The following is a 53376-nucleotide window of genomic DNA, read 5'->3' on the forward strand; positions in this document are numbered from 1 at the left end:
CGGCTACATTTCCTTACGACAAAAACGAAGTGGGGACAAAGTGGGGACAACTTCCGCCGGAGACGAAAAAAGGACTCACGGCATTACCCGTAAGTCCTTGTTTTCTCTGGAGCCAGCTAAGAGACTTGAACTCTTGGCCTGCTGATTACGAATCAGCTGCTCTACCAACTGAGCTAAGCTGGCGCGAAGGGAATAATGCGACAAATCCGGCAGTGTGTCAAGAAAAAATGTACTTCTTTCAGGGCAGCATTTCTTTCCGCCCATCAGCGCGCGCAGCAACCTCAGAGCAGCCCGAGCCCGTGCAGCAGCACCAGCAGGATGAGCAGCGGTGTGGCGGTACGGCAGAGCTGCCGCACCGCCCGCGGCGTCCAGCCGTCTCCGAGGTGGACAAGCACCTGCCCGCCAGCGGCCGAATAGCCCACGAACAGACAGGTGGCTATGCCGCATACCGGCATGAGCAGCATGGAGGACAGCGCATCATAGAGATCGAAAAAGGTCATGCCGAACATCCGCGCATCGTTCAAAATGCCGAGCGAGAGCGTGGCCGGGGCCCCCAGCAGCATCAGCCCCGCCAGCACGGCGGGCACGGCCTTTGCGCGCGAACAGCTCAGACGCTCCGCCAGGCAGGACACCGGCACTTCCAGCAGGGAAAGGATGGCCCCCGTGGCGGCGATGCCCGACAGGACAAAGAAGACGGTGGCCAGCAGATGCCCCCCGGGCAGGGAGGCAAAAACGGCGGGGATGGTCATGAACAGCAGCGCCGGCCCCTGCGTCACCTCGAAATCAAAGCTGAACACCGCCGGGAAGATGGCCATGCCGGCCAGCAGGGAGACCAGCAGGTCACAGACCATGACCCTCAGGGCCGTGGCCGGGATATTGACGTCTTCCTTGAAGTAGCTGCCGTAGATGAGCATGCAGCCCATGCCCACGGACATCTTGAAAAAGGCCAGTCCCATAGCCGTCAGGATGACCTCGCCCGAGATGCGCTCCCACTGCGGCATGAAGAGGAAGCGCAGCCCCTCCCCCGCTCCCGGCAGGGTCAGGCTGCGGAGGCAGATGCCGAGCAGCAGCAGAAACAGAAGCGGCATGAGCACGCGCGTCACTTTCTCGATGCCTTTCGACGCTCCGCGCATGATGATGGCGCCCGTCAGGATCAGCACCCCCCATTGCCAGCCCAGCGAAGCCAGCGGATCCCCGGTCAGCCGGCTGAAGGTCCTCCAGGCCGTATCGGGGTCCGCCGTGGCGGCATCGCCCAGGGCTGACTTGAAGATATAGGCGAATACCCAGCCCGCCACATCCGAGTAAAATCCCAGGATCACGACACAGCTCAGGATGGCGCCCATGCCGATGAGCCACCAGCGGGAACGCGGCGCAATGACGCGGAAGACATCCACCACATTGCGACGCCCGGCCCGGCCGATGGCCAGTTCGGCGATCATAAGCGGCAGACCGACGCAGAGCGTGGCCAGCACATAGACCAGCAGAAAGGACGCCCCGCCGTTCTGGCCCACGAGCGCCGGGAATTTCCAGATATTGCCCAGCCCCACGGCCGAGCCGAGGGTCGCGGCCAAGACGCCGAGCCGGGATGAAAAATGATCACGCGCGGCCGCCATACGGTTTCCTCACAGCAGATGGTCTTAGTGGGTGGACAGGGAAAAGACGCTCACGCGGCGGACTGCTCGTCCGTCACATCGTCCTGCTCCCCGGCAAGCGGCGCATCGGTCCTTGCCGCCGTCGCCGGAGGAAATTCTTCCATGAAGATCTGCCAGAGGGTGACGAACAGCACCGCGAGCACCGGTCCGGTGATGAAGCCGTCCAGCCCGAAGAGGGCGAATCCGCCCAATGTCGAAAGCAGCACCATGAAATCCGGCAGTTTGGTGTCGCGACCGACCAGGATGGGCCGCAGGGCATTGTCCGCAAGCCCGATGACGCATACCCCGTACCCCATGAGCACCATCCCGGAAAGCGGTTCGCCGGTCACCAGCAGGTAGATGGCCGCCGGCAGCCAGACCACCGCCGCCCCGACCACGGGGATGAGCGACAGCAGCGTCATAATGACGCCCCAGAGAACGGGCGCACGCAAGCCCAGCACCGCGAAGATGATCCCGCCAAGGGTCCCCTGCACCACCGCCACCAGCAGCGTGCCGCGCACCGTCGCCCGCAGCATGAGGGCAAAGCGGGCAAACAGCAGCTCCTCCCGATGATCGCCAAACGGCAGCGCCCGGATGAGCAGCCGGCGGATGCGTTCGCCGTCCCGCAGCAGAAAGAAGGCCAGATAGAGCACGATGGCCAGATCAACGAACCAGTTGACGGTGCCGCCGCCGATGGTCATGGCCTGCCGGGCCAGATAGCCGCTGACCGTTACGGCGGCGGACGAGGCCACCGCCTTGAGCTTTTCCGGCCCGTAGCCGAACTTCTCCAGCCACTCGATGACCGTGGGCAACGCCTGCCGCAGCTTGTCCACCATGCGGCCGATCTCGTCAGCGCTGCCGGACAGCCGCGTGTAGAGCTGCACCAGCTCGGTCAGGCAGGTATAGAGCAGGTAGCCCGCCGGAAGGATGATGAAAGCCAGGCTGACCAGCACCGTGCAAAGGGAAGCGGTGTTGGCCCCCAGGCCGCGACGTTGCAGCCACTGGCGCAGCGGCATGAACAGCAGGCCGATGACCACGCTCCAGAAGATGTCGTCAAAAAACGGCCGCAGCATCCAGAGAAAGGCCAGCGTCGCCAGCAGCAGCAGACCAAGAAAGGCGTTGTTCTCCAGGCGCGAAGGCGGAATAGTCATCTGTGCTCCTTGCAGACTGCCGATCCTGCGAGGCGGTCCAGCGGGGCGAACCTCTTGCGGCCGCTTCTGTCGGGCCTCTCCTTTCCCGCCGCCCTCACCCGCGGCATGAACGAGCTTGCCGCCCCCCTGAGCGACGGCAAGCCGGGCGGCAAAACTTCGGGCAAGGCTTCGCTCCCTGCCGTCCGACGGGGAGGGACGCATACGCGTCATTGCCGGCGCGCATGCGCTCCCTCACCCGCTGAAGCGCTCCGCTTCTCAGGCTCGCTCAATGATAAAGGGGATGCAGTGCAGCTCGCGGCTTTTTTCCTGCGTTGAACCGAGCTTCCAGGGGCTGTCGGCGGCCCAGCCCAGCTTTTCGGCAATGGCCCGGGCCACACCGGCCACGTTCAGCACGGGATGCCGCTGGAAGACCTGCGGCAGACCGTAGGTAAGGTTGCACACCAGGCACTTGCCGGGACGCTGATGCAGTTCAAAAGCCAGTTCGGCCTTGTCGTCACTGACGTTGCGGCACACCAGACGAATATCGTACGCCCCTTCTTCAGCGCCGCCGAAAAGCGCGTCAAAAAAGGCGTCCGTCCGTTCCGCGGGAAAAGCCGTATCCAGAAATGCCTGATCAAGAACCATGTGTCCTCCACTGGAAGTGTGCATGCTATCGATTGTCCGCCCCGCCCCATCGGCGGCCTCTGCGCCCTGCGGCAGGCCGAGTCCCATTTTCGTGCCGCTGCGCGGCGACACCCGCCCGTCAGGGAGACCCTGCCCGGCATCCTTCCGCGCAGGCCTCAGACTGAAGGCGCGCCATGCCGCAGCCAGTCCATCAGCGGACCGTCAAGGCTGCGGTCCGTCCGCGGCAGCCTGTCCAGCCGGAACGCCGGCACGAGCTCCGCAGCCGTGACGTCCCGGCGGGCCGGATTGTTCCCGGCCAGCCAGGCCAGCAGGCCGACGATACGCTCCGGGGGCACGCCTTCCGCCCGCAGACTGCGCAGGGCAAGGCTGTGATGCCGCTTGGCAAGCCGTTCCCCCTCCGCATCACAGAGAAGGGGAACATGGGCATACGCTGGTATCTCATAGCCCAAAAGTCGCAAAAGGGCAATCTGACGCGGCGTGGAGGAAAGGATGTCGCGCCCCCGCACCACCTGAGTGATCCGCATGCGTCCGTCGTCCACGGCAACGGCAAGCTGGTAGGCGATCACTCCGTCGGACCGCTGCACGGCGAAATCGCCGCCGCAGTCATCCAGCCGGAAAGTCTGCGGCCCCTGCGCGGCATCCCGAAAACGGATCGGCTCCGACGGCCCGTGGAAACGGAGGCTGGCCTGCCGCCCGGCCTGCCGCAGCGCCGCCCGCTGCGCCTCGCTGAGCTGGCGGCAGGTCCCCGGGTAGGGGGCTCCGCTGTCGTCCACATGTGGCGCGCCGGCCAGAGCGCGCAGCTCCTTCCGCGTGCAGAAGCAGGGATACAGGCAGCCGAGCCGCTCGAGCCGTTGCAGGGCCTGCGCGTAGAGCCCGGCACAGCGACTCTGCACATACGGGCCGTACTCTCCCCGTTCCGGCAAAGGATCGCCGCTCCCGGCAGCGGGAAACGCCGGCCCTTCATCCCAGTCCATGCCCAGCCAGCGCAGATCCTCCAGCACGGCAAGCGCGTATTCGGGCCGCGACCGTTGCGGATCGATGTCCTCCAGCCTGAGGACGATGTCGCCTCCGGCCTGCCGCGCGGCCCACCAGGCCAGAAGGAAGGCCCAGGCGTTACCCAGATGCAGATAGCCCGTCGGGCTGGGCGCCAGACGCCCCCGGATATGTCCCGCGCCCAACATGTCCCGCGCCATGTTCCCTCCCTGCCGCCGTCCTTCGCGGTCATGCCCGCAATGCAAAACGGGGAAGCCCTCCGCTCACGCGCGGCGCTTCCCCGAGTCGATCGACGCGACACTTTCCCGCCGGCTGCCCGCACTGCGGGCCTCACCTGTGGCGGATGCCGTTACTTGTTGTTCCAGGGCATTTTGGCCAGCAGCTTGGCCATGCCGCAAAAACCGGTCAGCCCGGCAAAGATCAGTCCGGCGCCCACAAAGGCGCTCAGCCAGATGAAGACCGGGAAGACGCAGGAGGCCAGCAGGCCGAAGAGCACCAGCGAACCGGCGCCGATCTGGATCTGGCGGTTCATGGGCAGGGGGCATTTTTCGTGACGTTCCACCGGCAGCCCGGCCTTTTCCCAGGCCTCAACGCCGCCGAGCACCAGCAGCGCGGGACCGCCGGCCACACGTTCCAGCACGTCGGCATTGCTCCGCGTACGCGAACCGGAATGACACATGAAGACGATGGGCTTCTGGTCCGTGGCGGGGTCCAGTTTCAGGTACGGCAGCGCCGACAGCGGGGCGGCTTCCGCGCCGGGCACGGAGATAGTGGCCAGTTCATCGACTTCGCGCACATCGACCAGACGGATCTCTCCGGCTTTCAGGCGCTTGTAGACTTCGACGGGGCTAAGAGACGGCAGCATGTGACCTCACTTTGGTTGGGGGAAAACGACTCTCACACCTTGTATCGCATTACTTCTTGGACGAGGAACTTTTGCGGGACGATCGGGACGCTCCGGCGTCCTTCTTCCCCTGCCGGGACGACGCCCGGGCCTGTGTCTTGCTCTTGCTGCTCCGGCGCGCGGCGGGAGCGGCCTTTTCCTTGCTTTTACCGCCCTGTCGGGCCGATGCGGCCTTGGACTTGCCGCTCTTGCGGGAAGTGGCTTTTTCCCGGCTTTTTTTGCGCTGCTCGGACGGCTTGCGCACCTGATCCTTTTTCTTGCGCTGCGTGGAGACCTGCGAAGTCTGCTTGCCCTTTTTCCGGCTTTCGACCGTTGCTTCCTGCCGCGCCTTGCGGGAACGCTCCATATCGCGGACCGCCCGCTCCTCGGTATACTGCGCCATGCGGCTTTCCGCCTGCGCCACGAGATCCTGACCATCGGCGTTCATGCTGACCCGCCGTGCGCCGAGGAAGGTATTGTTGAAATAGGGATCATCCAGGGAGCTGATCTTGACCGAGCTCCGCCGCCGCGGGCTGTGCACGAATTTGCCGTCCCCCACATAGATGCCCGTATGATACCCGCGCCGCGGATGGCGGAAGGCCACGATATCTCCGGCGCGCATATCTTCCACACGCATGATGCGCTGGCCGATGGCGGATTGTTCCCGCGCCGTGCGGGGCAGTTTGACGCCGACGCTCTGATAGGCCCATTGCACGAGTCCCGAGCAGTCAAACCCGCCGGGATTGCGCCCGCCGCGGACATAGGGCGTACCGATGACCGAGCGGGCCGTCTTGACCACGGACTGACCGGAGGCCCGGTCGCGTGCGTCCTCCTGCTGGTTCAGAACGTCTTCCACATTGGCGCGATAGCGGATCAGCAGATCCTTGTCCTGTTGCTTGCGCGCCGTACAGCCGAGCATCACGGCAGAGATCAGGAGGATGGTCAGCAGATTGAGTGCTTGCCGCATTCGTTCTCCAGACAAGGGTAAACCCGCTTGCGCGGGTTGAAAAACGGTCAGCCCCGTATATCCATCGAAAATATCAGGCCTTCATGTCCAGGATGACGCCCAGCATATCATCCGCCGTTCGTACGACCTGCGCGTTGGCTTCATAGGTATGCGGCATGGCCACCAGATCGGCCATCTCCCGCTCCAGACTCGTGCCGCTGGGGAAAAGACTTTCCAGCGGCGTGCCTTCGCCGGCGCCCATATCGCGGGCCCGCTGGCGCAGCTCGTCATAGGAGACGCGCGTGCCCTCCTGACCGGAAAGGCCGTCCCCCTGAAAAACGGCGTCCAGGCGCGTGCCGCCATTGCCGGAAATATCCGAATACTCGGCCCGCTGGGGGTTGAAACCCGCCGTGTTCACGTTGGCGACATTATGCGTAAGGGTCTGCATGCCCGCACCAAATGCGGAAAGAGCCGTCGCACCAATATCCATGCTGCTTGAAATGCTCATAGCCTTACTCCCCTTTCCCTGTTTTTATCACAGCCCGCGCCAAAAGGCAAAAGGCTTTTTGCCGCGGCCGTCCACGGGCCTCCCCTGCGTTCAGCGCCGGCCGGCCTCCAGATGGCGTTCGATGCAGGCAAAGGCATTGTGGCTGTGGATGGATTCCATGCTTTCCACCTCCACGCGGAACCACGATATCTGCCCGTGCTCCAGCAGACGTTGCGCCACGTTGCGCACCACATCCTCCACAAAGGTCGGCTGCGCGAAGGCATGCTCGGTCACGAATTTCTCGTCCTCCCGCTTGAGGAGCGTATAGACGGCGGACGAGCCCGAGGCCTCGGCCATCTCGATGAAATCCTCGATCCAGCTGAAGTGCGTCATGCGGACGGAGAGTCTGATCATGGTCCGCTGACTGTGCGCGCCTTCCCGGCTGATGGCCTTGGAGCAGGGACAGACCGTCATAACCGGCACGGCGACATCCAGCGAAAAGGACTGCCCCTCATCGGTCAGTTCGCCGGTCAGACGGCACTCGTAGGCCACAAGGCTCTCGCAGCCGGAAGCCGGAGCCGCCTTGCGCATGAAATAGGGGAAGCAGAAATGCACATAGGCCCGCCGCGCCTCGAGGCGTTCCTTGATGGCGGCAAGCAGACGCCGTACGGACTGATAGCTGATGGCGTCGTTCCACTCTTCCAGCGCCGCCACGAAGCGGCTCATGTGCGTTCCCTTGAAGGCGGCGGGCAGATCCACGCCCATATCGACGCGGGCCACGGTCTGCCGGCTGCCTTCCGCCTTGTCCCGCACCAGCAGGGGCATGGTGATGCCCCGCACCCCAACCGTATCTATCGGCAGCGCCACCTGTGGCGCATGACGTTGCACATCTTCCATATCAGGCAAGGTCCTGTCCTGTGGTTGTTCCGCTGAACGTGCCGTGCTTCACCCCCTTGCAGGAGACAAGGCGGTCGGCAAGGGCGCGTATGCGGACGGCATCCCCTTTCAATACCAGCACTTCCAGACAATTGTGATGATCAAGATGCACATGCAGCGTCGTGATGATGATGTCGTGATCGTCATGCTGCATGCGCGTCAGTTTGCGGGCCAGATCATTCTTGTGATGGTCATAGACCAGCGTCAGCGTCCCGGCCGCCTCGACGTCGGCACGCTGCCACTCTTCCTCCACGAGCGCCTTGCGGATAAGGTCGCGGATGGCCTCCGAGCGGTTGCCGTACCCCTTGCGATGGCACAGCTCGTCAAAGGGCTCAAGGAGCTCCTCATCCAGTGAAACGCCAAAACGCGTCAGCTTGCCCATGCGCTTCGTTCCTCTTCTGTCCGGCACGCCTCAGCATGCCGCCGGACGCCGGCTGATCTCCCAGACATGCACGGTCACGGGCACAGGCTGGGCATAGAGCGCCTCCACCTCCGCGCTGAACACCCGCCGCCCCTGCCAGCCGCCGCCGTGCAGCGCCTGCAGGAAGGCGTCATACACGCTGCGGCCCGGTTCGGCCAGCCAGGCCACGCCGTCCGCGGCCAGCGCATGCGCCAGAAAGCGCATGACCGGGGCCACAAAACGCTTTTCGTACATGATGTCGCCGCCCCAGATGCGGTCGATGCCGCCGGGCCTCAGGGCGGGCTGCCGCCAGTCCATGACGGCCCAGAGCGGCCCGGGACATACCTTGTTATGTTCGGCATTGCGTGCGGCGAAACGCACGGCCTCCATCTCGTAATCCAGCCCCAGCACCCGCGCCCCCAGCCAGGCTCCGACCAGGGCGGTCAGCCCCAGCCCGCAGCCCAGATCAAGGCAGCGGCGTCCGGCCAGCTCCGCGCGGCGCAGTTCCAGCCAGCGGGCCAGCACCAGACTGGACGGCCAGAGCTCCGTCCAGTAGGGGAGCCGCTCATCCTCAAAATTCCGCGGGTCTTCGGTCATGGCCTCCCAGAGTTCCTCAAGGTTGGCCGCGCGCAGCAGCTCCCAGGGCCGCCCGCAGGCCGTCACCCTGATACGGCCGCGGTCATCGGCTCCGGACGCGTCATGCCGGGCGTTGTCGGCCCCGGAACAAGAGGGATCGGACTGCTTCATCCCTTCAGCATAGCCTATTGCGCCGCCGCTGTACAGCCGTGCCCCCCCTGCCCGCCGCTTCCCGGAAAAAACAGGCTGTACGCGCTCTTGTGAGGCGCGCCGCCTTCTGCTAGGCTGTCGGCACTTCTTTTTCGAGGCTATTTCGAGGGATCTATGGGACAGGATATTTTTGACGTCATCGTCGTGCTGGTGCTGGTCTTTTTTACCCTGCGCGGCTTCTGGAACGGCTTTGTGGGCGAAGTGGCCGGGCTGGTCTCCCTCGTGGGCGGCTTGTGGGCGGCGCACAACTTCCACCCCCTGCTGTCCGGCTACCTGACGTTCATCAGCGAACCGGCCTGGCGGCAGCTTGCCGCCTATGTGCTGATCTTCATCGCCACGCTCGTTCTGGTGGGGGTGCTGGCCCGCATCCTGCAAAAAGTTCTGTCCTTCAGTTTCATCGCCTGGGTGGACAAGCTGGCGGGCGGCATCCTGGGGCTGGCCAAGGGCCTTCTGCTCTGCTCTCTTGTGCTGATCGTGCTGCAGAAGCTCATGGGCAACATGGCCTTTCTCCAGAATTCGCGCGCCCTGCCCTATTTCACCAGCCTCATCGAGCAGATCCGGGCCTGGCTGCCGCCGGACGTACTGAGCCGGTTCAACATCTGACGGGACGCAGACGGGGACGCCGCCCGCGGGCGCTCTCCGTTCCTGCCGGCCCGCGCCCACGGGACGTCCCGGCCCGCCCGGCAGGGGGATCCCGCCGGGACCCGGTCGAGGGTCGCACAATTGGCGGACAGGGCATGTCGCATCATCAAAGGAAACAGGTATGGAAAAAAACGCGCTTGAACACTTGCGGGAGGTCCTTGACCGCCTGACGGCCGAAGAGGGCGGCTGCCCGTGGGACAAGGAGCAGACGCCCCGCACCCTTGCCGAGTACATCATCGAGGAAAGCCACGAGCTCGTCAGCGCCATCCGCTCCGGCACGGATGCCGATGTCTGCGAAGAACTGGGCGATGTGGCCTTTCTGCTGCTCTTTGTGGCCCGGCTCTATGAAAAGCAGGGGAAATTCTCCCTGGATGACGCCCTGGCCCATAACTGCGCCAAGATGATCCGCCGCCACCCGCATGTCTTCGGCGACGCGCATTTCGATACGCGGGACGAACAGCTCAAGACCTGGGAGCGGATCAAGCGGGATGAGCACGCCGATGCCGAGGGCCGTCCCAAGGGGCTCTTCGACAGCCTGCCCGCCAGCCTGCCGCCCCTGACCAAGGCCTATCGCATCCATTCCAAGGCCGCCCGCGTGGGTTTCACCTGGCAGGAGGACGCGGAGGTGGAACAGCAGGTGGAAGCCGAATGGCTGGAATGGCTGGACGTGTCCGCCGGGGACGACAAGGAGGCCCAGCGGCACGAGCTGGGCGATCTGCTCTTCAGCATCGCCGAACTTGGACGGCGCAAGGGCATCAAGGCCAGCGAAGCGCTGGACGACGCCAATACCCGCTTCCTCCGGCGCTTCGCACGCATGGAAGAGCTTGCCCGCGCGCAGGGACGGGACTTTGCCGCCCTGTCGCTGGATGAGAAGGACGAGCTGTGGACGCGGGCCAAGGCGGAAGAAACAGCCGGGAAGGACTGAGCGTGCGCCGTCTCCCGTTGCCTGGACGCCGCGGCGTGTGCGGGCCGCGCCTGGGAGGGATCGCCCTGCTGCTCCCCCTGCTTATGGCGGCGCTGCTGCTGGCGGCCTGCACGACCACGCGCCCCTGGGGCGGCGGCACGACCGCCGTACGGCCGGAAGCACGCCTGCCGCGCGCCGATCCGGGCTATGTGCAGTGGCTGGAGCGCCAGTCCATGCTGGGGGACGCGCCGCTGCTGGCCGGACAGGTATCGGGGACGGAACGCATCTGGAGCAACAGCGCCCAGAGCAAGAATCGCTCCCTGCTGCTGACCGCCGCGCCCAACTGGCTGGAGATCGACCCCTCGACCGTCGGCGTGTCCGGCAGCGTCTTCGCCGCGCTGGGCGGCAGTCTGCCCGCGCTGCTGCGCCAGCTCGGCATCGACGGGCTGTATGTGTCGCCCACGGGCGAACGGGGCGACATCTGGCAGGAAGCGCCGCGCGTCGGCACGGCCGACAACGTGACGGCCCTGCACTTCGACAAGACGGTCGGCAATGACGACGACTTCGCCCGTCTCCAGGAACATCTCGAAGCCGCGCACATCCAGCTCGGCGGCGACCTGCCGCCCGCGGCCACGGGCCTCGGCCCGGACTTCATCCTGCAGGCCCGCCATGCGCCGCGCTTTGACGGGCTGTACGCCATGATCAGCGTCCCGCGCGCTCTCTGGGGCGAACTGCCGTCCGTCCCCGGCGAATGGGACTGTCTGCCCCTGCGACCGGAAGCGGTGAGCGTCCTGCAGGCCCGGGGCCTGCTGCCGCCTACGCTCCTGCGGCAAAAACTGGCCTGGGCCGAGCCCGGCGGCTGGGCCGCCACGGGCGAGGTGCGCGGCACGGACGGCCAGATCCGGCGCTGGGTCTACCGTTTTGCGGACGATCCCCAGCGCCCCGTCCTGCTCTGGCAGGATCCGTCGGGACAGGCCCGGCGCATTTTTTCCGCCGCCATCATCCGTCATACGGGCCTGCAGGGACAGGCGCTGGCCGGCCTGCGGCTGGAAGCCCTGTTCGGCCTCGATGTGCCGGCCCCGGCCGGCGAAGGCGGGGCCGCCTCCCTGTCGGACCGGCTGACGCCGGGCTACGGCGCGCTGGCTGCCGCCGCGCGCGAAGTGCATCGCTACGGCGGCTGGGCCGTGCAGGCCGACGCCCTGCCGCCCTCGCTGCTTGCGCCCGTCCTGCGCATGGGCGTGGATTTCTCGCGGGACGGCCTCACCGCCCCCGCCGCGGAATATGCCCTGCTCAGCGGCGATGCCGCGCCCCTGGCCCGCCTGTTGCGGCAGGCGCAGGAAGACGGGCTGGATCAGAGCCGTCTGGCCCGGGGACTGCACGGCTGGCAGGGGGTGGACTGGCGGCTGCTGCGCGACCTGCCCGACGGGGAGCGCCTCGTCCGGGAGGCGCAGCGCCTGAGCGGGCTGGACGGCGAGGAGCTCCGCCTCTGGACGACGCCGGCCTCCCTCGCGGCCCGGGCGCTCGGCCTGGACGAGGCCGCCGCCCTGCGCCCCGAAAATGCCGAAAGCCTGCGCCGAGCCACCCTTGCCCTGCTTGCCTGCCGGGCCGGACTGCCCGGCCCGCTCTTCATCAGTTTGCAGGAGCTGACCGGCGCGCTGGATGTGCCGCGCAGCGTCTCGCGGGATATCCTTCCCAGCCGCGGGATGGTCCCCCTGCCCGGCGCAGCGGCGGGCGGCGGTTCCGTCGCGCCCGCTCCGCTGGCCTTTGGTCCCCTGAGGGAACAGCTGGCCGATCAGGACAGCTTCCTCCTGCTGACGGCCCGGCTGCTGCTGGCCCGTCAGGCCGCCGGGCTCGCCCGGGGGAAACTCGTGTCCGTTCAGCAGGCCGGCGGCTGTCTTGCCCTCTGCTCCACCCTGCCGGAGGGCGGCTGCTGGCTGACCGTCGTCAATTTCAGCGGTCAGGAGCGCGAATTTTCCGTCCAGCTCCCCGCCGAAGGCGATCTGCTCGATATTTTCAGCGGCCAGAGCCTTGCCGCCGGCCGTCGTCTTTCCCTGCACCTTGCGGCGCGCCAGTCGCGCCATCTGGTAATGGATACCCACGCTGCCTCTTCTGCCCCATAGGAGTTGCCCATGAGTCAATATTACCCCGGCCAGCAATCGGACAACGACATTCGCTGTGATACGGGCCTTCCCACCCGGCCCTCACCCGAAAAGCCTCTTGCCGCCGATGCTCCCGAGGCGGATCCGGCAGCCGGAGCGCCCGACACCAGAAACGCGGCAGCCGATGCGGCCGCTTCGCCGGACAATACGGCGACAAACGCGGTGGCCCCGGACGCTCAGGATGCCCCGCATGCGGAGACCGTGACGCCGGCCCGGGAGCCCGCGCCTGCCGAGGAGCCGTCCGCCCCTGCCGCTGCCTCCCCTGACAGCGCCTCCCCCGCCGGGGAAGCCGGGGCGGAGCAGGCGGCTGCCGACGGCCCCTCCCGGACAGCCTCCGCCGCGACCCGGGGCACGACGGCCCACATCGATCCGGTTCCCGAAGACGAGGACATCCCCGTGCTGGAAGTGGCCCCGGCGTCGGGGCGCAGCCGTCCCGCCGGACGGGCGCAGCGGCTTTTCCAGCGGCTGGCCGTCGTGGGGCCGCTGGCGCTCCTCGTCCTGCTGGCCGTGCAGATCTGGCCCGTCTTTCTGACCGGCGGACGCTTCTGCCCCGCGGAATGGCCGACGGTGCTGGCGGCGCTCACCAGCCTGCAGGACGGCCAGTGGCTTTGCCCCAGCGGGCCGCAGGGCGCGCAACTGCCGCTGTTGTTCTGGCTCATGGGCGGCCTGCACCATCTGCTCCTGACGGCCGGTCTGCCAGATCTGCTCCTTTTCCCCGTCACCTCGACCCTTTGCGGCGCACTGGCCCTGCTGAGCGTCTGGGTGCTGAGCCGCGTCACGGGCAATGACCGGGAAGCCGCCCTTGCGTCCGGGCTCATGCTGTTGAGCAGCCTGCTCTTTCCCTTCCTCGCGCATTTCATGGGCCCGCAGCCCCTGGCAACGGCGCTGACGCTGCTCTCGCTGGCCTGCCTCTGCCGCGGCTGGCAGGCCGCCTCCTCCCCTCTGCTGCTGCCGCTGGGCTTCGTGCTGGCGGGGCTGGCGGGACTGGCGGGCGGGCTGACCTATGTGGCCCTGCCGCCCCTCACCAGCCTTATCTGGCTGCTCTGGCGGCTGTGCTTCGGGCGCACCCAGCGGCTGGACGCCGTCCTCGGCTTCCTGTTCATGCTGCTGGTCATTGCCGTCTGGCTGCTGGCGCTCATCGTCCTTGTGGAGGCCGACACCTATCTGCAATCCGTGGTCCGGCAGTTCTGGCACTGGCCCTTCCCGCTTTCCGGCAAGTGGTGGCTGCCCCTTGCGGCGGGCGTGCTGGGCATGGGCCCGTGGCTTGCCCTCATCCCCTTCGTCTCCTGGGGGCGTGTGCTGCGTCAGACGCCGCATGCGCTGGCCGCGAGCCGCCATGAGGCCTGCGGCACATCCTTCCTCTGGATAGCGCTGGTTCTCTCGGCCATCCTGAGCCTGCTGGCGCCGGGCCTCAGCGGCTCCGGCCCCCTGCTCTGCCTGCTGGCCATCCTGCTGGGCCGTGCGCTGCTGCGGCTGTCGGACCTGGGGAGCCGCATCTTCTATCTGGTGGTCGCCCTGCTCTTCCTGCACGCGGGCATGGCGCTCACGGCCTGCGGCTTCGGCGTCACGCTGGACTGGCTCGTCAACTTCACCTCGCTGAAGCTGACGCCGGAACAGCAGACCGTCGTCCTGCAACTGAGCGGCCTGCCCGTGCTGGGCATACTCGGCATCCTCTGTGCCGTCACCGTGACCCGGCTGGTGCGCCGCGCCTGGCCGGGAGGGGCCCTGCTGGTCTGTACCCTGCTGGCCTGCGTCCTTGCCCAGCCGGCCCATCTGCTGCTTACGCCCCAGCTCGGCGCTCAGGCCTCCGTGCCCCTGCCCAGTGCGGAGGAACTGCAAACCTTCCTGACCCAGCGGAACGAAAAGCCGCTGCCGCCGTGGTATCCGGCCCCCATCGACCTTCAGGCCCTGCCGCCGGCCGGAGAGGCCCCCGCCACATCCGACGACGCGGACACGACGGGCGGCACGACGACGCCCGCCGAAGCGGCCCCGACGCCTGAACCGGCAGCCGAACCGGCAAAGCCGACGCCCGAAGCCCCCGCCGCGACGGAAACACCGGAAGTCGCGCCTGCCGCGCCGGCGAACGACAGCGCCGAACGGCCCGCGCTCAGAGGGGATGGTACCCATCCGGCGGATGCGGGGACCGCGCCCGACAGACAGACGCCTCCGGCCTCCGACGGGCCGACGGCGGAAACACGGGATGCCCCGGCATCCCCTGAACGGACCGCCCCCGATGCCGGGGAACCGGAGGCCGCCACCTTGTGATCCCGAAGCGGGGAGTTCGTCCGACGGACGGCTCCCCGCTTCCTCTTTCGGGGGCCGGGCCCTTTCCATCGCTTGACGCCGTACGGTTCTTGCCTCTACAAAAAAAGACTTTCGCCGCTCCGGCGCTCATCTTCCAAAAACCTTTTCCAAAGGAACGACCATGAAAGAGTTTACGCTTGCCGTGCACAGTCTGGGGAATATCGGCTGCAAGGTGGTGGAAGCCGCCCTTGCCGCCCCGGACTGCCGCTGCCTCGGCGTCATCCGCCGGGCCGATTCTCTGGGGACGCGCGCGCAGGATCTGCGCGGCCTGCCGGAATACGCCAGCCTTGCCGACCTGGAAGCGGCGCAGGGCCGCCCAGACGTCATCGCCCTCTGCGGCCCCTCCCGCAGCATCCCCGATACGGCCGAAGCCTTCCTCCTCAAGGGATACAACTGTGTGGACAGCTTCGACATCCACACCGACATCCCGCAGAGCGTGGCCCGTCTGGACAAGGCGGCCCGCAGCGGCAAGGCCGTGAGCATCACCGCCGCCGGCTGGGACCCCGGGACGGACTCAGTCATGCGGGCCCTTTTTGAAGCCATGGCTCCCACGGGCGTGACCTTCACCAATTTCGGCCGCGGCCGCAGCATGGGCCATTCCGTGGCCGCCCGCGCCATCGAGGGCGTGGCCGATGCCGTGTCCATCACCATCCCCGTGGGCGGCGGCCGCCATTCGCGCCTCGTCTATGTGGTGCTGGAAGAAGGGCAGAACCTGGCCGACGTCACGGCCCGCATCAAGGCCGACGATTATTTCGCCCATGACCCGCTGGATGTGCGTCAGTGCCGCGACCGGCAGGAACTCTCCTTTGTGGCCGACCAGTCACACGGCGTCCTCATGGAACGCACCGGCGCCTCCGGCATGACGGACAACCAGATCCTCAAGTTCGACATGCGCATCAACAACCCCGCCCTCACGGCGCAGATCCTCGTCTCCTGCGCGCGTGCCGCCACGCGCATGGAAGCCGGCTGCCACACGCTCATCGACGTGCCGCCCATCAAGCTGCTGCCCGGCGAACGCATGGACATCATCACGCGCATGGTGTAGTGGCTGACGCCACTATTCGCTTTGTTGGGGGGAGGGGAACCCCCTCGCTCTGCTGTCGATGCCTGTAAGGCTCCTGCGTCGCCTAACAGGCACGGCCCTGAGGGCCGCCTTTCGGTCGCCGCCGGCGCGAGAGCGGGGTTCCCCTCCCCCCCCCCCAAGCCCCCCACCCTTCCCCCAGCGCGCTTTTGCCGGACGGAGGGAAGAGGTGACAGGCTTTCGGCAAAAAAATAACGGCCACATGCGCCAATGGGGATGGCGTGCGGCTCCATGCCGGCATGCCCTGGCGCGCCGCCGCATTTGGGTCTCCTGCGGGAGGCCCCTGCCCGGGAAAGGAATATTTTTTGCCGTTGCCCTATGCCTCTGGCCGCGACTGACGATAAGAAGGGGCAAAGGCAAGGTACGCTTTTCCCACAAGGAGCAGCTATGGATTTGAATCAGAAAAAACAGGATGACCAGCTCCTCCAGCTCGTGACGTTCAGCATCGGCGAGGAAGAGTTCGGCGTCAACATCCTGAAGGTGCAGGAGATCATCCGCACCATGGAGATCACCAAGGTGCCGCGCGCCCCCGATTTCGTGGAGGGCGTCATCAATCTGCGCGGCAAGGTGATCCCCATCATCGACCTGCGGCGTCGTTTTGGTCTTGCGCCTCGTGGGCATGACAAGAATACGCGCATCATCGTCATCGAGATCAACAACATCATCGTGGGCTTTGTGGTGGATGCCGTGTCCGAGGTGCTCCGCATACCCGCCAGTACGGTGGAACCGCCGCCACCGGTGGTCGCCGGTGTGGAATCCGACTATGTGAGCGGCGTCGGCAAGCTCCAGGACCGCCTGCTCATCATGCTGGATCTGGATCGCCTGCTCTCCAGCGAGGATATGGAAGCCCTCAGCAGCATGTAACCGCCTCATTCACAGGATGGAAAAAGCCCTTCCGCACATGCGAAAGGGCTTTTTCCTTTTTCATGCCCCGCCTCCGCCCCCGCCGGGGGACGTCCGGCGTGGAAGAGGCTATGATGCAGGATCACGTCGCACGACCGCCGCTCCCGGCAGCCGCCCTGCCGCACCTCTCCACCGCGGCGAGAACCGTACGCATGGCGCGTTCAGCGCCGAAAGCGCTGCATCTCCTCCCGCACCAGCTCAAGCCCGACCATGATGTTCTCCTGCAGCGTCGTCCGCAGCAAGTCGGCATCTTTGTTGCGCAGGGCGGCAATGATGGTGGCGTGCTGCTGGTTGAACAGTTCCTTGTGCTCGGCGGAATAGGCCCGGAGCGTCAGGAATGCCTGCACGAAATCCATGAGGTGTTCCACCACCGATACCAGGTGCGGCATGCGCGACAACTGGTAGAGGCGGTGGTGGAACTCCCTGTCCACATGGAAAAAATAGGTCTCTTCGCCGGCGGCTTCCATTTCCTTTGCCGTCTGCTCCAGCGCGTCCAGCTCCTGCGGCGTGGCCTGCCGCATGGCTTCCTCGGCCAGCGCCGCCTCCAGTTCGCAGCGCTGCTGGTAGATCAGCTCCATCTCCCGGTAGCCGGGCGGCAGCATGACGATGGCCCCCTTGTAGGGGATGTTCTGCACCAGCCCGGACTTGTCCAGCAGCAGCAGTGCGTCGCGAATGGGACCACGCCCGACCCCCAGCTGCTGTTCCAGATCCGTCAGGATCAGCCGCGTGCCGGGCAGGGCGCGCCCGCTCATAATCATGTCGCGTATCATTTCATACGCCACAAGCGACTTTGTTGCGCTGTTTTTGCTCGCATCGTGTGATTTCATGCAGGCTATATACGTTGGCTGACACGGGGGGTCAATACGCCTCCCCCCCTTTCCCGGACGCGACGGCGCAGTCCCTGCTTCCGGTCGGCCGCACCCGGCGTCCGTTCCCGGATGCTTGGACGTATCATGTGCTACTTCCACACGTTATTGACACAGAAAATTTTTCATAAAATATTTCATAAAATATTGACTTCCCGCGTGAGGAAGCCTAGGCTGATCTCAACGACAGGGAAACAGCCCCGAAGGGCAGCCGCCCTGCCCCGGACGGAAGGATCAAGCGCCCGCGACGTTTCGCCCGCTTTATCAGACCCAGAGGAAACACGCGCCACAGGCGCAGAGAGCAAGGAGAGTCGTCATGCGTTACCTCAAGCAAGCCACCAAGTCAGCCGAAGGCAACAGCCGGGAAGCCCGCGCCGTCGTCGAACAGATGCTGGAAGACATCCGCGCGGGCCGTGAGGATACCGTGCGCGCCCTGGCCAGGAAATTCGACAAATGGGAACAGGAGTTCATCCTCAGCGACGCCAAGCGCGAGGAACTCATCGCCATGGTTCCTGAAAGCGTCAAGCGCGATCTGGAATTCGCCCACAGACAGGTTGCCGGCTTTGCGAAGGCCCAGCGCGAGAGCATCGGCGAATTCGCAACCGAAGTAACGCCCGGCGTGGTGCTGGGACAGCGCATCGTGCCCATGGATGTGGCCGGCTGCTATGTGCCCGGCGGCCGTTTTGCCCACGCCTGCTCGGCCATTATGAGCGTGGCCACGGCCAAGGCCGCGGGCGTGCCCTTCATCGTGGCCGCCACCCCGCCCCGCGGCGAACACATCGACCCGGCCACCTGCTATGCCATGCACATTTCCGGCGCGGACATCATCCTGGAAATGGGCGGCGTACAGGCCATCGCCAGCATGGCGTACGGTCTCTTTACCGGCAAGCCCGCCAACATCCTCGTCGGCCCGGGCAACGCCTATGTGGCCGAAGCCAAGGCCCTGCTGAGCGGTTCCGGCCTTTGCGGCATCGACGTCTTTGCCGGCCCCACGGAATCCGGCATCATCGCCGAGGGAACGGCCGACCCCATGACCGTGGCCATCGACCTGGTCTCCCAGGCGGAGCATGGCTACAACTCGCCGGTCTGGCTCTTCACCACCAGCGAAGAGCTGGGCAACAAGGTGCTTGAGCTCATGCCCAAACTTTGCGCCGACATGCCCAACCCCGACGTGCCGCTGAGCGCCTGGCGCGATTACGGCGAGATCGTCCTTTGCGACGACCGGGAAGAGATGGCCGCCGTCAGCGATCATTACGCGCCCGAGCACATCCAGGTCATGGCCGGAGATCTCGACTGGTGGCGCGCCCGTCTGCGCTGTTACGGCTCCCTCTTCCTTGGCGAAGGCAGCACCGTGCCGCATGGCGACAAGTGCTCCGGCACAAACCATATCCTGCCCACCAGGAAGGCCGCCTACTACAGCGGCGGGCTCAACGTGCACAAGTTCCTCAAGATATGCACCTATCAGCATATCGATCCCGACAGGAACGACGTCATCGGCGGTACGGCCTCCCGCCTGTCCCGGGTGGAAGGCATGGAAGGCCATGCCCGCGCCTGCGACTGGCGTCTGCGGAAGTTCTATCCCGGCCGGGAGTGGGACTTCCCCGTGTACGAGCATCCCGCGTACTAGGGCCTGTTAACACTATTTGCCGCCTGTTGGGGGGAAGGGAAACCCCTCCGCCAGCGCGGGAGCGGGTTTCCCTTCCCCCCAAGCCCCCCATCCCTTCCCCAGCGCGCTTTTACCGGAGAAGAGGCAGGAACACGTGGCAACCCCGCCCCCAAAAGCAAGCGGAGCGTGTACAGCTTATTTGCTTTATATATTGAAATTATTTGTAAAATTTGTGTTAACAGGCCCTAAGATCGTCACAGCGACGGCAGGCATCCCCCCTGCCTGCCCACCACCCGCGAGGAATACGCCATGAAGACATTCACCAAGGATTTCACCCTCCAGGAACCCATCCCCCAGGAAGGCATCGAACTGGCGCTCGGCGTCATGCGGACAGGCCGCCTGCACCGCTACAACACCCTGCCCGGCGAAAAGGGCTGCGCCGCCGAGCTGGAAGAGGCCTTTGCCGCCTACATGGGCTCCCGATACTGCCTTGCCTGCGCCTCCTGCGGCAGCGCGCTCTACATCGCGCTCAAGAGCCTGGGCGTCGAGGCCGGGGATACCGTCCTCTGCAACGCCTATACCCTGGCCCCCGTACCCGGGGCCATCGAGAATGCGGGCGGGAAGATCGAGCTTGTGGAGATCATGGACGACTATACCATAGATATAGCCGACCTGGATGCCAAGGCCGCCCGGACCGGCGCGCGCTTCTTCCTGCTTTCGCACATGCGCGGCCATATGGCCGATATGGACAAGGTCATGGAGGTCGTGCGCAAGCATAACCTCATCCTGCTGGAAGACTGCGCCCACACCATGGGCGGCACCTGGAACGGCAAAAAGAGCGGCACGTTCGGCCATGCGGCCTGCTACAGCACCCAGACGTACAAGCATATGAATTCCGGCGAAGGCGGCCTGCTCATCACCAACGACGACCTGGTCATGGCCCGCGCCATCATGTACTCCGGCTCCTACATGCTCTACACCGCGCACACGGCCCGGCCGGACGCCGCCGTCTTCGAGAAGGTGAAGAAGATCACGCCGAACTTCAGCTCGCGCATGGACAATCTGCGCGCCGCGCTGCTGCTGCCGCAACTGAAGCTCCTCGACGAACGATGTCGCCGCTGGAACGTGCTGCATGATCACATGGCCGCCCGGCTCACGGCCATCCCCGGCGTCATCTGCCCGCGGCGCGACCCCCGTGAAGGCTATGTGGGCAGCTCCATCCAGTGGAACCTGCCCAAGGCCGGCTATGCCGACATCGAGACCTTCATAGCCAGGTGCGGCGAGCGCGGCGTCTCCGTCAAGTGGTTCGGCAACAAGGAACCCAGCGGCTTCACCAGCGCCTACGACAGCTGGCAGTACTTCCCCTATCTGGCCACGCTCGACCTGCCCGCCACCCGGCGCGTACTGGCCACCATGTGCGACATGCGCCTGCCCCTGACCTTCACCGTCGAGGACTGCGACGCCATCGCCGACATCATTGCCGAGGTCATCACGGAAATGGATCTGCGCTGATGCGCCGCCTCGTCCGCTTTCGCGCCCGCTTTTTCATCCTCCAACCCAAGCATTGAGGTTTTCAGCATGAATCTCGCCAAATTCCCCCGTCGCGGCTATGTCACCGACCCCACCCCCCTCGAATATCTGCCCAACTTCAGCAAGGCGCTGGGCGGCAAGGTCAGCATCTACATCAAGCGTGACGACCTCCTGCCCGGGACGGCGGGCGGCAACAAGACCCGCAAGCTGGACTTCGTCATGGCCGATGCCCTGGCGCAGGGGGCCGACACCATCATCACCTGCGGCGCCGTCCAGTCCAACCACTGCCGCCTGACCCTCTCCTGGGCCGTCAAGGAAGGGCTGGACTGCCACCTGGTGCTGGAAGAACGCGTGAAGAACAGCTATCATCCCGAGGCCTCGGGCAACAACTTCCTCTTCCAGCTGCTGGGCGTGAAGAGCATCACCGTCGTGCCCGGCGGCAGCAACATGATGGAAGAAATGGGCAAGGTGGCCGACCAGCTCAAGGCGCAGGGCAAAAAGCCCTACATCGTGCCCGGCGGCGCATCCAACAAGATCGGCGCTCTCGGCTATGTGAGCTGCGCCGAGGAGACCCTCCGCCAGCTTTTCGACATGGGGCTCAACATCGATCACATGGTCGTGCCCAGCGGCAGCGCCGGGACCCATGCCGGCATCATCGCGGGCATGTTCGGCAACAATGCGGGCATCCCGGTGACCGGCATCGGCGTCAATCGTCCCAAGCCCGTGCAGGAAGCGGCCGTGCACAAGCTGGCACAGGAAACGCTGGACTACATCGGCGCCGGCGTGACCCTGCCCGCCGAAAAGGTGGTGGCTTTCGACGACTATGTGGGCCCCGGCTACTCCCTGCCCACCGACAGCATGGTGGAAGCCGTGAAACTGCTGGCCCGGACCGAAGGCATCCTGCTCGACCCGGTGTACTCCGGCAAGGCCATGGCCGGCCTCATCGACCTCGTGCGCAAGGGCCATTTCGCCGACGGCAGCAAGGTGCTCTTCCTGCATACCGGCGGCTCCCCGGCCCTGTACGCCTACCTTGACACCTTCCGCAAGTAACGCTTGCAACCTGCCGGGGCGGCCACGCCGTCCCGGCAGCCTCAGGGATGACCCGCATGTCTTCGCAGCAGCCCCCCTCCATCGGCGTCCTCGGCGGTCTCGGCCCCTATGCGGGCCTGGATCTGGTGCACAAGATCTTTGATTGCTGCCCTGCCCACCGGGATCAGGATCACCTCCCCGTCATGCTCTACTCCTTCCCCAACGAGATCCCGCCCCGGGTGGAATTCCTGCTGGGCAGCAGCCCGGACAATCCCGGCCATGCCATGGGGGAGATCATGGTACGGCTGGCGCAGGCCGGGGCCACGGTCATCGGCATGCCCTGCAACACGGCGCACAGCGCCCCCATGCTGGACGTGGCCCTCGCGCGCCTGAAGGCCTCCGGCTTTACCGGACGCTTCATCCACATGATCACGGCCACCGCGGACCATCTGCGGAAGACCTTCCCCGGGGCCCGCCGCATCGGCGTCCTCTGCACGCAGGGCGCCTACGCCTCGCAGGTGTTCACCCGGCATTTCCAGGCGGCGGGGCTGGAGGTCCTCTATCCCGACGAAGCCGGACGCGACGCCCTGCAACACGCCATCAGCGATCCGGCCTTCGGCATCAAGGCCTTTTCCCAGCCCGTCACCGAACGGGCGCGTACGGCCATCGCGGCCCAGGCCGAAAGCCTGCGCGCCCGGCAGGCGGACGTCATCCTGCTCGGCTGCACCGAACTGCCGCTGGCGCTGGAAGGCAAGGATTTCCAGGGCATTCCGCTTGTGGATCCCACACGCGTGCTGGCGCGCCGCCTTGTCGAGGCCTTCGCTCCCGACATTCTGCGCCCCGACGCCGGATAAAGGGCCGCAGGCTGCCGCCGGGAGCCTCCTCACGCCCGGCGGCAGCGCACGGCGGCGCAGACCCGCCGGCGGGCAGCCGCCAGACATCCTGCCGCGCGCCCGCAAGGGCGCACCGGCGATCTTCCAGGCATAGGCAAACTCCTGAAAGGCATCCTGCCGGTCTTTTCAGCCTCCAGCCGGCAGAGCCCCCCCTCCTTTCCGCCGCACACCGGAAAGGAGGGGCTTGTCATTCGTCCGCCATGCGTCCCCGGGCCAGAAAATGCCTCTGTCCGCAAAACATCTCCAGAAAAAAGACTTGCCAAAAAGTAAAAGTCGGGCTATGAGCATTGATTCCTATAACGCATTGGGGGATATTCTGGTCATTACGGCAAAACGCACACGCACGGCATAATTTTTTTCAGGCAGGCAAACGGAACGCCCCGTAAAGAGGGGTGCGCCCGTTTGTCCTTTGTTGCGTCTTTGACCAGAACCCCAAGGGAACTACGCTTCGGACAGCGGCAGACTGGCGTCGCCCGCAGAGCGTGCGTCCGCCCGGCGGCACGGGGCCACCCCACCCGGCGTCAGGAACCGAAGCGCAACCGCTACCCAACTGAGGTACAGCATGGGCCAGCTTATCAAACAGTTCGGCAAAATCAAAGTTTCGCTCCCCATCCCTCACCTGCTCAATCTTCAGATAGACTCCTACGAGAAGTTTTTGCAGGAAGGCGTGGCCGAGGCCGACCGCAAGCCCGACGAAGGGCTGGAAGGCGTGTTCCACACCGTCTTCCCCATCGAAGATTTCAACAAGACCGCCAGCCTGGAGTTCGTGAGCTACGAGGTCCAGGAACCCAAGTACGATCAGGCCGAATGCATCTCCAAGGGGCTCACCTATGAAGCGCCCGTGCGCATCAAGGTCCGCCTTGTGGTCTATGACATGGATGAAGCCTCCGGCAACCGGACCATCCGGGACATCAAGGAGCAGGACATCTACTTCGGCACCCTGCCCCTGATGACCGAAAAGGGCACCTTCATCATCAACGGGACCGAGCGCGTCATCGTCAACCAGCTCCAGCGCTCGCCCGGCATCATCTTCGAGCACGACGGCGGCAAGACGCACACCAGCCGCAAGGTGCTCTACTCCTGCCGCGTCATCCCCATGCGCGGTTCCTGGCTCGACTTCGACTTCGACCACAAAGACATCCTCTACGTCCGCATCGACCGCCGCCGCAAGATGCCCGCCACCATCCTGTTCAAAGCCATGGGCATGAGCAAGACGGACATCCTCGACTACTTCTACACCCGCGAGCACTACCAGCTCGCCGATCCCGACCGCCTGTTCTGGGAAGTGGAGAAGGATCTCTACCGCAAGGACAATGCCTACGCCGACATCGCCGCCCCTGACGGCACGGTTCTCGTCAAGGCGGGCAAGCTCATCACCAAGCGCGGCTGGCGGCAGATCTGCGAAGCGGGCATCCCCACCATCGAAGTGCGCCCGGACACGCTCGACGGCATGTTCCTTGCCGAGGATGTCGTGGCCGAGGGCAGCGGCGAAGTGCTGGCCGAAGCCGCCGACGAGATCACGCCCGGCCTGCTGGAACGCATGCGGGATGCGGGCATCCGGCGTATCGCCGTGCTGCACACCAAGGGGACGGACACCTCCTCCTCCATCCGCGACACCCTCATGCAGGACCGCATCGCGGATCAGGAAAAGGCCCAGGAGGAGATCTACCGCCGTCTGCGCCCCTCTTCCCCGCCCACGGCGGAGATCGCGGCCAGCTTCTTCGACAATCTTTTCCGCAATCCCGACTACTACGACCTGTCGCCCGTGGGCCGCTACAAGCTCAACCAGCGCCTCGCCCTCACCCCGCAGGCAATGGCCGGGGTCGAGCTGTCCGCCTACGACAAAAAGCTCGTCAACGAGGACGGCAAGACCCTTGAGGAAAAATTCCACGCCCTGCTGGAAAACCGCACCCTCAACGACCACGACATCCTGACCGCCATCAAGGTGCTCGTGCAGCTGAAGGACAGCCACGGCCCCGCCGACGACATCGACCACCTGGGCAACCGCCGCGTCCGCCTGGTGGGCGAACTGGTGGAGAACCAGTACCGCATCGGTCTCGTGCGTATGGAACGCGCCATCAAGGAGCGGATGAGCCTGCAGGAGATCTCCACGCTCATGCCGCACGACCTCATCAATCCCAAGCCGGTGGCGGCCGTGCTCAAGGAATTCTTCGGCACGTCCCAGCTCTCGCAGTTCATGGACCAGACCAACTCCCTGTCCGAAGTGACGCACAAGCGGCGTCTCTCCGCTCTGGGGCCCGGCGGTCTGACCCGCGAGCGCGCCGGCTTTGAAGTGCGCGACGTGCATACCTCCCACTACGGCCGCATCTGCCCCATCGAGACGCCGGAAGGCCCGAACATCGGCCTCATCGTCTCGCTGACCACCTTTGCACAGGTCAACGACTTCGGCTTCATCGAAACGCCCTACCGCGTCATTCGCGACGGCTGCGTCACCGACGAGATCGTGCACCTTGACGCCTCGCGCGAAGCCGATGCCGTGGTGGCCCAGGCCAATGTGCGCATCGACGCCGACGGCCGTCTGGCCGACGAATTCGTCACCGTGCGCGTCAAGGGCGAAGTGGAGATGCGCTCCCGCGACGAGGTGACCCTCATGGACATCTCGCCCAGCCAGATGGTGTCCATATCCGCCGCGCTCATCCCCTTCCTGGAGCATGACGACGCCAACCGCGCGCTCATGGGCTCCAACATGCAGCGCCAGGCCGTGCCGCTGCTGCGCAGCGAAAAGCCGCTGGTGGGCACCGGCATGGAAGTGGACGTGGCGCGCGACTCCGGCGCCTGCATCGTGGCCCCGGCCGACGGCGTGGTCAAATACGCCGACGCCGACCGCATCGTGGTGGCCTATGAGGGCGGGCTGTTCAAGCAGTCCGGCGGCGTCAAGGCCTACGATCTGCTCAAGTACCACAAATCCAACCAGAACTCCTGCTTCGGCCAGAAGCCGACCTGTTGTCCCGGCCAGATCGTCAAGAAAGGCCAGATCCTGGCCGACGGCCCGGGCATCGATGAAGGCACGCTGGCGCTGGGCAAGAATCTCGTGGTCGCCTTCATGCCCTGGTGCGGCTACAACTATGAGGACTCCATCCTCATTTCCGAGCGCGTGGTCAAGGAGGACATCTTCACCTCCGTCCACATCGAAGACTTTGAAGTGGTGGCCCGCGACACCAAGCTGGGACCGGAAGAGATCACCCGTGATATTCCCAACGTCAGCGAGGACATGCTCCGCAACCTCGACGACAGCGGCATCATCCGCATCGGCGCGGCCGTGAAGCCCGACGATATCCTGGTGGGCAAGATCACCCCCAAGGGCGAGACCCAGCTCACCCCTGAAGAAAAGCTCTTGCGGGCCATCTTCGGCGAAAAGGCCCGCGACGTGAAGAACACCTCCCTCAAGGTCCCGCCGGGAGTGGAAGGCACGGTCATCGACGTCAAGGTCTTCAACCGTCGCTCCGGCGAGAAGGACGAGCGCACCCTGGCCATCGAGGCCCATGAGACCGCGGTGCTCGACCAGAAGGAAGCCGATCACCTGCGCGCCCTCTCCGAACGGACGCGCACGCTCATCGCGCCCCATGTGGTCGGCAAACAGGTGGCCACCACCGTGCCCGGCAAGAAAAAGGGCGAGGTGCTGGTGGAAGCCGGCGCGGCCCTGAGCGAAGAGCAGCTCGAGCAGATCCCGGTCAAGAAGCTTGCCGGCCTGTTCAAGAGCAAGGAAGTCAACGACAACGTGGCCGAACTGCTGCGCGCCTATGACCTGGAGGTGGAGTACCTCAAGGGCATCTATGACTCCAAGCGCGAAAAGGTCACCGAAGGCGACGACCTGCCCCCCGGCGTCATCAAGATGGTCAAGGTCTACATCGCCATCAAGCGCAAGCTCTCGGTGGGCGACAAGATGGCCGGCCGTCACGGGAACAAGGGTGTCGTCTCCTGCATCCTGCCGGAAGAGGACATGCCCTTCTTTGCCGACGGCCGTCCCGTGGACATCGTGCTCAATCCGCTGGGCGTGCCCTCGCGTATGAACATCGGCCAGATCATGGAGACCCACCTCGGCTGGGGCGCCAAGGAGCTGGGCCGTCAGCTCGCCGAGCTGGTGGACTCCGGCGCGGCCGTGGCCACGGTGCGCGCCGACGTGAAGGACGTCTTCAACTCCGAGGCCATCAACAAACTCGTGGACAGCATGGACGACGAGGAGTTCATCGCCTCGGTGAAGAAGCTGCGCAACGGCATCGTGACCCGTACGCCGGTCTTCGACGGCGCCACGGAAGACGAGATCTGGGGCTGGATGGTCAAGTCCGGCATGCCGCATGACGGCAAGACCGTGCTCTATGACGGCCGTACGGGCGTGCCCTTCAAGAACCGCGTGACCACCGGCGTCATGTATATCCTGAAGCTGCACCACCTGGTCGACGAAAAGATCCACGCCCGCTCCACCGGCCCCTACAGCCTCGTGACCCAGCAGCCTCTGGGCGGCAAGGCCCAGTTCGGCGGCCAGCGTCTCGGGGAAATGGAAGTCTGGGCCCTGGAAGCTTACGGCGCGGCCTATCTGCTGCAGGAATTCCTCACGGTCAAGTCCGACGACGTGACGGGCCGTGTGAAGATGTACGAAAAAATCGTCAAGGGCGACAACTTCCTCGAAGCGGGCCTGCCCGAGTCCTTCAATGTGCTCGTAAAAGAACTTATGAGCCTGGGCCTCGACGTGACCCTGCACGAGGAAGAAGGCAAGAAAAAGCCCAAGCGCGTCGGCTTCATGCGCGAGCAGGAAGTGGACGAGTAGCTGCCGGCATCAGCCGGCCAGAGGCAAGGACTGTAACGAGCTTTTGACAAGCAAGGTAGCTATATGAGCCTGGACGATCTCTTCACCGTACGCGGCACGTCAGCCAACGTGACCAACATCCGCAACCTGAAAGCCATCCAGATTTCCATCGCTTCGCCCGAGTCCATCCGCGCATGGTCCTACGGCGAAGTGAAGAAACCGGAGACCATCAATTACCGTACCTTCAAGCCGGAGCGGGACGGCCTGTTCTGCGCCAAGATCTTCGGCCCCGTGAAGGACTACGAATGCAACTGCGGCAAGTACAAGCGCATGAAGCATCGCGGCATCGTCTGCGAAAAGTGCGGCGTGGAAGTCATCGCTTCCAAGGTGCGCCGCGAGCGCATGGGCCACATCGAGCTTGCCGCGCCCGTGGCCCACATCTGGTTCCTGAAGACCCTGCCCTCCAAGATCGGCACCCTGCTGGACATGACCATGGCCGATCTGGAAAAGGTGCTCTACTTCGACTCCTACATCGTGCTTGATCCCGGCCAGACCAATTTGCAGAAGCAACAGGTCATCTCCGAGGATCAGTACCTCCAGATCCTGGATCACTACGGCACCGACGACGTGCTCACCGTGGGCATGGGCGCCGAGGCCGTGCGCTCGCTGCTGGAAGAGCTGGACCTCGAGAAACTGCGGATCGAGCTGCGCGAGGAAGGCGAGACCACCAAGAGCCAGACCAAGAAAAAGAAGATCACCAAGCGGCTGAAGATCGTCGAGGCCTTCCTCGAATCCAGCAACAAGCCCGAATGGATGATCATGGAAGTCATCCCGGTCATCCCGCCGGAGCTGCGCCCCCTCGTCCCGCTGGACGGCGGCCGCTTCGCCACCTCCGACCTGAACGACCTCTACCGTCGCGTCATCAACCGCAACAACCGCCTCAAGCGGCTCATGGAGCTGGGCGCGCCGGAGATCATCATCCGCAACGAAAAGCGCATGCTGCAGGAAGCCGTGGACGCCCTGTTCGACAACGGCCGCCGCGGCCGCGCCATCGCCGGGACCAACGGCCGGCCCCTCAAGTCCCTCTCCGACATGATCAAGGGCAAGCAGGGCCGCTTCCGCCAGAACCTGCTGGGCAAGCGCGTGGACTACTCCGGCCGTTCGGTCATCACCGTAGGCCCCTACCTCAAGCTGCATCAGTGCGGCCTGCCCAAGAAGATGGCGCTGGAGCTCTTCAAGCCCTTCATCTACTCGGAGCTGGAGAAACGCGGGCATGCCACCACCATCAAGAGCGCCAAGAAGATGGTGGAGCGCGAAGAGCTGGTGGTCTGGGACATTCTCTCCGAAGTGGTGCGGGAGTATCCCATCCTGCTCAACCGCGCCCCGACCCTGCACCGTCTGGGCATCCAGGCCTTTGAGCCCCTGCTGGTGGAAGGCAAGGCCATCCGTCTGCATCCGCTCGTCTGCTCCGCCTACAACGCGGACTTCGACGGCGACCAGATGGCCGTACACATCCCGCTGTCCGTGGAGGCGCAGATCGAATGCCGCGTGCTGATGATGAGCACCAACAACATCCTCTCGCCGGCCAACGGCGGCCCGGTCATCGTGCCTTCACAGGACATCGTGCTCGGCCTCTATTACATGACCGCCGAACGCAGCTTCGAGGAAGGCGAAGGTATGACCTTCTGCGGCCCGTGGGAAGTGGAAGCCGCCTACGACGCCGGCTCCGTCTCCCTGCACGCCCGCATCCGGGTACGCATGTCCGACGGCAAGATCTACGACACCACGCCCGGTCGCGTGCTGGTGAGCAACATCCTGCCGCCCGAACTGGGCTTCGAGCATGTGAACCTCATCCTCACCAAGAAGAACATCGCCCGCCTTGTGGGCGCGGCCTACCGTCAGTGCGGCATCAAGGCCACGGTCATCCTCTGCGACCGGCTCAAGGACATGGGCTACGAGTTCGCCACCCGCGCCGGGGTGACCATCGGCGTGAAGGACCTCACCATCCCCGCCCGCAAGAAGGACATCCTGGCCGCTTCCCAGGCCGAGGTGGACGACATCGAACGCCAGTACCGGGACGGCATCATCACCCGTACCGAAAAGTACAACAAGGTCGTGGACGTCTGGACCAAGGCCACGCAGGACGTTTCCGCGGAGATGACCAAGGAGATCTCCTACGACGTCCTGACCGACCCCAAAACCGGACGACAGGAAAAGAACCAGAGCTTCAACCCCATCTTTATGATGTCCAACTCCGGGGCTCGAGGCAACCAGGACCAGATGCGGCAGCTCGCCGGCATGCGCGGCCTCATGGCCAAGCCGTCCGGGGAAATCATTGAAACGCCCATCACCTCCTCCTTCCGTGAGGGGCTGTCGGTGCTGCAGTACTTCACCTCCACCCACGGCGCACGCAAGGGTCTTGCCGACACCGCCCTCAAGACGGCCAACTCCGGTTATCTGACCCGCCGTCTCGTGGACGTGGTACAGGACGTCATCGTCTCCGAACATGACTGCGGCACGGTGGACGGCGTGGAGCTCACCCACCTCAAGGACGGCGGCGACATCAAGACCCCGCTCTCCGAACGTGCCATCGGCCGCGTGCTGCTCTACCCGGTCTACGATCCCGAAAACCCGGACGTGGTCCTGCTGCCGGAAAATACTCTCATCAATGAACCCGAGGCCAAGATCCTGGAACAGCACGGCGTGTCCTCCATCATGGTGCGCTCGCCGCTGACCTGCCAGTCCGAGCGCGGCATCTGCGCCCTCTGCTACGGGCGGGACCTGGCCCGCGGCCATCTGGTCAACATCGGGGAGACCGTGGGCATCATCGCGGCCCAGTCCATCGGCGAGCCGGGGACCCAGCTCACCATGCGTACCTTCCATATCGGCGGTACGGCCTCCAGCACCATCGAAAAGAACAAGTTCGAGGCGCTCAATGCCGGCCGGGTCATCTTCAACCGGGTGAAGGCCGTCACCAACCGTGACGGCGTCCAGCTCGTCATCGGCAAGAGCGGCCAGCTCTCCATCGTGGACCCGCAGGGACGCGAACGGGAAAAGTACATCCTGCCCAACGGCGCGCGCCTCAACGTGCAGGACGGCCAGGAAGTGACCAAGGGCATCGTGCTGGCCGAATGGGACCCCTTCAACGAACCCTTCGTCAGCGAAGTGGATGGTACCATCCGCTTCACCGACATCGTGGACGGCAAGACCGTACAGGAAAAGGTGGACGACGTGACCCGTCAGGCCTCCCTGACCATCATGGAATACCGCACCACCAACTTCCGCCCGTCCGTCTCCGTCTGCGACGACGAGGGCAACGTCAAGATGCGCGCCTCCAGCCACACGGCGGCCGTGTACAGCCTGCCCGTGGGCTCCATCATCATGGTCAAGGACGGCGAGGCCATCCAGGCCGGCGACATCATCGCCCGCAAGCCGCGCGAGACCTCCAAGACCAAGGACATCGTGGGTGGTCTTCCCCGCGTGGCCGAGCTCTTTGAAGTCCGCAAGCCCAAGGACATGGCCGTGGTCTCGGAGATCTCCGGCACGGTCACCTATGCCGGCGAGTCCAAGGGCAAGCGCAAGCTCGTGGTCACGCCCGAGATCGGCGAGGCCAAGGAATACCTCGTGCCCAAGGGCAAGCACATCACCGCCACGGACGGCGACTTCGTGGAAGCGGGCGATCCCCTCACCGAAGGCTACCCCGAACTGCACGACATCCTGCGCACCCGCGGCGAAAAGTATCTGGCCCGCTATCTGGTGGACGAGATCCAGGAAGTCTACCGCTTCCAGGGCGTGGGCATCGACGACAAGCACATCGAAGTCATCGTGCGCCAGATGCTCAAGAAGGTGACCATCCTGGATTCGGGCGGCACGAGCTTCCTCGTGGGCGAGCAGGTGGACAAGGCCGAATTCAAGGCCGAGAACGCCAAGGTCATGGCCGAAGGCCGTCAGCCCGCCACGGCGGAACCGCTGGTGCTGGGCATCACCCAGGCCTCGCTGACCACCTCTTCCTTCATCTCCGCGGCCTCCTTCCAGGAGACCACCAAGGTGCTCACCGAGGCTTCGCTCAAGGGCAAGATGGACTACCTGCGCGGCCTCAAGGAAAACGTCATCGTCGGCCGGCTCATCCCCGCCGGGACCGGCTACCGGGAATACGTCCACGGGGATATCGTCGTACCCGACCAGCGGAAACGGCCCGACAAGTTCCTGGAAGATCTGGAAGAGAATCCCATTCTCGTGGATCTTGGCTCCTAGGCGATTCCTTCTCCGTCATCGCGTCAAGCCCCCGGCCCTTGCCGGGGGCTTTTTCGTCCCGTGCCGGTTCCGTCCCGCTCCCGCGCCGAAGCATTTTCCCGCTCGAGACATCCTTTTACCGCACAAAAGATGCTTGCCTAGCCGCCTGCCCTGTGGTATAGGCAAAACGCATCCTGTCTTGGCGATACCCCGCGGACTGCACGTCTGCGGGCGTCTTTCGCCCTTCCCGCAGCATGTCCCGTACGGTTTTCGGCAATGCCTCCGGTCTTGCCTGTTTGCTGTCGCGGCAGCGGGCTTGCCAGACGATGCAATGGATCAGGCGGGTGCTGGCGCGCGTCGGTGATGCAGCGTGCTCCAGCGGCGGCATGGGCCGTCCGGCTACAATTTTCAGCCCCTTTGACAAGGACTTGTATGAAAGCCCCAAACACGAAACAGATGGTTATGGCGTGTGCCGCGTGCCTGCTGCTGCTGGGCCTTGCCCTGCCTTCCGGCGCCACGGCCGAGGAGTACATCCCCTTCCAGAACACTGGCATCAGCGGCGCCAAGATGCCCAAGGTCTTCTTCTCGCATGACAAGCATGTGGAATACATGAAGGAAGACTGTGCCGCCTGTCACCGCGACGACACCCCCGACCAGTTCCTTGATGTGAACGCCCAGCCCGAAGGCAAGAAGGTCGCCTACATGCACGCGACCTGTACGGCCTGCCACATCAAGTATAACGCCGGTCCGCGCCTTACCGAGTGCCGTACCTGCCACAGCGCCTCTCTTGCCGCGCAGCAGGACGCCGCTGCCGCGAAGTAGCGGCCGCTTCCGTCCACGCACAGTCAACCTTCGTCCTTCAGGAGGCATCTCCACATGATCAATTTCGTGACTGGCCCGCTGTTCACCCTGTCGCTTGCGGTTTTCGTGCTGGGTCTCATCTTCCGTATGGTCGCCTATGTGGCCGGGCTCGACGGCAAGGCCGACCGTGTGGCCTACCGCTCCCACAAGGAGCGTTCCATCCCCGGCATCATCGCGTCCATCGGCAAATGGCTCATCCCCGGCGGGACCCGCGGCTGGCGCGTCCAGCCCGTGGCGGCAGTTCTCTTTTTCCTGCTGCATTTCGGCGCCGTGCTCGTGCCTCTCTTCCTGCTCGGGCACACCGTCATCCTTGAAAATTCCTGGTTCGGCATCTCCCTGCCGGCCCTGCCCGCCGGCCTGGCCGACCTGCTGAGCATCCTCAGCCTGGTGGCTCTGGTGCTGATCGCCGTGCGCCGCGTCCGTCTGGCCAAGCTGCGCATCCTGACCACCGCGGGCGACTGGCTCATCCTTTTCCTGACCATCATGCCCTTCCTCACCGGCATCATTGCCCGCTTCGAGCTGTGCGGCAATTATGAAGGCTGGATGCTGGCTCATGTGCTCTTCGGCGAGCTCTTCCTCATCCTTGCGCCCTTCACCAAGCTTTCGCACATTGCGCTGTTCTTCATGTCCCGCGCCCAGATCGGCATGGACTACGCCATCAAGCGCGGCGGCGCGGCCCGTGGCGGCGCGTTCCCCTGGTAGTAGGGCAACCCCAGCATCTTTTCCTTTGAAAGGAGCCTCTAATGTCTGAAATGCTTTGCACCCCAAAGCCGCTGACCACCAAGGAAGAAATCCATACCCTTCTTCAGGACAAGGGCGGCGCCAAATATTATGCCCAGATGAAAGAACTGAAGGTGGACACGGAAGCCCTTGCGCGCGACGTGGAAGCGGCCTGTAAGTCCTCTCGCACCCGTACCTGGCTGAGCCTGTGCGCCCGCTGCGGCATGTGCGCCGAAAGCTGCTTCCTCTATCAGGCCAACGATCAGGATCCCAAACAGGTGCCCTCCTACAAGTTCCACAGCACGCTCGGCGAGCTGGTACGCCGCAAGGGTCAGGTCGATACCGAATTCATGCTGCACTGCATGGAAGTGGCCTGGTCCCAGTGCACCTGCTGTAACCGCTGCTCCCTCTACTGCCCGCACGGCATCGATACCGGCGTGCTCATCAGCATTCTGCGCGGCCTGCTGTTCAAGCACGGCTTCGTGCCGTGGGAACTGAAGATCGGTTCCGGCATGCACCGCGTGTACGGCGCGCAGATGGACGTCACCCAGGAAGACTGGCTCGATACCTGCGAATGGATGGTGGACGAAAACTCCGACGAATGGCCGGGTCTGGAGATCCCTGTGGACAAGGAAGACGCGGACATCATGTACATCCTCAATGCCCGCGAAGTGAAGCACTACCCCGACGACATCGCCAAGGCCGCCATCCTCTTCCATGTGGCGGGCGAAAACTGGACCGTGCCGAGCGAAGGCTGGGAAAACACCTCCCTCACCATGTTCGCCGGCGACTGGGAAGGTGCGGCCAACAACGTCAAGCGCATCTACAAATCCGTGGAGAAGCTGCGCCCCAAGACGGTGGTCGGCACCGAGTGCGGTCATGCCCATCGTGCCACGGTGGTGGAAGGCCCCTACTGGGCCGGTCAGCCGGACGGCGATCCGCCGGTCCGTTTCATGCACTATGTGGAATGGGTGGCTATGGCGCTGCGTACCGGCAAGCTCAAGATCGATCCCGCCAAGAAGATCAAGGTGCGCTGCACCCTGCAGGACTCCTGCAACTATGTACGCAACAATGGTCTGGGCAAGTATACCCGCGAAATTATGAGCTACATTGCTGATGACTTTGTGGAAATGTCTTCCTGCGGCGACCATAACTACTGCTGCGGCGGCGGTGGCGGCTTCAATGGCGTCGGCCTGTACCGCAAACAGCGTAATGTGGGCCTGAAGATGAAACTCAAGCAGCTCCAGGACACGGGCGCCGAACTGGTCATCGCCCCCTGCCACAACTGCTGGGACGCCATCCGCGACATGATGGAAGAATACGAAGTCCACAACATCAAGTGGTCCTTCCTCAAGCCTCTGCTCGTGGACATGATCCAGATCCCCGAAAACATCGAGCATGTGCCCCAGGAATAACTTCCTGATGCCCATTTGACAGCTGAAGGCGGCCGGACATCCGGCCGCCTTTCTGCATTGTTGCAGTGCGCGCATTCGTTTTTTGTGCGATGGCGGCAACGTGTGCCGTGCCTGCCTCTCCCCTTGCCGCTTCTTCCAGCTTCCGGGGCTTTCTTCCGTACGCGGGGAAGGCGGCCCCTTGCCCCACACTGGATGAGCTTCCCCAAAAAGCAGCCGCTGCACGGGTCGTCAGGGTCCGGCCGGAGGCCACCGTGTCGTGCACACGGGAGCGCCATGCACACGGTGCGGGAACGTCACGTTTCGGCGCAGCATGTCGTTGGCTTCAGATCATCTGGATGGGTCCTTTTCCTGCGATCTCGCATCGGAAGCGCCCTTCCACCATATTTGCGGCGCATCCGGCACATCGCACGATGCACGGCAATGCCCTGGCCACAACGTACACGATCTTTCGCCATGCCACAGCGGGCGGCCTCACGTTTTTTTTTGTTTGCGTATGGAATGGCTGAGTGGCCCCGCAGGCATGCGTCAGCCTGCCCGTCCCTTTGTACCTGAAGGGATCCAAGCGCACGCTTGTGGGGCTCGACGTGACCCATGCGAAAAACCATCATTACCAGCCTGGTAATGATGGTTTTTGCAGGCTGCCCGCAAGCAGGCCCGTTTCACGCGGGAGGGTCGCCCCCGGCTCTTATTTGAAATCTTCCGGGATCTGCTTGATCTCACGGATGTACAGCACATCCCCATTGTTGAGCGCCATCGTCTGCCAGCGCGTCTTGCATTGCAGCTTGCCGCCGGCAAGCAAGGCCTTGCCGACATCGGAATCGGCAGCCATCTCAATGGTCCAGTCCTGTTTGAAAGGCTCCCCAGGCTGAAGCGGAACAGCCTTATCCAGGAATCGTTCCAGAATGGGCTTGCCGTCCTCGCTGAGGATGGACACATGAAGGCTGAAACCATTGATCCGTTCAGCCGTGGCATTGCGGCCAACGGCGATCACTCTCACGAGCAGGGTCTTGTTGTCTGAGATGACGCCGGCTGCCGCTTCGCAAGTTTGCAAGGGAAGCGTCGCATTCATCCGCTGCTGCGTGGCCTGGTTTTTCTTGATCATTTGCAGTCGCCTGGCCTCATTGCGCTTCAGCTGGGCTTCACGAAACTGGGCCACCACCTCGCGCGCATTGGCAAGGTCCGTCACCATCCAGCCTGAGCTCGTGCGCTGCAAGAGGAAGATGAGGTTGAAATCCTTGTCAAGCTGAGGATGGTGCAGTGTCGCCGAGAGAAAAGCGGTATCGGGATTGCCTGTCCCCGTAGCGTTGAGGGCCAGACTATGCTGCAACTGCTTGACAAAATCGGGGGGCAAAACCTCCAGCGGCTGTTGCAAGGCCTCCTCTGGGCTCAGCGCGGCATGCTGCCGGCCCTTTTCCTTGGCAAGAAGGCGTTCGAGCAAATAACTCTGGAGCCGTCCCGTAATGGCGGTTCGCTGATTGCTTCCCTGCTCGATGAATGGGTAGAATTCCGCAACGCATTGGGCGACATGCTGCGCAAGGCTGGAGAAGTCCACCTGCTGTGCGAGCTTTTCCTCATCAATGCTTTTCAGCGTTTCACTGAGCGTATCAAAGGCGCACTGACTGCTTTGACGGTACTGGTAATACTTCCAGCCTTCCCAGGCGCTGTAGCCCAGGGCAAGCACGAGCAGCACGAGCGCGATCTTCAGCTTGGCTTTCAGCAGAGTTTCCTTCAGGGACATATAACGCATCCTTTTGCTGTTCTTGAGCGTCGGCACGACACTCCATTACGGCGGCTTCACGCACAAGCGATCCCGCAGCGCCGACACGCACGCCAAGCGGGGTCCCGCGCGCTGCGGCATCAAAGTCAATCCGCACCATTGCCCAGACACCGACGATTGCCGAGCAAAGTCGCCCGAAGACTCCCATTGGCCCAAGATGACGCTGCAACGAGGCAAACGGGAGACAACCACTGATCCATTTTCGGCCAGAAAGCCCTTGCACAGCAGCAAACACCTGCCAGAGGAACTGACCTCGGCAGGGAATAGGAAAACGCCTGCGCAGCATGACTGGCAGAAGCCGCAACAAGGAGCTTCTGTTCCAAAACGTCACAACAAGCCCTCGGGAGGCAATGCGTGCCGCCTCCCGCACGGCTGAGCGCGTCTGCTCGGCTGTATGGTCGCCGAGATGCAGGATCACCCAGTCGAAGGCGTCCGTCTCGACAGGGAGATCATCATCAACGCCGGCAAGGACCTCCGTCCCGCAAGGGGCGGTCTGCACCGCAAGTCTGCGCAGCTCGGGGTCGGCGCCCGTCCCGGTAACATCGAACCCGCATTCCCAGAGCACCTGAAGGCACGCACCGGCGCCGCAGTTGATCTCCAGCAAATGTGTGTTTCGCCGTTTCCAGGAGGCAATGCTCGCCTGGAGGGCAGCCACACAGCAATGCCACATCCAGCGCTCACGTTCACTGTCAAGCTGCAGAGTATGCATGCATCTCCTCACAGGTCGGACGGTCAGCGGGATACCGCTGAAGCCGAACGAACCCTATACTATACCATCGGCAGATTATGGATATGAGATATACTTCCCGGAAAAAAAAAGGGTGGAGACGATCCCCACCCTCTTGTACATGCCGCAAGCAGCAAAACACTACTTGACTTCGACAGTCGCACCAGCTTCGGTGAGCTGCTTCTTGGCTTCTTCGGCTTCTTCCTTGGAAACGCCCTCCTTGAGGGTGGAGGGGCAACCGTCCACCTTTTCCTTGGCTTCCTTGAGGCCAAGGCTGGTGAGGGCGCGCACGACCTTGATGACGCCGATCTTGTTGGCGCCGGCATCCTTCAGGATGACGTCGAATTCGGTCTTTTCTTCAGCGGCTTCAGCAGCGGCGCCGGCGGCGGGAGCGGCCATCACCATGGCAGCGGCGGGAGCGGCGGCGGAAACGCCGAACTTTTCTTCCAGTTCCTTGATGAACTCGGAAAGTTCCAGCACGGTCATGTTGGAGATGAACTCGACAACTTGTTCTTTGGTCACGTCAGACATGGTATTCTCCTGAGATCTTTGGCAAAGTGTTGAGGGGTTGCGCCGTTTGCCTTAGGCAGCCTTGGCCTTCTGCTCTTCAATGGCCTTGAGAGCATACAGCATGCCGCGAATGATGTTGGCAAAGAGCGAAACAAAATTGGTGGGCACAGCGTTCATGGTGCCAAGGACCTGGCCGAGCAGCTGATCCTTGGACGGGAGCGTCGCCAGAGCTTCAACCTGGGCAGGAGTCATTTCCTTGCCTTCAAGGCTGGCAGCCCGCAGAGAGAAGAGCTTGCTCTTCTTGGCAAAATCGCTCAACGCTTTGGCCACCGCCACCGGGTCGTCAAATCCAAGGGCAATGGCGCAGTTTTCATGGAACTTGTCCTTCACCACGTCATGCGGCCCACCGGTGAACGCGATCCGGGCCAGGGTATTTTTGACGACGTAGTATTCGCCGCCAGCCTTGCGCAGGCTGTCCCTGAGGCCCGTCAGCTCTTCCACCGTCATACCCTTGAAATCGGTCAGCACAGCAAAGGAAGCGCTTTCAGCACGAGACTTGATCGCTTCGATGACTGCTGCTTTTTGAGACCTATCCACGTGATACTCCTCACGTTGGGGGTTGCCGTGTGGAATGCCGAGCCAAAGATAGTCTGGACAGGATATTTACAGAAAACTCTCCCTGTCGTCTTCGACTCGAAATCCCTTGCCTTAGCCGAATGCGGCCGGAGAGGTCTCCGGCCGCTTTCCGAAGGCTTAGCCTTCGAGAAATTTCTTGACCTGGGTCATATCGATCTTGAAGCCCGGGCCCATAGTGGTGGAGACAGCCATGGAGAGCATGTACGTCCCCTTGGCTCCGGAGGGCTTCAGACGATTGACCGTTTCAAGCAGGGCCTTGAGGTTGCCCAGGATCTTTTCGCTGCCGAAAGAGACCTTGCCAAGGGGAGCATGCAGCACGCCTGCCTTGTCCACCTTGAAGTCCACACGCCCGGCCTTGAGTTCATTGACGGCCTTGGCGACATCAAAGGTCACCGAACCGGTCTTGGCGTTGGGCATGAGCCCGCGGGGGCCAAGCTGGCGGCCGATCTGGCCCACCAGAGCCATCACGTCAGGCGTGGCCACGGCGGCATCGAATTCGAGCCAGCCTTCCTTGACCTTGGCCACGAGGTCTTCGGCGCCCACGATGTCCGCACCGGCGTTCTTCGCTTCGGCCTGCTTTTCACCCTTACAGAACACGGCAACGCGCACCGTCTTGCCCAGACCGTGAGGCAGGGTCACGGCGCCGCGCACCATTTGATCGGAATACTTGGGATCGACGCCGAGCCGGATGGCCACGTCGACCGTTTCATCAAACTTGGCGAAGGAAGCGGCAAGGGATTTGCTCACAGCGTCTTCGATGCTGAAGCGCTCCTGCAGATTCACACCTTCCAGCGCCTTGCGAAAATTCTTTCCATGCTTGGGCATGATACTTTCCTTATCGTCTTATCTCCTGTCGGGAGCCATCTTGCGTGGTCCCGGCAGTACAATTGATGCAAACGCGGGCGGGCTTGCCGCCGCCCAGGGAGCGCACAGCGCCCTACTTGACGTCAATGCCCATGCTGCGCGCCGTGCCCATGATGGACTTGACGGCGGCTTCCAGATCGACAGCATTGAGATCCGGCAGTTTCAGCTTGGCGATTTCTTCGATCTGGGCCATGCTGAGGCTGCCGACCTTCTTGCGGTTGGGTTCGCCGGAGCCCTTTTCGATCTTGGCGGCCTTCATGATCAGCACGGAAGCCGGAGGCGTCTTGGTGATGAAGGTGAAGGAGCGGTCAGCGTACACCGTGATCACCACAGGGATGATCATGCCCTTCTGGTCCTGGGTACGCGCATTGAACTCCTTGCAGAAGCCCATGATGTTCAGACCGTGCTGACCAAGCGCAGGACCGACCGGCGGAGAAGGATTGGCAGCACCGGCAGGGATCTGCAGCTTGATCTTGGCGACTTCTTTTTTGGCCATGTTCTGTTGTCCTTTTGTCTCCGGGGGCAGGGTGAGGCGCCCGGATCTTTGCTAGCCCTTGGAAACCTGCACGAAATCCAGCTCGACTGGCGTCTGACGACCAAAGATCGAAACGGAAACGCGCAGCTTGCCCTTGTCGTAGTTGACATCTTCCACAACGCCGTTGAAGCCGCCGAAGGGCCCGTCGATAACGCGCACGTCATCGCCACGATCAAAGTTGAACTTGGGTCGCGGCGTTTCCTGACGGCTCTCCATGAGAGAGAGGATGCGCTCGGCCTCGCTGTCACGCATGGGAGTCGGGCGGTTTTTTCCGCCCACAAAGCCCGTAACTTTGGGAATGGATTGCACCAGATGCCAAGAAAGGTCAGTCATGATCATCTTGACCATGATATAACCGGGATAAAACTTGCGGGTCGTCGTCCGCTTTTCGCCGCCCTTGCCAAGCTCCATCACCTTTTCGGTCGGCACGATGACTTCCTGAATGAGGCCTTCATCCTGGCCGGTGCGGATCATCTCATTGATGGTCTTCTGCACACGCTGCTCAAAGCCGGAGTAGGTGTGCACGATATACCACCGAGACTTTTTGCCCAGCTCGGAATTTTCGTCAATGACAACTTCATTCATGGAAAGCCTCAGGAGAGGATGTACTTGATAAGACTGGAAAGGATGAGATCCACTGTCCCCAGCACGACCGCCATGACCGCCACGATGATCAGAACCACAAGAGTTGCTTTGCGGGTATCCTTGACGGTCGGCCAAGTGACCTTGCGCAATTCGGCGCGGGAGTCTTCCACATATTTTGTGAAGCGGGCTACCGGGTTGCTTGCGTTATCCGATCTGGCCTCTGAAGGTTGTGCTGCTTTCTTTGCCATGATGCCTACTCAAAGATATAAAAATGGCAGGGCAGGAGGGATTCGAACCCCCAACTTGCGGTTTTGGAGACCGCCGCTCTAGCCGTTAGAGCTACTGCCCTGCGTACCGACCGGGGGGAGGGGATCCCCCCGGCGGAAGAATTGTTACCTGGTTTCCCGGTGCACCGTATGTTTCTTATCCCAAGGACAATACTTTTTCACTTCCAGGCGACCCGTGGTATTGCGCTTGTTCTTCACGGTGCTGTAGTTACGGCGTTTGCACTCGGTGCAGGCCAGAATGATATTCACTCTCATGGCACTACTCGATGATTTCCGTCACCACACCGGAACCCACGGTACGGCCACCTTCACGGATGGCGAAACGCAGACCGGCTTCCATGGCGATGGGGGCGATCAGTTCGACGATGAACTGGCTGTTATCGCCGGGCATGACCATTTCCACACCTTCAGGCAGGTTGATCACGCCGGTGATGTCGGTGGTACGGAAATAGAACTGAGGACGATAGCCGGAGAAGAAGGGGGTGTGACGGCCGCCTTCATCCTTGGACAGGACGTACACTTCAGCCTTGAACTTCTTGTGAGGCGTGATGGACTTGGGAGCGGCAAGCACCTGGCCGCGTTCCACTTCGTCACGCTTGGTGCCGCGCAGCAGCGCGCCGATGTTGTCGCCGGCCTGACCCTGGTCAAGCAGCTTGCGGAACATTTCCACGCCGGTGCAGGTGGTCTTGGCGGTGTCCTTGATGCCCACGATTTCCACTTCGTCGCCGACCTTGATGATGCCGCGTTCCACACGACCGGTCACCACGGTACCGCGGCCGGAGATGGAGAACACGTCTTCAATGGGCATGAGGAAGGGCTTGTCGATGTCGCGCTGCGGCTCGGGGATGAAATCGTCGCAGGCCTGCAGCAGGTCGATGATGCACTTGGCTTCAGGCGCATTGGGATCGTCGCATTCCAGAGCCTTCAGAGCGGAGCCGCGGATCACCGGAACGTCGTCGCCGGGGAAGTCGTAGGAAGAGAGCAGTTCGCGCACTTCCAGTTCCACCAGTTCAAGCAGTTCTTCGTCGTCGACGAGGTCGCACTTGTTGAGGAAGACCACCAGCTGCGGCACGCCTACCTGACGGGCAAGCAGGATGTGTTCACGGGTCTGGGGCATGGGGCCGTCGGTGGCGGCCACCACGAGGATGCCGCCGTCCATCTGGGCAGCGCCGGTGATCATGTTCTTGATGTAGTCGGCGTGACCGGGGCAGTCCACGTGAGCATAGTGACGCTTGTCGGTTTCGTATTCGACGTGGGCGGTGGCGATGGTGATGCCGCGTTCCTTTTCTTCAGGAGCCTTGTCGATTTCGTCGTAGGAGATGAACTTGCCTTCGCCCTTCAGACCGGCGATCTTGGTGATGGCGGCGGTCAGCGTGGTCTTGCCGTGGTCGATGTGACCGATGGTGCCGATGTTGACATGGGGCTTTGTGCGTTCGTATTTTTCCTTGCCCATTGTACGTCTCCCTGGAGAAATTTTTTTGCGTTTAAGTATTCGATACCAGAGTATCCCGCTCTCACGGGACACCCGCATAATCCCTGTTTGCCAGGGAACGTGCTTGACGGGAAAAACAACTGTTGGGAAACGCAGGAATGGAGCGGGAAACGGGATTCGAACCCGCAACCCTCAGCTTGGAAGGCTGATGCTCTAGCCGTTGAGCTATTCCCGCATACCGGCGATGCTCGTTTGACGGTTGGCCTTCCGAGCCCTTCGGCTTGAGTCCCCAACCGCTGCACCGTAGTTCCCGACAGCCACCTGTCTCCTACAGTCAAGGCAGTTTTCCAATACAGCCACAAAGCAGTGTGGTGGAGGGGGGTGGATTTGAACCACCGAAGTCTTACGACGACAGATTTACAGTCTGTTCCCTTTGGCCACTCGGGAACCCCTCCACAGTCATCTTGCATCAGAAGATGTGCAGTGGGCTGCGGCAGCGCTTTCGGCGACACACTCGCAGCAACGATGCTTTTAGGCGAAACCGGCACGCTTGGCAAGCTTTTTTTTCAAAAAAAATCCCTTTTTTCTTTTTTTATGTCTATCATCACGATTTTACAGTATTAAATTCTGTCCAAATAGAGCCCTTCCAGAAATGTCTCCAGCGCTTCGTCCGCCTGGGCGATGAAGGGCTTGAGGTCGAAACGCCGCCGGCAGGCGGCGCAATACATATGCGCCTCCCGGCAGGAGCGCTCCACGAGCAGCGCCTGTCCGCAGTGCGGACAAGACAGTGTCGTCTGTGCCTGGCGTGCGGCAAAATAGGCCATACGTTCTTCTCCTTTTCGCCGAAACTCCTTTTTTCTCCTCCGCCTGTCAAGGTCGGGATGTCCTCTCCCCCGCAGTGCCTTGCCAATCATTCTTCCTTGCGGTACATAGTCAATCCACTGCCTATGATAGAGACCTCTTTCCCCCGCTTTTCCCCGTCAGCCTCACTTGCCGTCCTGGGCGGCGGCATGGCTGGTCTGACGGCCGCCGTCGAGGCCGCCGAATGCGGTATCTCCACCCATCTCGTGGAGATCTCTTCCTCTCTTGGCGGTCGTGTTCGTGCTTTGGCCAGTTATTTTCCCAAGATGTGCCCGCCTTCCTGCGGACTCGAGCTGCTAGAAGGCAGACTGCGGCGTCACCCTCGCGTCAGACTGCATCTTTCCACCCGTCTTGCCGGCTATGCCGCATCGGACGGTCGCCACGAGCTCGTGTTGCAGTCGCTTGCCCCGACCGGCGACGGTCAGGACGAGCCGGCAGCCCCTTCCGCCATCCGCTGTGATGCCGTCATCGTCGCCACCGGCTGGCGTCCCTACCCTGTCGCACACCTGGCCGATCGTGGCGTGGGGCATCCTCTCTGCCTGACCAACGTGCAGCTTGAACGCCTGCTTTCCCCGGACGGCCCCACCGGCGGACGCGCCCTCCGCCCGGATACGGGCGTACCGCCGCGACGCATGGCTTTTCTGCAGTGTGCGGGCTCCCGCGACGTCAATCATCTGCCCCATTGTTCGGCTGTCTGCTGTTCCGCCACCCTCAAGCACTGCCGTATCCTTCTGGAGCGCCTGCCGGATCTGCACATCGATGTATATTATATGGATCTCAGGACGCCGGGGCGGCTCTTTCTGCTGCGCGAGGCCCTGACGGAGCATGAACGCGCTGGCCGCCTGCGTTTTCTCCCGGCGCGTCCCCATCGTGCCGAGCCGGACGGCGATGGCATCCGTCTGCCCGCTGAGAACAGCCTGACTGGCGAACGCCTGGCATACCGCTACGATCTTGCCGTCTGGGCGACAGGCATGCGGCCCAGCCTTTCCCCGCATGACATATCAGCGGCGGCCTGGCCCAATCTGCCGGAAAACTGGCAGGGACAGCCGCTGCCGCAGGCAGAGACGCTCCCCCTGCCGCTGCTGCTGGACCGGCAGGGATTCGTCATGGAGAGCGGCCAGGCGGGCATCTTTGCGGCGGGCTGCGCCGTCAGGCCCATGAACGTCGCCGAAAGCGTCCGCTCAGGGGCGGCCGCCGCCATGCGGGCGCTCGCGCATCTGCACCGGGGCACGGGCGCGGCCGGCACGCGACAGGCTGCCCGCCAGGAGGGGGACCATGCCTGATCGTCTGGGGATCTTTCTGCTTTCCTGCCCGGATGCGGAAGAGCTTTCCGCCTGCCTTGCGGCGCGCTGGGGCACACGCCTGGGGACGATCCGCCGTCTTTCCGCACCGCCATCAGATGAGGAAATGGCGGAGCACTGCCGCCGACACGGCCTGGACGCTCTTCTGCTGGTCAGCGACGGTCCGCCCAGCCTGCCGCCGGGATACGCCGCGCCGACCTGGCGTGCGCCCGACGGCACGCGCCTGCCCCTGCACGGCTGTCCGTTGCCCCCCCTCCCCACCGGTACGGCCCTTGACCGGCAGCATGCGGCCCACTGCCGGCGCAGCGAGCTTTACGCGCCGCCTGACGCTTCCCCTGCGCCCGCGCCGACCCTCGAACAGACGCGCGAGGCCGCGCGCCAGGCCCGCCATGACTGCCTGCACATGGCCGTGGCGCGCCTGCTGGCGCAGCAGTCCGTCACCTTGCAGAGCGCACCGTCCCGCAGCCTGCGGCTGCTGATCCTTGGCGGCGGCTGGACCGGCCTTGCGGCGGCCCGTGCGGCGGCCGACTGCGGCCTGTCCGTCCTGCTGGTCGAAAAAAGCGATGCGCTGGGCGGGGCGGCGCGCTTCCTGCCGCAGGAACTCCCCTGCGCCGCCCCCTGGGACGAAGCAGTCCCCCTGCGTCTTGATGAACGCATACGGGCCGTGCTGGATCACCCGTCCGTCGAGGTGGTCTGCGGCGTCAGACTGGCCGCGCTCACCGGGCAGCCCGGCGACTTTCTGGCGACCCTCTCCGACGGCAGCCGCCACGCCTGCGGCAGCGTGCTGCTCGCTACCGGCTGGCAGCCGTCGGGCACGCCCGTCCTGCCGGAGCCGGCGGGACATCCCGCGGTACTGACGGCATGGGAGTTCATCCGGCAATTCCGCACGGGGCGGATCACGGCCTCCCACATCCTCTTCCTGACGGACACGCTGGCCCTGGAACAGCAGGCGCTCGAGCGGGCGACGGAAGCGGAACGGCCGGCGCTTCAACGCCGCCTGCGACAACTTGGCGCATCGCATGCCGTCAACAGCCTCGGCATGCTCAGCCTGGCCCGGGCCGTGGCGGAGCGCTCCCCCGAACTGCGCCCGGCAAGCACGCTGCTTTTCCGCCACATGACGCTTCCCGGCCTCCTGGAGCGCTACTATCGCAAGGCGCAGGCGCATCCGGCCCTGCGGCTCGCGCGCGGCGAGGCTCTTGCCGTCACCACGGAGGATGCGGGCGTGCGCGTGCGTTTCCGCCAGCCCGGCCTGGGAGGAGGTGACGGCATAGCGGAACTGACGGCGGATCTGCTCGTACTGCCGGAACGCATGGCCCCCGCGGGCGAAGACGCCATGCTGCCGCTTTCCGACGGCGATCAGGTGGCGCGGCTGCCTGATTGCGGACGTTTTGACGGCTACGCGGCGTCCAATTTCATCTGTTTCCCCTACGAGATCCGGCGCACCGGCATTGCCGCCGCGGGCTGCGCCCGCGAGCCGCAGCCCCTGGAAAGCTGCGAGGAAGATGCCCAGGGCGCGGTGCTGACCCTGCTGCGGGACATGCGGGCGGCGGCCCACGGCGTTGCGCCGCATCCCCGCAGCGGCGACGGCGACTGCCCCCGGTTCGATCTTGCCCGCTGCACGCGCTGCAACCGTTGTGTGGAAGAATGCCCCTTCGGCGCGCTGGAAGTGGACGCCGAGGGACTGCCGCGGCATTATCCGGGCCGCTGCCGGCGCTGCGGCGCCTGCTTCGGCGCCTGCCCGGAGCGCGTCGTCTCGCTGGCGGGACACAATATGCGCATGGGACAGGACATGCTGGACGCCGTCTCCCTGCCCCCGCCAGACGCCAGTCTCCGGCCGCTGGCGCTGGTGCTGGCCTGCGAAAATGACGCCCTTCCGGCCCTGCGGACGGCGCAGGCCGGCCAGGGCGCGCATCCGGCCGTACGCATCATGGGTGTCCGCTGTCTGGGATCGGTCAATATGCAATGGCTGGTGGACGCCCTTACCGGCCATTATGACGGTGTCCTGCTGCTGGGCTGTGCCGACGGCGAGGACGCCCAGTGCCATTTCGGCACAGGCTCGGCGCTCTGCCGGCAGCGGCTGTGCAATCTGGCGGATACCCTGCGCGAAAGAGGCCTGGATGCCCGCCGGGTGCGCCTGGAGCCGACAGCCCGCGATGATGCCGCCGTACTGCCTGAGCGCATCGACAACTTTCTGGAAAGTCTGGCGGCGCTGGGGCCCAATCCCTTTACCCGGGATTGACGGCCTCCATCCCTCGTCCGCCCTCCCGCAAACCGCAAGGATGCCCCATGCCCGCCGCCCCTGACCATCCCTCCTCCGCCTGTCCTCGACCGGACGCCTCCCGCCTGCTGCGCGATGCCGGCGGCAAGGCGCTCTCCTGCCTGCAATGCGGCATGTGCAGCGTCGTCTGTCCGCACGCCCCCGACATCGCGCCGTGGCCGCGAAAGGAGATGCTCTGGCTGGGCTGGGGCCGGCACGACCGTCTCCAGCGGGATCCTGACATCTGGCTCTGCCGTGATTGCGGTCACTGTGCCCGGCTCTGTCCGCGCGGGGCGGATCCCGCCGCCGTCATGGCCGCCCTGCGGGTCGATGCCTGCCGCCGTTTGTCCGGCAATCTGCCGTGGGCCCGGCTGTCCGCCCGACTGGGCATATGGGGGCTGCTGCTGACGGCCCTGCTGGGCTGGGGCATCGTCTGGCTCGTGCGGGCCGTCCAGACGGGGAGCTGGTTCCCTGTCGCCCGCACCACGCCGGAGGCAAACGGCATCCTCTTTGCCGCCCTCTACCCCGTGGGGCTCATCGACGCCATTTTCCTGCTGACGACGCTGATCGTCCTGCTCATTCTCGGGCGTGGCGCATGCCGGCAATGGCGGGCCTATGCCCCGCCGGGAAAACTGCTGCGCGCTGGCCCGCGGACATCCGCCCTGTCCGACCTCTGGGCGGTTCTGCGAGATGGTCTTTCCGGGCGGGACTTCGCCCGCTGCCGCATGCCCGCGGCTCCCTTCCCGCCGGAAACCGGAGGAAGGGATGCGGCCGGACAGACGACGGATGCGGACACGAGCCGCCCACTGCGCCTGGGCCATCTCCTGCTGACGGGATCCCTGCTCGTCCTGGCGGCGGTCAGCGGCTATGTGGCCGTGGGCCACTGGGCCGGACTGCTGGGATGGAGCTGGGCCTTTGCCAGCCCCCTCCCCCTGCGCGATCCGGTGAAGCTGGCCGCCAATCTGGCCGCCTTCACCCTGCTGCTGGGCCTGTGGCAACTGTGGCGCCGCCGCCATGCGGAGCAGCGACATCGCCGTCTCCTGCCGCAGGGCCGGCAGATGCTGCTGTTGTTTTTCGGCATCACCCTCAGCGGTCTGGCCGCCCAGTGGCTGCGTCTTGCCGGCACGCCGGCGGCGTACGCGGTCTATACCCTGCATCTGGCGCTGGTCTGGGCGCTTTTTGCCGGTCTGCCGTGGTCGCCGCTGGCGCATCTGGTCTACCGTACGGTCGCCCTGTTCCGTGTGCGCCGGTACGGCCGCTGCCGCCCTCACACCTTTTCCGCCTCTTCCGATGCAAAGGACGCCTGACATGGCCTGCCCCCCGATCGAACGTCTTGTCGTGCCGCTGGAAGACGTGCTGGCGCTCTGCACCGCCGCCTCCAGCCCGGCCTCTTCCCTGTCCCCCTCGCTGCGGGAGCTGCTCCGCTTCCTGCTGCAGCGCTCCGACCTGAGCGATGTGGCGCTGGACCGGCTGCGGCCCGTGGCCGTGGCCTGGCTGGTCTGCCTCTGCCCGGACCTCTCCCAGCTGGACTGGGCGGCCGGCGCAAGCGCGCCCGACGGCGAACAGGCGCTCCATGCCGCCGCCCGCCGTCTGCTGGCGGCCGATGCCGTTTCCGTCATGCCCCTTCAGGGAGCATTGCGGCAGCTTGTCCATTCGCATGCCGACGATTGGGAAGAACGTCTCCGCACCGCACAGGATCTTGCCGGCCAGGTGAGCCGGCAGGCCGGACGGCTGGCGGAACTGGAACCGGCAGCCGCCGAGCTGCTGCGGGAACAGCGCAAACTCGAAGCCGCCCAGGCGGAAGTACGGCAACTGCACAGCCGCCTTCGCGCCGCGGAAGACGAACTGGCCCAGCTCCGCCGTCAGGTGGAGCACCTGCAGCAGTCCGCCCGGACGGAGGCCGCGCCTTCGGCCGAAACGTCCGCCCCGGCGGAAGAGGGATTCGGTTTTGGCAGCCGCCCCGCCGACGACCAGGGTTTCGGTTTTTGACACGATCCGCCCCGCACCGTGCCGGCAATGCATCGGCCCGGCCTCACGTCCGGCGACTGTTCGCGATCTCTCCCTTTGATTTTTCCCTCTCCTGCGGTACCCTGTCAGTGAAACCACTGCATGCCGCCTTTTGAGCAAAGGTCGATCCTATGGCGTCACTCTTTCCTGTCATCCTCTGCGGGGGGACCGGCTCCCGGCTCTGGCCGCTTTCCCGCGCCGGCCATCCCAAGCAATTCATTGAATTCGGCACGAGCAGCCTGCTGGCCGACACCCTTGCCCGCTGCGCACGGCTGGAACATGCGCAGCTGATCGTCGTCAGCAATGAGGAGCACCGCTTCCACGTCAAGGATGCCGTCAGGGCGTTCCCGGCGGCGGACATCATCCTTGAGCCCACGCAGCGCAATACCGCACCGGCCATTGCCCTGGCGGCCTTCCGGGCACAGGAGGCCGGGGGAGCACAGGCCCTGCTGCTGGTGCTGCCGGCCGACCATCGCATGGATCCCGAAGAGGTCTTTGCCGAGGCCGTATGCAAGGCCCTGCCCGCCGCAGCCGACGGGCGGATCGTCACTTTCGGCATCACGCCTTCGACCCCGGCCACGGGCTTCGGCTACATCATCACCGGCGCCGAGCTGCCGGGCGGGCTTTATGAGGTCAGCCGCTTTCAGGAAAAACCCGACGCGGCAACGGCACGCCGCCTGCTGGCGTCAGGCACGGCGCTCTGGAACAGCGGCATGTTCCTCTTCCGGGCGGACCGCTATCTGGAAGAGCTCCAGCGCTTTCGCCCCGACATCTTTGCCGCCGTCAGCGCCGCCTGGCAGGGACGCCATACGGACGGACGCTTCCTGCGGCCCGCGGCCGAGGCCTTTTGCGCCAGCCTGGCGGACTCCATCGACTATGCCATCATGGAGAAGACCGACCGGGCGGCCGTCATCCCCCTGCCCCTGCGCTGGAACGACCTCGGCTCCTGGGAGGCCTTCTACGAGATCAGCCCGCATGACGACCACGGCAACGCCCGCCAGGGGGACGTCATGCTGGAAGATTGCCGCAACTGCTATCTGCACAGTACCGGACGGCTGCTGGCGGCCGTGGGCGTGGAGGATCTGGCCGTGGTGGAGACCCGGGACGCCGTGCTGGTGGCCCGCCGCGACCGCGTGCAGGACGTCAAACGCATCGTGCAGCGGCTGGAAAAGGAAAACCGCCCCGAACATGCCCTGCATCCGCGGGTCTGCCGTCCGTGGGGCAGCTATGAACGTCTGGCGGAAGGCGAGCGCTTTCAGGTCAAGCGCATCGTGGTGGAACCGGGAGAGACGCTCTCCCTGCAGAAGCATTATCATCGTGCCGAGCACTGGGTGGTGGTGGGCGGCGTGGCCGAGGTGACGCTGGACGATGAGGTGCGGCTGGTGACGGAAAACGAATCCATCTATATCCCCCAGGGCAGCCTGCACCGCCTCAGGAACCCCGGCAAGCTCCCGCTGCTGCTCATCGAGATCCAGACAGGCAGCTATCTGGGTGAGGACGACATCGTGCGCATCAGCGACGTCTACGGCCGCACGGATCAGCCGCCCGCCCCCCTCGCAAATCCCAAGGAGACACCATGAGCGAACTTGACTGCTTCAAGGCCTATGACGTGCGCGGCGTCGTGCCGGATGTCCTTTCGCCCCGGCTTGCCCGGGCTGCCGGACGTGCCTTTGCGGTCGAGACCGGGGCACGCCATGTCGTCATCGGGCGGGACGCCCGCCTGTCCGGCCCGCTCCTGCGCGACGCCCTCTGTCTCGGGCTGCGTGAATCCGGCTGCGCCGTCACGGACATCGGCATGTGCGGTACGGAAGAAATCTATTACGCCGCCTTTTCCCGGCCCTTTGACGGCGGTATCATGGTCACGGGCTCACACAATCCCGCCAACGAGAACGGCCTCAAGATGGTCAGGGCCGGGGCCGTCCCCATCAGCGGGGACTCGGGCCTGCACGCCATCCGTGACCGCACGGCGGCGGAGCTGCGCACGCTGACCGGCGATACGCCGCCCGCGGGCGAACTTGCGCCCCTGCATGCCGCCGGATACCGCGCCGACTATGTGGCCCTTCTGCTGCGCCTGGCGGGCACGGACGGCCTGCGTCCCCTGAAGATCCATTGCGATGCCGGCAACGGCTGCGCCGGCCTCGTCCTGCGGGAACTGGCCCCGCATCTGCCCTATGTCTTCACGTTCAGCAATGAGGAGCCGGACGGACACTTCCCGCACGGGGTCCCCAATCCGCTGCTGCCCGAAAAGCGCGAGGCCACGGCCCGGGCCGTGCGGGAACACGGCGCGGACATGGGGCTGGCCTGGGACGGCGACTTTGACCGCTGTTTTTTCTATGACCATGAGGGGACCTTCATCGAAGGCTACTACCTTGTGGGTCTGCTGGCCGAGGCCGTGCTGGAAAAGCACCCCGGCGGCAAGATCGTGCATGATCCGCGCCTTGTCTGGAACACGCAGGAAGTGGTCACGGCGGCCGGTGGCAAACCCGTCCTCTCCAAGGCCGGCCATGCCTTCATGAAAGAGACCATGCGCGCCGTGGATGCCGTCTATGGCGGCGAGATGAGCGCCCATCACTTTTTCCGGGACTTCGCCTACTGCGATTCCGGCATGCTGCCGTGGCTCATGGTGGCCCGCATCGTCAGCCGCAGCGGCAAGAGCCTCAGAGAGCTTGTGGCGACCCGCATGGCGGCTTACCCCTGCAGCGGCGAGATCAACCGCAGCGTGCGGGATGCCGCCGCGGTCATGGAGGCCGTCTATCGGGATTATGCCCCGCAGGCGCTGGAGGAAAGCCGCCTGGACGGCCTCTCTCTGAGCTTCAAGGACTGGCGCTTCAATCTGCGCCCCTCCAATACCGAGCCTCTCCTCCGCCTCAATGTGGAAGCGCGCGGGGATGCCGCCCTGATGACGCGCATGACCAAGGCCCTGCTGCACCACATCGACATGGCCAATCACGCCTGACGTCCGCCGACAACCGCCGGCATGCCGGCCCCGTCATCAAAAAAAGTCTGCCTGGAGCGTATGCCCCGGGCAGACTTTTTTCACAGGATATACGCCCGCGCTCAGACCTTGCCGCCCGTTTGGGGCGACTGCGCCGAAAGCCCTTCGCCGGGCCGCAGGAACTGGGTCATCGTGGCCACCATGCCCGCCACATCGCCCACATTGGCGGGGATGATGGTCGTCGTGCCCTGCCTGGCCAGCTCGCCGAACTTTTCCACATAGGCCTCGGCAAGGCGCAGCTGGGCCGCCGCCACGCCGCCCTGGGCGCCAAGCCGCTGCGCCACGGCATCCAGACCGTCGGCCGTCGCCTGGGCCACGGTGCGTATCTGCGTCGCTTCCCCTTCGGCCTTGTTGATCATGGCCTGCTTGAGGCCCTCCGATTCGGCGATGGCCGCGGCCTTGGCGCCTTCGGCAAGATTGATCTGGGACTGCATCTCCCCTTCGGACTGGGCGATGGCCGCGCGCTTTTCGCGTTCGGCGCGCATCTGTTTTTCCATGGCTTCCATCACCGAGGCCGGGGGCGTGATGTCGCGGATCTCATAGCGCAGCACCTTGACGCCCCATGAGGCGGTGGCATCGTCCAGCGCTTCCACCACTTCCTGATTGATGCGGGAGCGCTCCTCAAAGGTCTTGTCCATCTCCAGCTTGCCGATGGCCGAACGCAGGGTCGTCTGTGCCAGCTGGATGGCGCCCCACTCGTAGTCCGAGATGCCGTAGGCGGATTTTTCGGGCGAGAGCACCTGAAGGAACAGCACGCCGTCGATGCTCACGCTCACATTGTCGCGGGTGATGCAGGTCTGTTCGGGCACATCCAGCACCTGCTCCTTGAGGGAACGCCGGTAGGCGATGCGGTCAAAAAACGGCATCAGCACATGAAAGCCGGCATGCAGCACGCCGCGAAACTTGCCGAGCCGCTCGACGACGAAGGCGGACTGGGTCGGCACGATGACCACGCAGCGCGCCAGAAAAACAATGATGAACAACAGGATGGCCCCGGAAATCAGCCAGGTGACGTCAAATCCCATGCCCCAAAGCTCCATGCTTCTCCTCCCCGAATCGTTTCGTTATGTTGCGCCCGGCGGCAAGGCGGAAGATCAGCCGCCCACGTCAGCGATCCAGCTTTTCCTCTGCGGGCGTTTGCCGGGCGACGGTTTCGCCGCCGCCGGCCATCACCCGCAGCACCAGCCCATTTTGCGGCAGCGCGCCGAGGACCCGGACCGACGTCCCCGCCGCCAGGATGGCCTCCCTGTTTTCGGGCACGGCCCGCCAGAATGAGCCGCCGACTTCCACCACCCCCGGCTGTTCGGCGGACACCGTTTCCCGCACATGCCCGAGCTGCCCTTCCAGCGGATGCGCCACCTCGCTGCCGGGAGACAGCCGCTTGCCGCTGAAAAGCCGGCGCCAGCGCTGCCGCAGCAGTACGAGACTGAGCAGCGAGACCACCGCAAAGCAGACCACCTGCCAGACAAGCTGGCCATCCACCAGCGCAAGCAGCGCGCTTGTCAGCGCACCCAGGCCAAAGAAAAGGAATACTCCTGCCGGGAAAAACGCCTCGATGACGCCAAGCAGGAGGCCGGCTACCAGCCAGTATTCAGCGCGCATACCCTGTCGTCTCCTGTTGCTGCCGGCGCGCGGCCGCTCCTGGACGGACGATCCGTCCCCTTTGAAGAAGCAGCACAGACGCCGGCGGGTCCATCTTTTCCACCAGCTTCACAGCATAGCAGAAAAGCCGTCTTCTGTCATCCTCGCCCGTCCTCGCAGGCTCTGCCGTGGCAACAAAAAAGGAACCCACCGGCAAAGCCGGTGGTTCTTCATATGCGCCTATAAGGCTTTTTTACCAGCCGCGCCCTAACA

At 64.2% G+C, this 53376-nt stretch carries 44 protein-coding genes and 4 tRNA genes; 21 read left to right on the top strand and 27 right to left on the bottom strand.

Annotated elements, in window-relative coordinates:
- Positions 1-107 precede the first annotated feature (107 nt).
- The 11 genes from Q0J54_RS05465 to Q0J54_RS05515 form a co-directional block, all read right to left on the bottom strand.
- Positions 108-183: transfer RNA gene (locus tag Q0J54_RS05465), tRNA-Thr, on the bottom strand.
- 98 nt (positions 184-281) lie between these two features.
- The gene (locus Q0J54_RS05470; RefSeq protein ID WP_296304449.1) at positions 282-1613 is read right to left on the bottom strand and encodes a sodium-dependent transporter; all 1332 of its coding nucleotides are present in this window, start codon (positions 1611-1613) and stop codon (positions 282-284) included.
- Positions 1614-1663: 50 nt separating this feature from the next.
- Positions 1664-2782, bottom strand: a complete 1119-nt coding sequence (locus Q0J54_RS05475; RefSeq protein WP_296304450.1) for an AI-2E family transporter — start codon at positions 2780-2782, stop codon at positions 1664-1666.
- A 255-nt stretch (positions 2783-3037) separates the two neighbouring features.
- Positions 3038-3406: a hypothetical protein gene (locus Q0J54_RS05480; protein WP_296304451.1), complete on the bottom strand. Its 369-nt coding sequence runs from the start codon at positions 3404-3406 to the stop codon at positions 3038-3040.
- A 155-nt stretch (positions 3407-3561) separates the two neighbouring features.
- A complete protein-coding gene (gluQRS, locus tag Q0J54_RS05485) occupies positions 3562-4599 on the bottom strand; it encodes a tRNA glutamyl-Q(34) synthetase GluQRS (protein ID WP_296304453.1) in 1038 nt (345 codons plus the stop codon).
- Between the two features lie 149 nt (positions 4600-4748).
- Entirely contained in the window at positions 4749-5264 is a 516-nt protein-coding gene (locus Q0J54_RS05490; protein ID WP_296304455.1) for a rhodanese family protein, read from the bottom strand.
- A gap of 49 nt (positions 5265-5313) precedes the next feature.
- Positions 5314-6249, bottom strand: coding sequence for an NlpC/P60 family protein (locus Q0J54_RS05495; RefSeq protein WP_296304456.1), 936 nt, complete (start codon positions 6247-6249; stop codon positions 5314-5316).
- Positions 6250-6322: 73 nt separating this feature from the next.
- Positions 6323-6736, bottom strand: a complete 414-nt coding sequence (locus Q0J54_RS05500; RefSeq protein WP_296304457.1) for a flagellar basal body rod C-terminal domain-containing protein — start codon at positions 6734-6736, stop codon at positions 6323-6325.
- Between the two features lie 90 nt (positions 6737-6826).
- Entirely contained in the window at positions 6827-7612 is a 786-nt protein-coding gene (gene folE2, locus Q0J54_RS05505; RefSeq protein ID WP_296304459.1) for a GTP cyclohydrolase FolE2, read from the bottom strand.
- Between the two features lies 1 nt (position 7613).
- Positions 7614-8033, bottom strand: a complete 420-nt coding sequence (nikR, locus tag Q0J54_RS05510; RefSeq protein ID WP_296304461.1) for a nickel-responsive transcriptional regulator NikR — start codon at positions 8031-8033, stop codon at positions 7614-7616.
- 30 nt (positions 8034-8063) lie between these two features.
- Positions 8064-8798: a methyltransferase gene (locus tag Q0J54_RS05515; protein ID WP_296304462.1), complete on the bottom strand. Its 735-nt coding sequence runs from the start codon at positions 8796-8798 to the stop codon at positions 8064-8066.
- Between the two features lie 153 nt (positions 8799-8951).
- Here Q0J54_RS05515 and Q0J54_RS05520 point away from each other — a divergent pair, with 153 nt between their 5' ends.
- From Q0J54_RS05520 to Q0J54_RS05545, 6 genes are all read left to right on the top strand, one after another.
- Positions 8952-9440: a CvpA family protein gene (locus Q0J54_RS05520; RefSeq protein ID WP_296304463.1), complete on the top strand. Its 489-nt coding sequence runs from the start codon at positions 8952-8954 to the stop codon at positions 9438-9440.
- Between the two features lie 160 nt (positions 9441-9600).
- Positions 9601-10404 carry a nucleoside triphosphate pyrophosphohydrolase gene (gene mazG / locus Q0J54_RS05525; RefSeq protein WP_296304464.1) on the top strand — a complete coding sequence of 268 codons (804 nt, stop codon included), beginning with the start codon at positions 9601-9603 and terminating at the stop codon, positions 10402-10404.
- Positions 10405-10439: 35 nt separating this feature from the next.
- On the top strand, positions 10440-12503 hold the full coding sequence (locus Q0J54_RS05530; protein WP_296304465.1) for a hypothetical protein: 2064 nt from the start codon (positions 10440-10442) through the stop codon (positions 12501-12503).
- 9 nt (positions 12504-12512) lie between these two features.
- Positions 12513-14807, top strand: a complete 2295-nt coding sequence (locus tag Q0J54_RS05535) for a hypothetical protein (protein ID WP_296304466.1) — start codon at positions 12513-12515, stop codon at positions 14805-14807.
- A 160-nt stretch (positions 14808-14967) separates the two neighbouring features.
- Positions 14968-15891: a diaminopimelate dehydrogenase gene (locus tag Q0J54_RS05540; protein WP_296304467.1), complete on the top strand. Its 924-nt coding sequence runs from the start codon at positions 14968-14970 to the stop codon at positions 15889-15891.
- 423 nt (positions 15892-16314) lie between these two features.
- A complete protein-coding gene (locus Q0J54_RS05545) occupies positions 16315-16791 on the top strand; it encodes a chemotaxis protein CheW (RefSeq protein WP_296304468.1) in 477 nt (158 codons plus the stop codon).
- 200 nt (positions 16792-16991) lie between these two features.
- Here Q0J54_RS05545 and Q0J54_RS05550 read toward each other — a convergent pair whose 3' ends face one another.
- Positions 16992-17600 carry a GntR family transcriptional regulator gene (locus Q0J54_RS05550; RefSeq protein WP_296304469.1) on the bottom strand — a complete coding sequence of 203 codons (609 nt, stop codon included), beginning with the start codon at positions 17598-17600 and terminating at the stop codon, positions 16992-16994.
- A 412-nt stretch (positions 17601-18012) separates the two neighbouring features.
- Between Q0J54_RS05550 and hisD the strand changes: the two genes are divergently transcribed.
- From hisD to hmcF, 9 genes are all read left to right on the top strand, one after another.
- On the top strand, positions 18013-19323 hold the full coding sequence (gene hisD, locus Q0J54_RS05555) for a histidinol dehydrogenase (RefSeq protein WP_296304470.1): 1311 nt from the start codon (positions 18013-18015) through the stop codon (positions 19321-19323).
- 288 nt (positions 19324-19611) lie between these two features.
- Complete coding sequence (locus Q0J54_RS05560; RefSeq protein WP_296304471.1) at positions 19612-20814, top strand: aminotransferase class I/II-fold pyridoxal phosphate-dependent enzyme; 1203 nt, start codon at positions 19612-19614, stop codon at positions 20812-20814.
- Between the two features lie 66 nt (positions 20815-20880).
- Positions 20881-21882, top strand: coding sequence for a D-cysteine desulfhydrase (locus Q0J54_RS05565; protein WP_296304472.1), 1002 nt, complete (start codon positions 20881-20883; stop codon positions 21880-21882).
- A 56-nt stretch (positions 21883-21938) separates the two neighbouring features.
- On the top strand, positions 21939-22715 hold the full coding sequence (locus Q0J54_RS05570; protein WP_296304473.1) for an amino acid racemase: 777 nt from the start codon (positions 21939-21941) through the stop codon (positions 22713-22715).
- A gap of 601 nt (positions 22716-23316) precedes the next feature.
- Complete coding sequence (rpoB, locus tag Q0J54_RS05575) at positions 23317-27540, top strand: DNA-directed RNA polymerase subunit beta (RefSeq protein ID WP_296304474.1); 4224 nt, start codon at positions 23317-23319, stop codon at positions 27538-27540.
- Between the two features lie 63 nt (positions 27541-27603).
- The gene (gene rpoC / locus Q0J54_RS05580; RefSeq protein WP_296304475.1) at positions 27604-31773 is read left to right on the top strand and encodes a DNA-directed RNA polymerase subunit beta'; all 4170 of its coding nucleotides are present in this window, start codon (positions 27604-27606) and stop codon (positions 31771-31773) included.
- Between the two features lie 441 nt (positions 31774-32214).
- The gene (locus Q0J54_RS05585; protein WP_296304476.1) at positions 32215-32574 is read left to right on the top strand and encodes a cytochrome c3 family protein; all 360 of its coding nucleotides are present in this window, start codon (positions 32215-32217) and stop codon (positions 32572-32574) included.
- A 54-nt stretch (positions 32575-32628) separates the two neighbouring features.
- Positions 32629-33315 (top strand): sulfate respiration complex protein HmcE, encoded by a 687-nt coding sequence (gene hmcE / locus Q0J54_RS05590; RefSeq protein ID WP_296304477.1) that lies wholly within the window; start codon positions 32629-32631, stop codon positions 33313-33315.
- Positions 33316-33356: 41 nt separating this feature from the next.
- Positions 33357-34748, top strand: coding sequence for a sulfate respiration complex iron-sulfur protein HmcF (hmcF, locus tag Q0J54_RS05595; protein WP_296304478.1), 1392 nt, complete (start codon positions 33357-33359; stop codon positions 34746-34748).
- Positions 34749-36352: 1604 nt separating this feature from the next.
- Here hmcF and Q0J54_RS05600 read toward each other — a convergent pair.
- From Q0J54_RS05600 to Q0J54_RS05660, 13 genes are all read right to left on the bottom strand, one after another.
- On the bottom strand, positions 36353-37234 hold the full coding sequence (locus Q0J54_RS05600; protein WP_296304479.1) for a methyltransferase domain-containing protein: 882 nt from the start codon (positions 37232-37234) through the stop codon (positions 36353-36355).
- Positions 37235-37393: 159 nt separating this feature from the next.
- Positions 37394-37783, bottom strand: coding sequence for a 50S ribosomal protein L7/L12 (gene rplL, locus Q0J54_RS05605; RefSeq protein ID WP_296304480.1), 390 nt, complete (start codon positions 37781-37783; stop codon positions 37394-37396).
- Between the two features lie 51 nt (positions 37784-37834).
- Positions 37835-38359, bottom strand: coding sequence for a 50S ribosomal protein L10 (gene rplJ / locus Q0J54_RS05610; RefSeq protein WP_296304481.1), 525 nt, complete (start codon positions 38357-38359; stop codon positions 37835-37837).
- 156 nt (positions 38360-38515) lie between these two features.
- Positions 38516-39223: a 50S ribosomal protein L1 gene (gene rplA, locus Q0J54_RS05615; protein WP_296304482.1), complete on the bottom strand. Its 708-nt coding sequence runs from the start codon at positions 39221-39223 to the stop codon at positions 38516-38518.
- Positions 39224-39335: 112 nt separating this feature from the next.
- Positions 39336-39758, bottom strand: coding sequence for a 50S ribosomal protein L11 (rplK, locus tag Q0J54_RS05620; protein WP_296304483.1), 423 nt, complete (start codon positions 39756-39758; stop codon positions 39336-39338).
- A gap of 51 nt (positions 39759-39809) precedes the next feature.
- Positions 39810-40382 (bottom strand): transcription termination/antitermination protein NusG, encoded by a 573-nt coding sequence (gene nusG, locus Q0J54_RS05625; RefSeq protein ID WP_296304484.1) that lies wholly within the window; start codon positions 40380-40382, stop codon positions 39810-39812.
- Between the two features lie 8 nt (positions 40383-40390).
- Positions 40391-40630 (bottom strand): preprotein translocase subunit SecE, encoded by a 240-nt coding sequence (secE, locus tag Q0J54_RS05630; RefSeq protein WP_296304485.1) that lies wholly within the window; start codon positions 40628-40630, stop codon positions 40391-40393.
- A 24-nt stretch (positions 40631-40654) separates the two neighbouring features.
- Positions 40655-40731, bottom strand: a tRNA-Trp gene (locus tag Q0J54_RS05635).
- Positions 40732-40774: 43 nt separating this feature from the next.
- Positions 40775-40924: a 50S ribosomal protein L33 gene (gene rpmG, locus Q0J54_RS05640; RefSeq protein ID WP_296304486.1), complete on the bottom strand. Its 150-nt coding sequence runs from the start codon at positions 40922-40924 to the stop codon at positions 40775-40777.
- A 4-nt stretch (positions 40925-40928) separates the two neighbouring features.
- A complete protein-coding gene (gene tuf / locus Q0J54_RS05645; RefSeq protein ID WP_296304487.1) occupies positions 40929-42122 on the bottom strand; it encodes an elongation factor Tu in 1194 nt (397 codons plus the stop codon).
- A gap of 138 nt (positions 42123-42260) precedes the next feature.
- Positions 42261-42336 (bottom strand) — tRNA-Gly (locus Q0J54_RS05650).
- Positions 42337-42470: 134 nt separating this feature from the next.
- Positions 42471-42556, bottom strand: a tRNA-Tyr gene (locus tag Q0J54_RS05655).
- A gap of 165 nt (positions 42557-42721) precedes the next feature.
- Positions 42722-42925, bottom strand: coding sequence for a dual CXXC motif small (seleno)protein (locus Q0J54_RS05660; protein WP_296304488.1), 204 nt, complete (start codon positions 42923-42925; stop codon positions 42722-42724).
- 123 nt (positions 42926-43048) lie between these two features.
- Here Q0J54_RS05660 and Q0J54_RS05665 point away from each other — a divergent pair, with 123 nt between their 5' ends.
- The 6 genes from Q0J54_RS05665 (at position 43049) to Q0J54_RS05690 (ending at position 51483) form a co-directional block, all read left to right on the top strand.
- Positions 43049-44245: an FAD-dependent oxidoreductase gene (locus Q0J54_RS05665; protein ID WP_296304489.1), complete on the top strand. Its 1197-nt coding sequence runs from the start codon at positions 43049-43051 to the stop codon at positions 44243-44245.
- The gene (locus Q0J54_RS05670; protein ID WP_296304490.1) at positions 44238-46502 is read left to right on the top strand and encodes a hydrogenase iron-sulfur subunit; all 2265 of its coding nucleotides are present in this window, start codon (positions 44238-44240) and stop codon (positions 46500-46502) included. Before Q0J54_RS05665 ends, Q0J54_RS05670 begins: the two co-directional genes overlap by 8 nt.
- A gap of 47 nt (positions 46503-46549) precedes the next feature.
- Positions 46550-47827, top strand: a complete 1278-nt coding sequence (locus Q0J54_RS05675) for a 4Fe-4S dicluster domain-containing protein (protein ID WP_296304491.1) — start codon at positions 46550-46552, stop codon at positions 47825-47827.
- A gap of 1 nt (position 47828) precedes the next feature.
- Positions 47829-48509: a hypothetical protein gene (locus tag Q0J54_RS05680; RefSeq protein ID WP_296304492.1), complete on the top strand. Its 681-nt coding sequence runs from the start codon at positions 47829-47831 to the stop codon at positions 48507-48509.
- Positions 48510-48658: 149 nt separating this feature from the next.
- Positions 48659-50107 carry a mannose-1-phosphate guanylyltransferase/mannose-6-phosphate isomerase gene (locus Q0J54_RS05685; RefSeq protein ID WP_296304493.1) on the top strand — a complete coding sequence of 483 codons (1449 nt, stop codon included), beginning with the start codon at positions 48659-48661 and terminating at the stop codon, positions 50105-50107.
- Entirely contained in the window at positions 50104-51483 is a 1380-nt protein-coding gene (locus Q0J54_RS05690; RefSeq protein WP_296304494.1) for a phosphomannomutase, read from the top strand. Before Q0J54_RS05685 ends, Q0J54_RS05690 begins: the two co-directional genes overlap by 4 nt.
- A 101-nt stretch (positions 51484-51584) precedes the next feature.
- Here the strand turns inward: Q0J54_RS05690 and Q0J54_RS05695 are convergent, their stop codons facing one another.
- Both Q0J54_RS05695 and Q0J54_RS05700 read right to left on the bottom strand, forming a co-directional pair.
- A complete protein-coding gene (locus Q0J54_RS05695; RefSeq protein WP_296304495.1) occupies positions 51585-52562 on the bottom strand; it encodes a stomatin-like protein in 978 nt (325 codons plus the stop codon).
- 67 nt (positions 52563-52629) lie between these two features.
- Positions 52630-53124 carry an NfeD family protein gene (locus Q0J54_RS05700; RefSeq protein WP_296304496.1) on the bottom strand — a complete coding sequence of 165 codons (495 nt, stop codon included), beginning with the start codon at positions 53122-53124 and terminating at the stop codon, positions 52630-52632.
- Positions 53125-53376 lie beyond the last annotated feature (252 nt).

The organism is uncultured Desulfovibrio sp. (assembly GCF_944324935.1).
Lineage (GTDB): Bacteria > Desulfobacterota > Desulfovibrionia > Desulfovibrionales > Desulfovibrionaceae > Desulfovibrio.

What these genes read in the sequence shown, in the direction of transcription:
- hisD (WP_296304470.1), top strand. Translation starts at nt 18,013, where the DNA reads ATGCGTTACCTCAAGCAAGCCACCAAGTCAGCCGAAGGCAACAGCCGG.
- Q0J54_RS05565 (WP_296304472.1), top strand. Translation starts at nt 20,881, where the DNA reads ATGAATCTCGCCAAATTCCCCCGTCGCGGCTATGTCACCGACCCCACC.
- rpmG (WP_296304486.1), bottom strand. Translation starts at nt 40,924, where the DNA reads ATGAGAGTGAATATCATTCTGGCCTGCACCGAGTGCAAACGCCGTAAC.
- Q0J54_RS05545 (WP_296304468.1), top strand. Translation starts at nt 16,315, where the DNA reads ATGGATTTGAATCAGAAAAAACAGGATGACCAGCTCCTCCAGCTCGTG.
- Q0J54_RS05520 (WP_296304463.1), top strand. Translation starts at nt 8,952, where the DNA reads ATGGGACAGGATATTTTTGACGTCATCGTCGTGCTGGTGCTGGTCTTT.
- Q0J54_RS05665 (WP_296304489.1), top strand. Translation starts at nt 43,049, where the DNA reads ATGATAGAGACCTCTTTCCCCCGCTTTTCCCCGTCAGCCTCACTTGCC.
- Q0J54_RS05700 (WP_296304496.1), bottom strand. Translation starts at nt 53,124, where the DNA reads ATGCGCGCTGAATACTGGCTGGTAGCCGGCCTCCTGCTTGGCGTCATC.
- Q0J54_RS05695 (WP_296304495.1), bottom strand. Translation starts at nt 52,562, where the DNA reads ATGGAGCTTTGGGGCATGGGATTTGACGTCACCTGGCTGATTTCCGGG.
- Q0J54_RS05600 (WP_296304479.1), bottom strand. Translation starts at nt 37,234, where the DNA reads ATGCATACTCTGCAGCTTGACAGTGAACGTGAGCGCTGGATGTGGCAT.
- Q0J54_RS05560 (WP_296304471.1), top strand. Translation starts at nt 19,612, where the DNA reads ATGAAGACATTCACCAAGGATTTCACCCTCCAGGAACCCATCCCCCAG.
- Q0J54_RS05550 (WP_296304469.1), bottom strand. Translation starts at nt 17,600, where the DNA reads ATGATACGCGACATGATTATGAGCGGGCGCGCCCTGCCCGGCACGCGG.
- Q0J54_RS05540 (WP_296304467.1), top strand. Translation starts at nt 14,968, where the DNA reads ATGAAAGAGTTTACGCTTGCCGTGCACAGTCTGGGGAATATCGGCTGC.
- gluQRS (WP_296304453.1), bottom strand. Translation starts at nt 4,599, where the DNA reads ATGGCGCGGGACATGTTGGGCGCGGGACATATCCGGGGGCGTCTGGCG.
- Q0J54_RS05475 (WP_296304450.1), bottom strand. Translation starts at nt 2,782, where the DNA reads ATGACTATTCCGCCTTCGCGCCTGGAGAACAACGCCTTTCTTGGTCTG.
- secE (WP_296304485.1), bottom strand. Translation starts at nt 40,630, where the DNA reads ATGGCAAAGAAAGCAGCACAACCTTCAGAGGCCAGATCGGATAACGCA.
- Q0J54_RS05690 (WP_296304494.1), top strand. Translation starts at nt 50,104, where the DNA reads ATGAGCGAACTTGACTGCTTCAAGGCCTATGACGTGCGCGGCGTCGTG.
- Q0J54_RS05570 (WP_296304473.1), top strand. Translation starts at nt 21,939, where the DNA reads ATGTCTTCGCAGCAGCCCCCCTCCATCGGCGTCCTCGGCGGTCTCGGC.
- nusG (WP_296304484.1), bottom strand. Translation starts at nt 40,382, where the DNA reads ATGAATGAAGTTGTCATTGACGAAAATTCCGAGCTGGGCAAAAAGTCT.
- Q0J54_RS05535 (WP_296304466.1), top strand. Translation starts at nt 12,513, where the DNA reads ATGAGTCAATATTACCCCGGCCAGCAATCGGACAACGACATTCGCTGT.
- mazG (WP_296304464.1), top strand. Translation starts at nt 9,601, where the DNA reads ATGGAAAAAAACGCGCTTGAACACTTGCGGGAGGTCCTTGACCGCCTG.
- nikR (WP_296304461.1), bottom strand. Translation starts at nt 8,033, where the DNA reads ATGGGCAAGCTGACGCGTTTTGGCGTTTCACTGGATGAGGAGCTCCTT.
- Q0J54_RS05495 (WP_296304456.1), bottom strand. Translation starts at nt 6,249, where the DNA reads ATGCGGCAAGCACTCAATCTGCTGACCATCCTCCTGATCTCTGCCGTG.
- Q0J54_RS05675 (WP_296304491.1), top strand. Translation starts at nt 46,550, where the DNA reads ATGCCCGCCGCCCCTGACCATCCCTCCTCCGCCTGTCCTCGACCGGAC.
- rplA (WP_296304482.1), bottom strand. Translation starts at nt 39,223, where the DNA reads ATGCCCAAGCATGGAAAGAATTTTCGCAAGGCGCTGGAAGGTGTGAAT.
- Q0J54_RS05680 (WP_296304492.1), top strand. Translation starts at nt 47,829, where the DNA reads ATGGCCTGCCCCCCGATCGAACGTCTTGTCGTGCCGCTGGAAGACGTG.
- Q0J54_RS05685 (WP_296304493.1), top strand. Translation starts at nt 48,659, where the DNA reads ATGGCGTCACTCTTTCCTGTCATCCTCTGCGGGGGGACCGGCTCCCGG.
- Q0J54_RS05480 (WP_296304451.1), bottom strand. Translation starts at nt 3,406, where the DNA reads ATGGTTCTTGATCAGGCATTTCTGGATACGGCTTTTCCCGCGGAACGG.
- Q0J54_RS05670 (WP_296304490.1), top strand. Translation starts at nt 44,238, where the DNA reads ATGCCTGATCGTCTGGGGATCTTTCTGCTTTCCTGCCCGGATGCGGAA.
- Q0J54_RS05490 (WP_296304455.1), bottom strand. Translation starts at nt 5,264, where the DNA reads ATGCTGCCGTCTCTTAGCCCCGTCGAAGTCTACAAGCGCCTGAAAGCC.
- Q0J54_RS05470 (WP_296304449.1), bottom strand. Translation starts at nt 1,613, where the DNA reads ATGGCGGCCGCGCGTGATCATTTTTCATCCCGGCTCGGCGTCTTGGCC.
- Q0J54_RS05515 (WP_296304462.1), bottom strand. Translation starts at nt 8,798, where the DNA reads ATGAAGCAGTCCGATCCCTCTTGTTCCGGGGCCGACAACGCCCGGCAT.
- rplK (WP_296304483.1), bottom strand. Translation starts at nt 39,758, where the DNA reads ATGGCCAAAAAAGAAGTCGCCAAGATCAAGCTGCAGATCCCTGCCGGT.
- rpoB (WP_296304474.1), top strand. Translation starts at nt 23,317, where the DNA reads ATGGGCCAGCTTATCAAACAGTTCGGCAAAATCAAAGTTTCGCTCCCC.
- Q0J54_RS05500 (WP_296304457.1), bottom strand. Translation starts at nt 6,736, where the DNA reads ATGAGCATTTCAAGCAGCATGGATATTGGTGCGACGGCTCTTTCCGCA.
- tuf (WP_296304487.1), bottom strand. Translation starts at nt 42,122, where the DNA reads ATGGGCAAGGAAAAATACGAACGCACAAAGCCCCATGTCAACATCGGC.
- hmcF (WP_296304478.1), top strand. Translation starts at nt 33,357, where the DNA reads ATGTCTGAAATGCTTTGCACCCCAAAGCCGCTGACCACCAAGGAAGAA.
- rplL (WP_296304480.1), bottom strand. Translation starts at nt 37,783, where the DNA reads ATGTCTGACGTGACCAAAGAACAAGTTGTCGAGTTCATCTCCAACATG.
- folE2 (WP_296304459.1), bottom strand. Translation starts at nt 7,612, where the DNA reads ATGGAAGATGTGCAACGTCATGCGCCACAGGTGGCGCTGCCGATAGAT.
- Q0J54_RS05585 (WP_296304476.1), top strand. Translation starts at nt 32,215, where the DNA reads ATGGCGTGTGCCGCGTGCCTGCTGCTGCTGGGCCTTGCCCTGCCTTCC.
- rpoC (WP_296304475.1), top strand. Translation starts at nt 27,604, where the DNA reads ATGAGCCTGGACGATCTCTTCACCGTACGCGGCACGTCAGCCAACGTG.
- hmcE (WP_296304477.1), top strand. Translation starts at nt 32,629, where the DNA reads ATGATCAATTTCGTGACTGGCCCGCTGTTCACCCTGTCGCTTGCGGTT.
- Q0J54_RS05660 (WP_296304488.1), bottom strand. Translation starts at nt 42,925, where the DNA reads ATGGCCTATTTTGCCGCACGCCAGGCACAGACGACACTGTCTTGTCCG.